The organism is Chitinophaga deserti, assembly GCF_003149455.1.
In the GTDB taxonomy this organism is placed as follows: domain Bacteria; phylum Bacteroidota; class Bacteroidia; order Chitinophagales; family Chitinophagaceae; genus Chitinophaga; species Chitinophaga deserti.
The window spans coordinates 1-57,671 of the sequence record NZ_QFFK01000014.1; the positions used below are offsets into that span (position 1 = coordinate 1).

At 51.9% G+C, this 57,671-nt stretch carries 32 protein-coding genes (1 of these 32 running past the window's edge); 10 read left to right on the top strand and 22 right to left on the bottom strand.

Annotated elements, in window-relative coordinates; translation table 11 throughout:
* Positions 1–682 precede the first annotated feature (682 nt).
* Positions 683–1,300, bottom strand: coding sequence for a hypothetical protein (locus DEV76_RS24030; RefSeq protein ID WP_232827033.1), 618 nt, complete (start codon positions 1,298–1,300; stop codon positions 683–685).
* Positions 1,301–1,404: 104 nt separating this feature from the next.
* On the opposite strand from DEV76_RS24030, the gene DEV76_RS24035 reads away from it, so the two are divergent.
* Complete coding sequence (locus DEV76_RS24035; protein ID WP_109700504.1) at positions 1,405–2,295, top strand: winged helix-turn-helix domain-containing protein; 891 nt, start codon at positions 1,405–1,407, stop codon at positions 2,293–2,295.
* Positions 2,296–2,574: 279 nt separating this feature from the next.
* Here the strand turns inward: DEV76_RS24035 and rplT are convergent, their stop codons facing one another.
* Positions 2,575–2,919: a 50S ribosomal protein L20 gene (gene rplT / locus DEV76_RS24045; protein ID WP_109700506.1), complete on the bottom strand. Its 345-nt coding sequence runs from the start codon at positions 2,917–2,919 to the stop codon at positions 2,575–2,577.
* A gap of 39 nt (positions 2,920–2,958) precedes the next feature.
* Positions 2,959–3,156: a 50S ribosomal protein L35 gene (gene rpmI, locus DEV76_RS24050; protein WP_109700507.1), complete on the bottom strand. Its 198-nt coding sequence runs from the start codon at positions 3,154–3,156 to the stop codon at positions 2,959–2,961.
* A gap of 455 nt (positions 3,157–3,611) precedes the next feature.
* Between rpmI and DEV76_RS24055 the strand changes: the two genes are divergently transcribed.
* The 5 genes from DEV76_RS24055 to DEV76_RS24075 all read left to right on the top strand — a co-directional run bounded on the left by DEV76_RS24055 (position 3,612) and on the right by DEV76_RS24075 (position 26,486).
* Complete coding sequence (locus tag DEV76_RS24055; protein ID WP_157963082.1) at positions 3,612–24,767, top strand: gliding motility-associated C-terminal domain-containing protein; 21,156 nt, start codon at positions 3,612–3,614, stop codon at positions 24,765–24,767.
* A gap of 112 nt (positions 24,768–24,879) precedes the next feature.
* Positions 24,880–25,281, top strand: a complete 402-nt coding sequence (locus DEV76_RS24060; RefSeq protein ID WP_109700509.1) for a hypothetical protein — start codon at positions 24,880–24,882, stop codon at positions 25,279–25,281.
* Positions 25,282–25,285: 4 nt separating this feature from the next.
* The gene (locus DEV76_RS24065; protein ID WP_157963083.1) at positions 25,286–25,666 is read left to right on the top strand and encodes a hypothetical protein; all 381 of its coding nucleotides are present in this window, start codon (positions 25,286–25,288) and stop codon (positions 25,664–25,666) included.
* Between the two features lie 4 nt (positions 25,667–25,670).
* Positions 25,671–26,060, top strand: coding sequence for a hypothetical protein (locus DEV76_RS24070; protein ID WP_109700511.1), 390 nt, complete (start codon positions 25,671–25,673; stop codon positions 26,058–26,060).
* 30 nt (positions 26,061–26,090) lie between these two features.
* A complete protein-coding gene (locus DEV76_RS24075) occupies positions 26,091–26,486 on the top strand; it encodes a hypothetical protein (RefSeq protein ID WP_109700512.1) in 396 nt (131 codons plus the stop codon).
* A gap of 56 nt (positions 26,487–26,542) precedes the next feature.
* On the opposite strand, the gene DEV76_RS24080 is transcribed toward DEV76_RS24075, so the two are convergent.
* A complete protein-coding gene (locus DEV76_RS24080) occupies positions 26,543–26,899 on the bottom strand; it encodes a DUF4260 domain-containing protein (protein ID WP_109700513.1) in 357 nt (118 codons plus the stop codon).
* 545 nt (positions 26,900–27,444) lie between these two features.
* Positions 27,445–28,683: a phosphoglycerate dehydrogenase gene (serA, locus tag DEV76_RS24085; RefSeq protein ID WP_109700587.1), complete on the bottom strand. Its 1,239-nt coding sequence runs from the start codon at positions 28,681–28,683 to the stop codon at positions 27,445–27,447.
* A gap of 250 nt (positions 28,684–28,933) precedes the next feature.
* Between serA and DEV76_RS24090 the strand changes: the two genes are divergently transcribed.
* Positions 28,934–30,142: a serine hydrolase domain-containing protein gene (locus DEV76_RS24090; protein ID WP_109700514.1), complete on the top strand. Its 1,209-nt coding sequence runs from the start codon at positions 28,934–28,936 to the stop codon at positions 30,140–30,142.
* Positions 30,143–30,253: 111 nt separating this feature from the next.
* On the opposite strand, the gene DEV76_RS24095 is transcribed toward DEV76_RS24090, so the two are convergent.
* The 14 genes from DEV76_RS24095 to DEV76_RS24160 all read right to left on the bottom strand — a co-directional run bounded on the left by DEV76_RS24095 (position 30,254) and on the right by DEV76_RS24160 (position 50,274).
* A complete protein-coding gene (locus tag DEV76_RS24095; RefSeq protein WP_109700515.1) occupies positions 30,254–31,606 on the bottom strand; it encodes an alpha-L-fucosidase in 1,353 nt (450 codons plus the stop codon).
* A gap of 12 nt (positions 31,607–31,618) precedes the next feature.
* Positions 31,619–32,812, bottom strand: coding sequence for a DUF4998 domain-containing protein (locus tag DEV76_RS24100; protein ID WP_109700516.1), 1,194 nt, complete (start codon positions 32,810–32,812; stop codon positions 31,619–31,621).
* A gap of 20 nt (positions 32,813–32,832) precedes the next feature.
* Positions 32,833–33,990, bottom strand: a complete 1,158-nt coding sequence (locus DEV76_RS24105) for a DUF4959 domain-containing protein (RefSeq protein ID WP_198652213.1) — start codon at positions 33,988–33,990, stop codon at positions 32,833–32,835.
* A gap of 20 nt (positions 33,991–34,010) precedes the next feature.
* Positions 34,011–35,867: a RagB/SusD family nutrient uptake outer membrane protein gene (locus DEV76_RS24110; RefSeq protein ID WP_109700518.1), complete on the bottom strand. Its 1,857-nt coding sequence runs from the start codon at positions 35,865–35,867 to the stop codon at positions 34,011–34,013.
* A gap of 18 nt (positions 35,868–35,885) precedes the next feature.
* A complete protein-coding gene (locus DEV76_RS24115; protein WP_232827034.1) occupies positions 35,886–39,296 on the bottom strand; it encodes a TonB-dependent receptor in 3,411 nt (1,136 codons plus the stop codon).
* 134 nt (positions 39,297–39,430) lie between these two features.
* Positions 39,431–40,576: a FecR family protein gene (locus tag DEV76_RS24120; RefSeq protein WP_109700519.1), complete on the bottom strand. Its 1,146-nt coding sequence runs from the start codon at positions 40,574–40,576 to the stop codon at positions 39,431–39,433.
* Between the two features lie 49 nt (positions 40,577–40,625).
* Positions 40,626–41,228: an RNA polymerase sigma factor gene (locus tag DEV76_RS24125; RefSeq protein WP_109700520.1), complete on the bottom strand. Its 603-nt coding sequence runs from the start codon at positions 41,226–41,228 to the stop codon at positions 40,626–40,628.
* Between the two features lie 211 nt (positions 41,229–41,439).
* The gene (locus DEV76_RS24130) at positions 41,440–41,622 is read right to left on the bottom strand and encodes a hypothetical protein (RefSeq protein WP_109700521.1); all 183 of its coding nucleotides are present in this window, start codon (positions 41,620–41,622) and stop codon (positions 41,440–41,442) included.
* Positions 41,623–41,651: 29 nt separating this feature from the next.
* A complete protein-coding gene (locus DEV76_RS24135) occupies positions 41,652–44,753 on the bottom strand; it encodes an efflux RND transporter permease subunit (RefSeq protein WP_109700522.1) in 3,102 nt (1,033 codons plus the stop codon).
* Positions 44,754–44,757: 4 nt separating this feature from the next.
* The gene (locus tag DEV76_RS24140; RefSeq protein ID WP_109700523.1) at positions 44,758–45,855 is read right to left on the bottom strand and encodes an efflux RND transporter periplasmic adaptor subunit; all 1,098 of its coding nucleotides are present in this window, start codon (positions 45,853–45,855) and stop codon (positions 44,758–44,760) included.
* Entirely contained in the window at positions 45,852–47,117 is a 1,266-nt protein-coding gene (locus tag DEV76_RS24145; RefSeq protein WP_198652215.1) for a TolC family protein, read from the bottom strand. The genes DEV76_RS24140 and DEV76_RS24145 overlap by 4 nt, the downstream gene beginning before the upstream one ends.
* Before the next feature lie 68 nt (positions 47,118–47,185).
* Complete coding sequence (locus DEV76_RS24150) at positions 47,186–48,562, bottom strand: sensor histidine kinase (protein ID WP_109700525.1); 1,377 nt, start codon at positions 48,560–48,562, stop codon at positions 47,186–47,188.
* Between the two features lie 6 nt (positions 48,563–48,568).
* On the bottom strand, positions 48,569–49,258 hold the full coding sequence (locus tag DEV76_RS24155) for a response regulator transcription factor (protein ID WP_109700526.1): 690 nt from the start codon (positions 49,256–49,258) through the stop codon (positions 48,569–48,571).
* A gap of 41 nt (positions 49,259–49,299) precedes the next feature.
* Positions 49,300–50,274, bottom strand: a complete 975-nt coding sequence (locus DEV76_RS24160; protein WP_109700527.1) for a cation diffusion facilitator family transporter — start codon at positions 50,272–50,274, stop codon at positions 49,300–49,302.
* A gap of 72 nt (positions 50,275–50,346) precedes the next feature.
* Here DEV76_RS24160 and DEV76_RS24165 point away from each other — a divergent pair, with 72 nt between their 5' ends.
* The gene (locus tag DEV76_RS24165; RefSeq protein WP_109700528.1) at positions 50,347–50,883 is read left to right on the top strand and encodes a hypothetical protein; all 537 of its coding nucleotides are present in this window, start codon (positions 50,347–50,349) and stop codon (positions 50,881–50,883) included.
* A gap of 49 nt (positions 50,884–50,932) precedes the next feature.
* Here DEV76_RS24165 and infC read toward each other — a convergent pair whose 3' ends face one another.
* Positions 50,933–51,694, bottom strand: a complete 762-nt coding sequence (gene infC / locus DEV76_RS24170; protein ID WP_109700529.1) for a translation initiation factor IF-3 — start codon at positions 51,692–51,694, stop codon at positions 50,933–50,935.
* 99 nt (positions 51,695–51,793) lie between these two features.
* The gene (gene thrS / locus DEV76_RS24175; RefSeq protein WP_109700530.1) at positions 51,794–53,737 is read right to left on the bottom strand and encodes a threonine--tRNA ligase; all 1,944 of its coding nucleotides are present in this window, start codon (positions 53,735–53,737) and stop codon (positions 51,794–51,796) included.
* A gap of 772 nt (positions 53,738–54,509) precedes the next feature.
* On the opposite strand from thrS, the gene DEV76_RS24180 reads away from it, so the two are divergent.
* On the top strand, positions 54,510–55,199 hold the full coding sequence (locus DEV76_RS24180) for an SMUG2 DNA glycosylase family protein (protein WP_109700531.1): 690 nt from the start codon (positions 54,510–54,512) through the stop codon (positions 55,197–55,199).
* Between the two features lie 23 nt (positions 55,200–55,222).
* Here the strand turns inward: DEV76_RS24180 and DEV76_RS24185 are convergent, their stop codons facing one another.
* Positions 55,223–55,801, bottom strand: coding sequence for a DUF3347 domain-containing protein (locus tag DEV76_RS24185; protein ID WP_109700532.1), 579 nt, complete (start codon positions 55,799–55,801; stop codon positions 55,223–55,225).
* A gap of 71 nt (positions 55,802–55,872) precedes the next feature.
* On the opposite strand from DEV76_RS24185, the gene DEV76_RS24190 reads away from it, so the two are divergent.
* On the top strand, positions 55,873–57,671 hold the 5' portion of the coding sequence (locus tag DEV76_RS24190; protein ID WP_109700589.1) for an ABC-F family ATP-binding cassette domain-containing protein. It continues 139 nt past the right edge of the window; the window shows 1,799 of its 1,938 coding nt (coding positions 1–1,799); the start codon lies at positions 55,873–55,875; its stop codon lies beyond the right edge, outside the window.

Below are 57,671 nucleotides of genomic sequence, written 5' to 3' on the forward strand. Positions count from 1 at the left end.
TGTAAAGCGAATTTGATCGCAAGCCAAGTAACTGTAAAGCGAAAACAGTGTTTAACGACAATGCTGTCAAGCCAATCCCGTACTTAACCCCCTAACCCTGTAAAGTTTTTTCAGTGTAAGACATCCTGCCTCTTGACTGCCTTCTTACTACCTCCGGACTGCCTTCGCACTGCCTGTAGAAGCCCTTTACACTAAGGGTAGACTGCCTCTACACTGCCTTACACGGCCTTTACCCCTCTTTTGGTCAGGAGATCTGAATGGGTACCTGACCTGAGTGGCTGCTTTCCTGTTGCAGGTTTATTTTATAGTCTGGATAGTGCGTTAGGAATGCCGGTATTTGCTATTTTAAGGACTATCCAGCCGCTCCGGATCATTACTTCGAGCCTTCTTTCGTTTAAATTGACGCGGTTTTAAATCGCCTTATTTGTGCCATTCTGAGAATATTTCACAACATTTTTGCCGTCTGTATCTCAGCTTGTAAAAGTGATTGCCTGGTATCGAATTTGAAGCTAAAAGTTATCGGTCTATGTAGTTAAAATAGTATCATTATTTGACTGATACACTCGTAATGATGTGAACAAATGCCGGGGGAGATGAATATTGTCCCTCCGGATACATCCGGAGGGACAAATAAGTACCAGGATCAAAGCATACACCTGTGTGTATTTTATTATCTATTTACTTAGCAACCGCCATTGGGAAAAATGCGTTTGTAAATCATTTTTCCCTCTTTTTCAGCATACACGCACGCTACTATTGGATAGGAATACTTGGGCGCGTACGATACAGCATGGCTTTTGATAATTATTTTATCGTCTACTTTCAGGCTTTGTAATTGCTCAAGTTGTGACTTTTCCGGCTGAAATGTTACAATGTAATCTTCGCCATCAATCCTCACCATCATGCCGAAACCTAATCTGGAGCCTGGTGGAAGGGAAAGTGAAGTTATAACAGCCTCCATATTGGTAGAATCGCTTATATGCGGCCTTATTTTTTTAGCGCCGGACAGCACTTTTTGTCCAGCAGGAGACGCTTCCCATTCTTTGAACTTAATACCCTCCGGGGTAGCCTCCCATGCTTTCCGTTCGTCTCCCCACTGAGCAGTGCAGCTTGACTTAGTGATTGGTTTTTTAGGAGTATCATTTTTGATATCGCGCTTAGCGAATACAATTCCGCTTATCACAACAAGCGGTAGGATCAGTGCATAAATTACTTTTTTCATAATCTTTATTGGTTTAATTAACATAAAACTATCTCCTGGTAAATCAGATCCGTTGAAGGCATATCTTTTGTTTTTCATATCCTGGCAGCGTTGATATGGCTAAATTACTTTGATGTGTTTCAACTTGAGGAAGATGGATTGTAAATAAAAGTGTAACCTTTGTAAATAAATCGTAAAAGGGTATGTTACATAGCCGAAATCTGTTTTACGGAAAACGCAAATACCTGTGGGGCATGATATTAACCCTTTGTGTATCTGTAATATGCCTGGCTTTCAATATGATTGATGGTGACAGTTTTGATATCTCCAGGAGGGAAGTTTTGCTCCGGAAGGTAGGAGACGAACTGCTCACACAGTCGGGCGACAGTAAATCAAGGGTGCTCCCGGTAAAGAAGATCGCCGAAAATGAATACCAGATCAGTTTTGAGAAAGAGCTTACATTTCAACCGGACTCACTGGTGAATACTACCCGGCGTTTGTTAGCCAATGACCCCCTGTCAAGTGATTATGTGGTTAATGTGCTGAACTGTAGTAACTCCAGTGTAGTTTATGGATACGCTATATCCAACAATAAAAGAGATGATATTGTAGCTTGTAGAGGAAGAGTGCAGCCGAGGGGGTGTTACCTGGTCAACATTAAGTTTAAGCCGAAAAGCCTTATTACCGTAAAGAAGGGATATCTTCTGGGCGGTCTTTCGTTTTTAGCATTTGTTGGTTTCTTTTTTTTAAGACCGGTTAAACCTCGAAAAGCGGAGCCCGACCATCAAACTACCGGGACTTTTACTTTTGGATCGGTTGTGTTTAATGTCCGGGATCGGCAACTGGTAATAAATGAAAACTCCATAGAACTGACGGGTACGGAAGCGCGTTTACTGCACATTTTCGCTTTGTCGCCTAATCAGGCCATAGAGAGGAGCCGGTTGCAAAAAGAGATATGGGAAGACGAAGGTGTTATTGTAGGGCGCAGCCTGGATGTATTCATTTCAAAACTTAGAAAAAAGCTGGAGCCGGATCCCAACATCAACATTGTTGTTATCCGTGGCAAAGGCTATAAGCTTGAAATTAGCGCTTAAGGAAGAGTTGCCCCGATTCTTTGTTCCTAAGCTGTCTTCTGAGTTTCCCAAATTCTCGGAAATCAATCTCTTTAATCTTCTCCATTGGTATAAGGAAGGCATAAAGGCACCCCTGACTAGCAAATTTGCGGTTGGGGAGAATTTCCTCTTATTGTTATTCCGGGATGCCCGGGTTATCTTCGCGGCCCGGGATATGGAATGGGAGGAAGATGACTGAGTAGGGGCATAAAAAAACCGGTCACAATGTAACCGGTTCAATTATAGCGATTTAGAATCGACTTATTTTACAGAAGCAACGAGGGTCTTGAAAGTCTCGGGTTCGTTCATGGCGAGATCTGCCAGAACTTTACGGTTGAGACCAACATTCTTTTCGGTGAGTCTGTGGATCAGTTGAGAGTAGGTCATACCTTCAGCGCGGGCTGCTGCGTTAATACGTGCAATCCACAGGGTACGGTATTCTCTTTTCTTCAGTTTGCGACCTACATAGCTATAGGTGAGCCCTTTCTCCAGTACGTTCTTGGCTACGGTATATACGTTTTTACGTTTACCATAGAAGCCTTTGGCTTGCTTCAAGATCTTTTTTCTTCTGGCTCTGGACGCAACTGCGTTTACGGAACGAGGCATGTTATGCTTTTTAAAACTTGTTTAACAAAATTGATTGAGTTAGCGAAGTACCAGCATACGCTTTACCAGGTTCAGATTGGCATCTGCTACCAGGCTACTTCCTCTGAGAGAGCGTTTCCTTTTGTTTGACTTTTTGGTCAACAGGTGACTTTTATATGCTTTCGGACGTTTGATCGCTCCGCTGCCGGTCACCGTAAACGTCTTCTTCGCACGGCTATGAGTCTTTACTTTAGGCATCTTACTACGAATTTGGTCTGCAAAGGTAGTTAATTATTTTACAAAAAGCACAAAGCACTCAAAAAAATATAAATATTGCCAACTTGCATAAAAAAAAGTTAACATTTTTTCCACGATAATAAACATTTGAATTTCAACTGACCCATACTCTATTAACCCTCTTTAACTGCAAATTAACGCTCATCGGTAAATTTATATTTTTGGATATCCCCATATTATGATTAATTTTAAATTCAGATTTGTTAAAATTTGTCAATATCGGTATTGACTGATTATATCCGAAAGCCTATGAAATCGATTCTGTACGCCTATGAAAACGAGTACCGGACATGCGGATGCTCATTGTTTCAAACAAATTATCAACCTGTCAAACCGGCCTTCCGGTTCTGACAAACTCCTCTCCCCTGCTCATTAGCCGGGGAAATGGCATTTCATTCACCTAATTGTTTGCGACAATGAAGCGACTTTTACTCTTTCTTATTACATTATTATCTGCCATCTCCATGGCCCAGGCACAAGATGCCTGGGACGTATGGTTAAACCACCCCCAGGAAGTTTGTCTTGGCAGGTACGCGTCCATCCATGCTTTCTTCAGGGATGGCAAGCCGGAATACGGCGGAGATACTGATTACCAGACCCCCGACAGCGTGGTCTGGACAATCACCCCTCCAACCGGCCCCGTCATAACGTACAGAGCCTCGATGGGCAGGCCGGCTCCCATTTTATGGGTTAACCCCACTTCTTCTACCCTCATGGCAGGCCAGACCATTATGCTGGACATGACCATGGTGGGTAAATACTACGTGAAAGCTACCTTATATGATGGTGTACGTAATGGCCGCCCCAGGTACGTCAGGGAGCGGGAAGTGGAAATTGATGTGACAGACTGCTCCATGGCCGTATGCCGCGGCTCTTTTACGCCGACTACCAACTTCATTGAAGATTTTGGCACATTTACCGCAGGAGAACCCCGCCGGGCAGTTACAGGCGCTACCGTAGAGTACCAATGGAACTCTAATCCTTATAATGCAGGCAGCACCGCCAATGGATGGCCTCTTTCGGATGACTGGTATACTATTTATTACAATGCGATCCGCGGCGGCCGTCCCGAATGGGACAACGTAGACGACCATACCAACAACGGTTTGGGTGGTATGATGATCGCGAACTCTTCAAATAATCCTAAAACATTCTATAAAAGAGAGGTAAACGGTCTTTGCCCTGGTGCTAAGTATAACTTCTCCGCCTGGTTCATCAACCTGAACTCACATCAGGTACTCACAAATACCTGCGCCGGGTATGGATCCCGGTATCAATATGCAGGTGTAACCTTTATTGTGAAGAACAAATTGACCGGTGCTGTTATCGGTCAGTTCTATACCGGAGACGTATCTATGGACCTCCGGCGTAATGATGCCGGTAACCAGCGCCTCACCGGCTGGCAACAGTACGGTGGTACCGTTACCCTCCCCCCCGGTGTTACCGATGTTACCGTAGAGATCAAGAACAACAACCCCGGCGGTTGCGGTAACGACATTGCGGTGGATGATATCGAGTTTAAATTCTGCGCCCCTTATATTTATGCATATATCGATGGAACTGCTGACGACCAGCAGGAAGTGTGCCCCGGTGCAACCCTGAACCTCACTTCCAGCATCGACCCTATAGACTATTTCACCGATCCTCAATATTACTGGGAATACCGCGTGGCTGGTACCGGTACCTGGGCTACTATCCCTGCCGGCTCCGGTTATCTTGGGCTGAACACCAATATGCTGACCATCCCGGAAGGGCTGCTCAAAGAAGGAGAACATTGGGAATACCGCCTGATGATCATTGAGCGGGGTAACCTGGCAGCGGGACAGCGACAATGTTACACGCCATCCACCCCTGTAAGACTTGATGTGGCAGACCTGCCGGAGATCACCGTTCCCCGCGACTCCCTTTGCCGTGGAGAAACCATGATCATGACGGCTATCCCTCTTAGCGGAAGCGGCACCACGGGTTACCAGGAGTTCACCTTCATGGGTAATTATATAGAACCCTGGCCCAGTGGCCCACAACCGAAGAACCAGGTATTGATCCGTCCGCAGGTTACTACACAATATATCGTGGAAGGCACCATCTGGCACGGTATGGACCCTAATACCGGCCAGCCGCGTGTCTGCAAACGCAGAGACAGTATCACCATCACGGTGGATGAACCGCCCGTAGTGGATCTCGGCCCTGATTTACTTGCCTGCGCAGGCACACAGGTTACGCTGGATGCCGGCGCAGCCAATGCTGCTTATGGCAAACTCTGGAAACCCAGCTTCCTCACCACTCAAACCATCAACGTTACGGTGCCGAATATTGACGGCGATTCCGTGAAACCATATGTGGAAGTGAAGAACGGACAGTGTACGACTACCGACACTATACGTATCATTGCCGTGAAGCTTCCCAATGCGCTTATACAAAACGTAACTGCTACCTGTACCAATCCCGTAACCACCACATACCGGTTACGTAACACCGGCGGTACTCCGGTTACGAAGAACCCTTACACGGTACTCTGGGAAATCGTTGGCGCGGCTAACGGTGCCAGTCTTACCGTGCCTGCCGGTTTACCGAACGAGCGCGACCTTATTAACATGCCGCCGAACGTTCCCGTGCGTGTCCGCATTACGCTCACCGCCAACGGTGCGCCCTGCGTCGCCACACATGAAAGGGACTTCATCACTTATACCAGACCGGTTGCTACCTTAACTGATAATGAAATCGCGCAATGTAGCCGTCAGTTTACACTGACTGCAGCTCCGTTGACGGACACGTCTACCTACGGAACATGGACGGTGATTTCAGGCTCAGTTACCATCCCTGCAGGTCAGGCCAACAACCCGAATGCGGTTGTGACCGTGAATTCTGCTGCAGGCGTTACCGCTACGGTAAGATGGACGGTGCGTAAGTACAATGGCAACGCGCCTTGTCCTACCGCTCAGGCAGATGTAAGGCTGACGTTCCATAACGGACCGGTAGTTACCATCCCTTCCGCTGTAGACGTATGCCGCCAGACGCCTTTCACGTTCACGCTGCCTTACACGGCAACGAATGCGCCCACGCATTACGATCTTGAAGCGATTGCACCGGCCATGCCTGGATTTGTGAACATAGATAATGGAGTACTGCCTTCAACTACAGGTGGTAACATTACCATTACTTATCCTGCTGCTGCCGCACCGGGTACTTACCGCTTCCGTCTGACAGTGATCAAGCCTGTAGGAACTACCGACAGTTGCGTGGATACGAAAGAATTCGACGTGGTGCTGAATACGCCATCCACAACGCCTACCATTGGTGTTACTGCGGCTTCTATCTGCGTTGGACAATCTTCCACCCTTTCCATTGCCAGCGGCACGCTTGGTTCCAACTCCGAATGGGTATGGTACCGTGGCGACTGCACCAGCGGAACTGCTGTGGAAATTGCGCGGAATGTTACCTCTGTAACCGTATCTCCCACCGCTACCACTACCTATTCAGTACGTGCCATTGGTACTACTGCCTGTGGCAACACCACCTGTGTGACTACTACGGTAACGGTGTACCAGCAACCGGCCAAACCGAATGCGGGACCAGATCAGGAAAAATGTAACGATGAAATGTTCCAGCTGAATGCAACCGCACCCAGTGTGCCTGGCGCAGTTGGTACATGGACGGCTAATCCTGCATCCGTTGTATTCTCTGATATACACAGTCCTACTTCCACTGCAAGAGTGTTTGTAGGTACTACAGCAACTGTTGTATGGACCATCACCAACGGGCCTTGCGCAGTGGTATCGGATACACTGATCATCAGCAACCTGAACGAGATCAATCAGAATATCATCCGTCAGGATCAGACCATATGTATAGGTGAAACACCGGCAGAACTGTATGGCGTTGGCCATCCTTCCAGCGGTGCGGGCACCTTTGTATATCGCTGGCAGTACAGCACAACCAGTGCAACTGCTGGATATACCACTATTCCCGGTACCAATACGGAGAACTATCAGCCGGGCCCTCTTAGTGTAACTACATGGTTCCGCCGTGTGGTAGTTTCCGGTGCTTGTTCGGACACCTCTTCGTCTGTACAGATTACCGTGAATACCAACCCTCCTACGGTGGTTACCACACCTGCTAACATTACAGTAGAATGTAACAAAACACAGAATTACACTACCCTGTTCGGCACGCCTACCTTCCAGCATCCGCTGGGACTGGCGCTGACAGTTACATTCACAGACAACACGGTTACCCAGGCCTGCGGTATGACTATTACCCGTACATGGACGGCGACCGACCGTTGCGGACTGAGTGTAAGCACTTCACAGACCATCACCGTAGTGGATACTACAGATCCGCTGCTGAGCTTCCCCGGCGGCCGTGCTCCTGTAGATACAACAGTGAGCTGCTCGGCTATCCCTGCCGCAGTAACCGCTTCCGGAACTGATAACTGTACTGCAAACGCTTCTGTACGCATTACCGTAAATACCGTTCGCGACGCTACCTTCACCGGTACCTGCGTGAACAACTACCGCCTCATCCGTACCTGGACGGCGCTGGATGATTGTAATAACTCCACTGTTCATACCCAGCTGATTACAGTAGTGGATACTTCCCGCCCTTCATTGGTTTGGGCTGGTAGTGCACCTGCTAACGTAACCGTGAGCTGCGATGCTATCCCGGCTGCAGTGAACCCCACGGCAACAGATAACTGTCTGCCTGCAGGTACTACCATCACTCCAACTTATGCACAGGATACCATCCGTGCGGGTGTACCGGGTGCATGTCAGAATACCTACCAGCTGCGCCGTGTGTGGACCGCTACCGATGTATGTGGTAACAGCATTTCGCATACACAGATCATCACTGTTCAGGATAATACCGTTCCTACCCTTACCTGGACCGGTGCTGCCCCTGCGAACGTATCTGTTCAGTGCTCCGCAATTCCTGCGGCAGCTACAGCAGGTGCAACTGATAACTGTACGCCGGGCAACTTCGTTCGTATTACTTATGTACAGGATACCATCCGCGCAGCGGGTGCCTGCCAGAATAACTATCAGCTCCGCCGTGTGTGGACCGCTACCGACCTTTGCGGTAATGCTGCCACCCACACCCAGATCGTTACGGTAACGGACAATACCATTCCTACGATTACCTGGACCGGTGCTGCTCCTGCGAACGTAACCGTTCAGTGCTCCGCCATCCCTGCAGCTGCTACTGCAACTGCTACTGATAACTGTACACCGGGTAACTACATCCGTATTACTTATGTACAGGATACCATCCGCGCAGCAGGTGCCTGTCAGAATAACTACCAGCTCCGCCGTGTGTGGACTGCCACCGACCTGTGCGGTAATGCAGCCACCTATACCCAGATCGTAACGGTGCAGGATAATACCATTCCTACCATTACCTGGACCGGCGCTGCGCCTGCTAACATAACTGTTCAGTGTTCCGCTATTCCTGCGGCTGCCACTGCATCGGCTACTGATAACTGTACGCCTGGTAACTATATCCGCATCGCTTATGTGCAGGATACCATCCGTGCAGCAGGCGCCTGTCAGAATAATTACCAGCTCCGCCGTGTGTGGACCGCTACCGACCTCTGCGGTAATGCTGCCACCCACACCCAGATCGTTACTGTTCAGGACAATACCATTCCTACGATTACCTGGACCGGTGCGGCTCCTTCCAATGTAACCGTTCAGTGCTCTGCTATTCCAGCAGCTGCCACTGCAACTGCTACTGATAACTGTACGCCGGGTAACTACATTCGTATCACTTACGTACAGGATACCATCCGTGCAGCAGGTGCATGCCAGAACAACTACCAGCTCCGCCGTGTGTGGACTGCCACTGACCTTTGCGGTAATGCAGCTACCCACACCCAGATCGTGACTGTTCAGGACAATACCCGTCCTACCCTCACATGGACCGGTGCTGCGCCTGCAGATGTAGCAGTTGAATGCTCGGCTATTCCTGCTGCTGCTACTGCAACAGCTACCGATAACTGTACGCCCGGCAACTATATTAACATCACTTATGTTCAGGATACACTTCGTGCAAACGGAGCCTGCCAGAACAGCTATCAGCTCCGCCGTGTGTGGACTGCTACCGACCTCTGCGGTAATGCTGCCACCCACACCCAGATAGTGACCATTTCGGACAATACCCGTCCTACCCTTACCTGGACCGGTGCTGCTCCCGGCGCAGTTGCTGTAGAGTGTAATGCTATCCCTGCTGCAGCCACTGCCACAGCAACCGATAACTGTACACCGGGTAACTACATCCGCATTACTTATGTACAGGATACGATCCGTGCAGCGGGTGCTTGTCAGAATAACTACCAACTCCGCCGTGTGTGGACTGCCACTGACCTTTGTGGTAATGCTGCTACCCACACCCAGATAGTAACGGTATCGGATAACACCCTGCCTACGCTTACCTGGACCGGTACTGCTCCTGCAAACGTGGCTGTTGAATGCTCCGCCATTCCTGCTGCCGCTACTGCAACGGCTACCGATAACTGTACGCCTGGTAACTACGTAAGAATCACTTATGTACAGGATACCATCCGTGCAGCAGGTGCTTGTCAGAATAATTACCAGCTCCGCCGTGTGTGGACTGCCACCGACCTGTGCGGTAATGCAGCCACTCACACCCAGATAGTAACGGTATCGGATAATACCCGTCCGACACTTACCTGGACTGGTGCTGCTCCTGCCAACGTGACTGCAGAATGTTCTGCAATCCCTGCAGCTGCAACCGCTACTGCTACCGATAACTGTACTCCGGGTAACTATATCCGTATCACTTATGTACAGGATACTATCCGTGCAGCGGGTGCCTGTCAGAATAACTACCAGCTCCGCCGTGTGTGGACTGCTACCGACCTGTGCGGTAATGCAGCTACGCATACCCAGATCGTGACGGTGACGGATAATACCCGTCCTACCCTCGTTTGGACCGGTGCTGCTCCTGCCAACGTAACCGTTCAGTGCTCTGCCATCCCTGCAGCAGCTACTGCATCGGCTACCGATAACTGTACGCCTGTTGCTTACATCGATATCGATTATGTACAGGATACCATCCGCGCAGCAGGAGCCTGCCAGAACAGCTACCAGCTCCGCCGTGTGTGGACTGCCACTGACCTGTGCGGTAATGCAATCACCCACACCCAGATCGTGACCGTTGTGGACAATACCCGTCCTACCCTCACCTGGACCGGTGCTGCTCCTGCCAACGTAACTGTTGAATGCTCTGCTATCCCTGCAGCAGCTACTGCAGGTGCAACTGATAACTGTACGCCTGTTGCTTACATCGATATCGATTATGTACAGGATACCATCCGTGCAGCGGGTGCATGTCAGAATAACTACCAGCTCCGCCGTGTGTGGACTGCCACTGACCTTTGTGGAAATGCTGTAACACATACGCAGATCGTCACTGTGCAGGATAATACCCGTCCTACCCTGGTATGGACCGGTACTGCTCCCGGTGCTGCCGCTGTAGAGTGCGACGCTATCCCTGCAGCTGTGACAGCTACCGCCACTGATAACTGTACGCCTGGTAACTACATCCGTATCACTTACGTACAGGATACCATCCGTGCAGCGGGTGCATGCCAGAATAGCTACCAGCTCCGCCGTGTGTGGACGGCCACTGACCTTTGCGGTAATGCGGCTACCCATACCCAGATGATTACGGTGACGGATAATACCCGTCCTACCCTCGTTTGGACCGGTGCTGCTCCTGCAAGTGTAGCTGTAGAGTGTAACGCTATCCCTGCAGCTGCTACAGCCACTGCAACTGATAACTGTACGCCTGGTAACTACATCCGTATCACTTACGTACAGGATACCATCCGTGCAGCGGGTGCATGCCAGAACAACTACCAGCTCCGCCGTGTGTGGACAGCTACCGACCTGTGCGGTAATGCTGCTACTCATACACAGATCGTAACCGTGTCTGATAATACAGATCCGATACTTACTTTCCCGAGCGGTCTGCCTGCAGATGTAACCGTTAATTGCGATGCAGTACCTGCTCCTGTAACGGCTTCTGCAACTGACAACTGTACGCCTGCTAACTATGTGACCATCACACTGCGTACCGATACCGTACGTGCAGCCGGTGCATGTATCAGCAACTACCAGCTGGTACGTACCTGGACCGCCCGTGACCTTTGCGGTAACACTGCCACGCATGTACAACGCGTAACCGTTCAGGATAATACCCTGCCCACGCTTACCTGGACTGGTGCGGCCCCTGCAAACGTGGCTGTAGAATGCTCTGCCATTCCTGCTGCCGCTACCGCCGGTGCTACCGATAACTGTTCGCCTGTTGGAAGTATCCGCATCACTTATGTACAGGATACGATCCGCGCAGCAGGTGCTTGTCAGAATGACTACCAGCTCCGCCGAGTATGGACTGCCACCGACCTTTGCGGTAATGCAGCTACTCATACCCAGATCGTAACGGTATCGGATAACACTATTCCTACTCTTACCTGGACCGGTACTGCTCCTGCGAACGTAGCCGTTCAGTGCTCCGCTATTCCTGCGGCTGCTACTGCCGGTGCTACCGATAACTGTACACCTGGTAACTACATCCGTATCACTTATGTACAGGATACCATCCGTGCAGCGGGTGCCTGTCAGAATAACTATCAGCTCCGCCGTGTGTGGACTGCCACTGACCTGTGCGGTAACGCAGCTACGCATACCCAGATCGTGACGGTGACGGACAATACCCGTCCTACTCTCACCTGGACCGGTTCGGCTCCTGCCAACGTAACCGTTCAGTGCTCTGCTATCCCTGCGGCTGCCACTGCATCGGCTACCGATAACTGTACACCTGTTGCTTACATCGATATCGATTATGTACAGGATACCATCCGCGCAGCAGGAGCCTGCCAGAACAGCTACCAGCTCCGCCGTGTGTGGACTGCTACCGACCTCTGTGGTAACGTGGCTACCCATACCCAGATCGTGACCGTTGTGGACAATACCCGTCCTACCCTCACCTGGACCGGTGCTGCTCCTGCAAACGTAACTGTTGAGTGCTCTGCAATCCCTGCAGCAGCTACAGCAGGTGCAACTGATAACTGTACACCTGCTAACTACATCGACATCGATTACCGTCAGGATACAGTACGTGCTGCCGGTAATTGCCAGAATGAATATGAACTGCACCGTGTGTGGACTGCTACCGATCTCTGCGGTAACGTGGCTACCCATACCCAGATCGTAACCGTGCAGGATAATACCCGTCCTACTCTGGTGTGGACCGGTACTGCTCCCGGTGCTGCCGCTGTAGAGTGCGACGCTATCCCTGCAGCTGTGACAGCTACCGCCACTGATAACTGTACGCCTGGTAACTACATCCGTATCACTTACGTACAGGATACCATCCGTGCAGCGGGTGCATGCCAGAATAGCTACCAGCTCCGCCGTGTGTGGACGGCCACTGACCTTTGCGGTAATGCGGCTACCCATACCCAGATGATTACGGTGACGGATAATACCCGTCCTACCCTCGTTTGGACCGGTGCTGCTCCTGCAAGTGTAGCTGTAGAGTGTAACGCTATCCCTGCAGCTGCTACAGCCACTGCAACTGATAACTGTACGCCTGGTAACTACATCCGTATCACTTACGTACAGGATACCATCCGTGCAGCGGGTGCATGCCAGAACAACTACCAGCTCCGCCGTGTGTGGACAGCTACCGACCTGTGCGGTAATGCTGCTACTCATACACAGATCGTAACCGTGTCTGATAATACAGATCCGATACTTACTTTCCCGAGCGGTCTGCCTGCAGATGTAACCGTTAATTGCGATGCAGTACCTGCTCCTGTAACGGCTTCTGCAACTGACAACTGTACGCCTGCTAACTATGTGACCATCACACTGCGTACCGATACCGTACGTGCAGCCGGTGCATGTATCAGCAACTACCAGCTGGTACGTACCTGGACCGCCCGTGACCTTTGCGGTAACACTGCCACGCATGTACAACGCGTAACCGTTCAGGATAATACCCTGCCCACGCTTACCTGGACTGGTGCGGCCCCTGCAAACGTGGCTGTAGAATGCTCTGCCATTCCTGCTGCCGCTACCGCCGGTGCTACCGATAACTGTTCGCCTGTTGGAAGTATCCGCATCACTTATGTACAGGATACGATCCGCGCAGCAGGTGCTTGTCAGAATGACTACCAGCTCCGCCGAGTATGGACTGCCACCGACCTTTGCGGTAATGCAGCTACTCATACCCAGATCGTAACGGTATCGGATAACACTATTCCTACTCTTACCTGGACCGGTACTGCTCCTGCGAACGTAGCCGTTCAGTGCTCCGCTATTCCTGCAGCAGCAACCGCTACTGCTACCGATAACTGTACACCGGGTAACTATATCCGCATTGCTTATGTACAGGATACCATCCGTGCAGCGGGTGCATGTCAGAATAACTACCAGCTCCGCCGTGTGTGGACTGCTACCGACCTTTGCGGTAATGCAGCCACTCATACCCAGATCGTTACCGTGACGGACAATACCCGTCCTACTCTCACCTGGACCGGTGCTGCTCCTGCCAATGTAACCGTAGAATGTTCCGCGATCCCTGCAGCTGCTACAGCATCGGCTACCGATAACTGTACGCCTGTTGCCTACATAGATATCGATTATGTACAGGATACCATCCGCGCAGCGGGTGCATGCCAGAACAACTACCAGCTCCGCCGTGTGTGGACTGCTACCGACCTCTGCGGTAACGCTGCTACCCACACCCAGATCGTAACAGTACAGGACGTAACCCGTCCCACACTGACCTGGACCGGCGCTGCACCTGCCAACGTAACAGTAGAATGCTCCGCTATTCCTGCGGCTGCTACTGCAGGTGCAACCGATAACTGTACGCCGGTTAATTACATCCGCATCACTTATGTACAGGATACGATCCGTGCAGCAGGTGCCTGCCAGAATAACTACCAGCTCCGCCGTGTATGGACAGCCACTGACCTTTGCGGTAATGCAGCCACCCACACCCAGATCGTAACTGTTCAGGACGTAACTCGTCCCACGCTTACCTGGACCGGTGCTGCTCCTGCTAATGTAACTGTTCAGTGCGATGCCATCCCTGCAGCTGTTACTGCTTCTGCAACCGACAACTGTACGCCGGTTAACTACATCCGCATCACTTATGTACAGGATACCATCCGTGCAGCAGGTGCATGTCAGAATAACTACCAGCTCCGCCGTGTATGGACCGCTACCGACCTGTGCGGTAACGCTTCTACACATACTCAGATCGTGACGGTTCAGGACAATACTCGTCCGACGCTCACCTGGACCGGTGCAGCTCCTGCAAACGTTGCAGTAGAATGTAACGCTATCCCTGCTGCCGTTACTGCAGGTGCAACTGATAACTGTACGCCGGTTAACTACATCCGTATCACTTACGTTCAGGATACCATCCGTGCAGCAGGTGCCTGCCAGAACAACTACCAGCTCCGTCGTGTATGGACTGCTACCGACCTTTGCGGTAATGCAGCCACCCACACCCAGATCGTAACCGTGTCTGATAATACAAATCCGATACTTACCTTCCCGAGCGGTCTGCCTGCAGATGTAACCGTTAATTGTGATGCAGTACCTGCTCCTGTAACGGCTTCTGCAACTGACAACTGTACGCCTGCCAATTATGTGGCCATCACACTGCGTACCGATACTGTACGTGCAGCCGGTGCATGTATCAGCAACTACCAGCTGGTACGTACCTGGACCGCCCGTGACCTGTGCGGTAACACTGCCACGCACGTACAGCGTGTAACTGTTCAGGACACTACCCGTCCCACCCTTGTTTGGACCGGTGCGGCTCCTGCCAACGTAGCAGTTGAATGTTCCGCTATTCCTGCTGCGGCTACTGCAAGGGCAACCGACAACTGTTCGCCTGCCGCAACTATCCGCATCACCTATGTACAGGATACCATCCGTGCAGCGGGTGCATGTCAGAACAACTACCAGCTCCGTCGTGTGTGGACTGCTACTGACCTGTGCGGTAATGCAGCTACTCATACACAGATCGTAACAGTATCAGACAATACCCGTCCTACCCTTACCTGGACTGGTGCTGCTCCTGCAAACGTGACTGCAGAATGTTCTGCAATCCCTGCAGCTGCAACCGCTTCTGCTACCGATAACTGTACACCTGGTAACTACATCCGTATCACTTATGTACAGGATACCATCCGTGCAGCGGGTGCATGCCAGAATAACTACCAGCTCCGCCGTGTGTGGACTGCTACCGACCTTTGCGGTAATGCTTCTACCCACACCCAGATCGTGACGGTGACGGATAATACCCGTCCTACTCTCACCTGGACCGGTTCGGCTCCTGCCAACGTAACCGTAGAATGTTCCGCTATCCCTGCAGCTGCTACGGCAGGTGCAACTGATAACTGTACGCCGGTTAACTACATCCGCATCACTTATGTACAGGATACCATCCGTGCAGCAGGCGCATGTCAGAACAACTACCAGCTTCGCCGTGTGTGGACCGCTACCGACCTGTGCGGTAATGCTTCTACCCATACCCAGATCGTAACCGTGAGAGACGTAACCCGTCCCACACTGACCTGGACCGGTGCTGCTCCAGCCAACGTTACAGTAGAATGCTCTGCTATTCCTGCAGCGGCTACAGCTTCTGCAACTGATAACTGTACGCCGGTTAACTACATCCGCATCACTTACGTACAGGATACCATCCGTGCAGCCGGTGCTTGTCAGAACAACTACCAGCTCCGCCGTGTGTGGACCGCTACCGACCTGTGCGGTAATGCTTCTACCCACACCCAGATCGTGACCGTGAGAGACGTAACCCGTCCCACACTGACCTGGACCGGTGCTGCTCCTGCTAACGTAACCGTGCAGTGCGATGCCATCCCTGCAGCAGTAACTGCTGCTGCAACTGACAATTGTACGCCGGTTAACTACATCCGCATCACGTATGTACAGGATACCATCCGTGCAGCAGGTGCATGCCAGAATAACTACCAGCTCCGCCGTGTGTGGACGGCTACCGACCTGTGCGGTAATGCAGCCACTCATACCCAGATCGTGACCGTACAGGATAATACCCGTCCGACACTCACCTGGACCGGTGCTGCTCCTGCCAACGTAACGGTAGAATGCTCTGCAATCCCTGCGGCAGCTACTGCAGGTGCAACTGATAACTGTACGCCGGTTAACTACATCCGCATCACGTATGTACAGGATACTATCCGTGCAGCAGGTGCATGCCAGAATAACTACCAGCTCCGCCGTGTATGGACTGCTACCGACCTGTGCGGTAATGCAGCCACCCATACCCAGATCGTTACCGTTCAGGACACACAACGTCCCACGTTTAACTGGACTGGTGCGGCTCCTGCAGACATCACGGTGAATTGCGACGCAGTTCCCGCGCCTGTAAATGCTTCTGCTACGGATAACTGTACGCCTCTTAATTATTTAACCATTACACTGCGTACCGACACTATCCGTGCAGCCGGTGCATGTATCAGCAATTACCAGCTGGTACGTACCTGGACCGCCCGTGACCTCTGCGGCAACGCAGCTACTCACGTTCAGCGTGTAACAGTACAGGATACTACCCGCCCCACTCTTACCTGGACCGGTGCGGCTCCTGCTAACGTTACAGTAGAATGTTCCGCTATTCCTGCTGCGGCTACTGCAAGGGCAACCGACAACTGTTCGCCTGCCGCAACTATCCGCATCACCTATGTACAGGATACCATCCGTGCAGCGGGTGCATGTCAGAACAACTACCAGCTCCGTCGTGTGTGGACGGCTACTGACCTCTGTGGTAATGCATCTTCGCATACCCAGATCGTAACTGTACAGGACGTTACCCGTCCTACTCTCAACTGGACCGGTGCTGCTCCTGCTAACGTAACCGTAGAATGTTCCGCTATCCCTGCAGCAGCGATTGCTTCTGCAACCGATAACTGTACACCAGTTAACTACATCCGCATCACTTATGTACAGGATACGATCCGTGCAGCCGGTGCCTGTCAGAATAACTACCAGCTCCGCCGTGTGTGGACTGCTACCGACCTGTGCGGTAACGCTTCTACCCACACCCAGATCGTGACTGTTCAGGACAATACCCGTCCTACCCTCACCTGGACCGGTACTGCTCCTGCTAACGTAACTGTTGAATGCTCCGCTATTCCTGCGGCTGCTACTGCAGGTGCAACTGATAACTGTACGCCTGCTAACTACATCCGCATGGCTTATGTACAGGATACGATCCGTGCAGCCGGTGCATGCCAGAACAACTATCAGCTCCGCCGTGTATGGACCGCTACTGACCTTTGCGGTAACGTAGCCACCCACACCCAGATCGTGACTGTTCAGGACGTAACCCGTCCTACCCTCACCTGGACCGGTGCTGCTCCTGCCAACGTAACTGTTCAGTGCGACGCCATCCCTGCAGCAGTAACAGCTTCTGCAACCGATAACTGTACACCGGTTAACTACATCCGCATCACTTATGTACAGGATACCATCCGTGCAGCCGGCGCTTGTCAGAACAATTACCAGCTCCGCCGTGTATGGACTGCCACTGACCTTTGCGGTAATGCAGCCACCCACACCCAGATCGTAACTGTTCAGGACAATACCCGTCCTACACTTACCTGGACCGGTGCTGCTCCTGCAAACGTAACAGTAGAATGCTCCGCAATTCCTGCAGCAGCTACTGCAGGTGCAACCGATAACTGTACACCGGTTAACTACATCAGCATCACTTATGTTCAGGATACCATCCGTGCAGCGGGTGCCTGCCAGAATAACTACCAGCTCCGCCGTGTATGGACTGCCACTGACCTTTGCGGTAATGCAGCCACCCACACCCAGATCGTGACCGTTCAGGACGTAACCCGTCCCACGCTGACCTGGACCGGTGCGGCTCCTGTAAACGTAACCGCAGATTGCGACGCTATCCCTGCAGCAGTTACGGCAGGTGCAACTGATAACTGTACGCCGGTTAACTACATCCGCATCGCTTATGTACAGGATACGATCCGTGCAGCCGGTGCATGCCAGAACAACTACCAGCTCCGCCGTGTGTGGACTGCCACCGACCTGTGCGGTAACGCAGCAACGCATACGCAACTGGTGACCGTTCAGGATACCACCAACCCTGCGCTCGTATTCCCCGGTGCACGCCCTGCGAATGCTACTGTGAACTGCGACGCCATCCCTGCAGCGGTAACTGCTACTGCAACGGATAATTGCACGCCGGGTAACGCCGTACGCATCGTGTACGTTCAGGATACGCTCCGCACAGCCGGTAACTGCATCAGCAACTACCAACTGCGCCGTACCTGGACCGCTACCGACCTCTGCGGTAACATCGACAGGCATATCCAGATCCTCACCGTTCAGGATACTACCAAGCCTGCCCTCGCATTCCCCGGCACGCGCCCTGCCAACGCAACCGTTAACTGCGACGCTATCCCTGCAGCGGTAACCGCTACTGCTACGGATAATTGCACACCGGGTAACGCCGTTCGCATCGTGTACGTTCAGGATACACTCCGCACAGCAGGCAACTGCATCAGCAACTACCAGCTGCGCCGTACCTGGACCGCCACCGACCTTTGTGGAAACTTCGACAGTCATATCCAGATCCTTACCGTTCAGGATACTACTAACCCTGTCCTGGTGTTCACCGGTGCCCGTCCTGCCAGCATCACTGTAAACTGCGATGCGATCCCTGCCGCCGCCACTGCCACCGCTACAGACAACTGTACGCCCGGCAACCTGGTAACGGTAAGGCTCACTACCGATACGCTCCGCACAGCAGGTAACTGCATCAGCAACTACCAGCTGCGCCGTACCTGGACCGCCACCGACCTCTGCGGTAACTTCAGCACCCACGTGCAGCTGGTTACTGTACAGGATACTACCAAACCTGTGCTGGTATTCCCCGGCACCCGTCCTGCCAACGTAACCGTTAACTGCGACGCTATCCCTGCGGCAGTAACTGCTACGGCAACAGACAACTGTACACCTGGTAACCTCGTAACCGTGGCATATACACAGGATACAGTACGCGCCGCCGGCAACTGTGTAAACAATTATGAACTGCGCCGTACCTGGACCGCTACCGACCTCTGTGGTAACGCCAGCAGCCACGTTCAGATCGTGATGGTACAGGATACCACCAAGCCTGCCATGGTATGGCCAGGTGCCTGTCCTGCCAATACCACGGTTAATTGCGATGCCGTACCGGCCGCTATCATGCCAACGGCTACAGACAACTGTACACCGGGTAACATGGTGACCGTGGCCCTGAGAACGGATACCCTCCGTGCAGCAGGCGCCTGCATCAGCAATTACCAGCTGCGCCGTACCTGGACCGCTACTGACCTCTGCGGTAACTTCAGCACCCACGTGCAGTTAGTTACTGTACAGGATACCACTAAACCAGTGTTCACGTTCCCGAACGGCCGTCCTGCCGACGCTACCGTAAGCTGCGATGCTATCCCTGCGGTACCGGTTGTGAATGCCACGGATAACTGCAGCCCTGTTAACGGGGTAACGGTTACCCTGCGGACGGATACCCTCCGTACCCCGGGAGCCTGCGCCAACAGCTACCGCCTCCGCCGTACCTGGACCGCTACAGACCTTTGCGGTAATACCGACACCTTTGTTCAGACACTGACCGTGGAAGACAGAACCGCGCCGGTATTCACCATGCCAACACCTGCAGATACCACGGTGAACTGCGATGAGATCCCTGCACAGCCAGATCTTACCGCCATCGATAATTGCAGCCCTGTGGGTAAAGTGACTATTCTGAAGAACGAGAACCGCAATGCCATCCCCGGCGCCTGCGCGAACAACTACCTGTTGATCCGCACCTGGACCGCCATCGATGAATGCAGAAACGCGGTAACTGTAACACAGACGATCACTGTAGTAGATACCAAAGCCCCTGTGTTTACCAGCGCAACACCAGCAGACACAACTGTGAACTGCGATATGGTGCCCGCCGCTCCGAACATGACGGCTACTGATAATTGCAGCACCGGCAACAACGTAACGGTTCGATACAACGAAACCCGCCGCGACATTCCGGGTGCATGCATCAACAACTACCAGCTCATCCGTACCTGGACCGCCACCGACGAATGCGGTAACTTCAATACCGTGTCTCAGACTATCACGGTTCAGGATACTACGGCTCCTGTGTTCACCACCCCTGCTCCTGCCAACGTAACGGTAGAATGCGACAAGGTGCCTGCACAGCCTGATCTGGCCGCTACTGATAACTGCGCAGGTAACGTGACCTTCACGAAAGCCCAGCAGCGTATCGACAGCACCTGCGCCAATACCTACCGCCTGATCCGTACCTGGACGGCAACGGATGTGTGCGGCAACGCCACTACCCTTACGCAGACCATCATCGTGGCTGACCGTACGAAACCGGTGTTCACCTCACCGATCCCGGCAGACACAACGGTGAATTGCGACGCCATCCCGGCACGCCCCGTGATCAACGCTACCGACAATTGCGCAGGCAGCATTAATGTAGTATTTGAAGAAGAGCATATCGATATCCCCGGTGCATGCGCCAGCAACTATAAGTTGCTCCGTACCTGGACGGCTAACGACGGATGCGGCAATATCTCCAAAGTGATCCAGGTGATTACCGTGAGAGACACTACCCGCCCCACGTTCACCATGCCAGTACCGGCCGATACCACAGTGAACTGTGATGCCATCCCTGTTCAGCCCGACCTTACCGCAGCTGATAACTGCTCCGCAGCCAGCGAGGTAACGGTTGTGAAGAACGAAACACGTGAGAACATTGCAGGAGCCTGCGCTAACAATTACCGCCTCATCCGCACCTGGACGGCAACCGACGCATGCGGCAACGCACGTACCGTACGCCAGGTGGTAACGGTTCAGGACACTACCAGACCAGTATTCGTACTGCCTGTGCCGGTAGATACCACGGTTAACTGTAACGCAGTGCCCACACAGCCTGATATCAATGCCAACGACAACTGTTCCGCACAGAACCGCGTAACGATCGTGAAGAACGAACGCCGCGAGAACATCGCCGGAGCATGTGTAAACAACTACCGCCTCATCCGCACCTGGACTGCTACCGACGAATGTGGCAACAGCGCCGTACTCACGCAGGTTGTGACCGTCCAGGATACGACAAGGCCTAACTTCACCATGCCTATCCCGATGGATGCCACAGTTAATTGTGATGCCATCCCGACGCAGCCTGACCTCAACGTAACCGATAACTGTACCGCTACCAATGCGATCAGGGTTGTGAAGAGCGAACGCCGTGAAGACATCGCCGGAGCATGCGCGAACAATTACCGCCTCATCCGTACCTGGACCGCTACAGACGAATGCGGTAACATCCGCACCGTAACGCAGACACTGACCGTACAGGATACTACAAGGCCCACCTTCGTAGGCTCCACTCCTGCTGACGCCACTGTAGAGTGCAGCGCCATCCCGGTTCAGCCGAACATCCAGGTGACTGATAACTGCTCTGCCAGCAATAACATCACCGTTGTGAAGAGCGAACGTCGTGAAGACATACCTGGCGCCTGTGTGAACAATTACCGCCTCATACGTACCTGGACTGCCACCGACGAGTGCGGCAACAGCAGCAGCGTGCAGCAGGTACTGACGGTAACCGACACCACCGCACCGGTATTCACTACTACCACTCCGGCAGACGCAACAGCAGAGTGCAGCGCCATCCCGGCACAGCCTGATCTGATTGCCCGCGACAACTGCTCCGGTAATAATGTGACTGTTGTGAAAGCAGAACGCCGTGAAGACATCGCCGGTGCATGCGCGAACAACTACCGCCTCATCCGTACCTGGACCGCTACCGACGAATGCGGTAACAGCAAAACGGTAACTCAGGTACTGACTATCACCGACAATACTAAACCAGTATTCAACCTGCCGGTACCGGCCAATGCAACAGTAGAATGTAGCGCCATCCCCGTACAACCGGACCTGACCGCTACTGACAACTGCTCACCTGCCGCTGGTATCACCATTGTGAAATACGAACGCCGCGAAGACATACCGGGTGCATGCGTAAACAACTACCGCCTCATCCGCACCTGGACCGCTACCGACGAATGTGGTAATGCCACCACGGTAACGCAGACGTTAACAGTACAGGACACCACTGCGCCTGTATTCACGACACTGCCGCCGACCAACATCACCCTGTCGTGCAGCGAACTGCCTGCAGCGCCTGTAATGACCGCCACCGATAATTGCTCCGGTAATAATGTGGTTGTGACTTACAAATTCGTGAAACAACCGATGTCAGGCATCTGCGCATACAACTACCGCTTAACACGCACATGGACGGCTACCGACGAATGCGGTAACACCGCCACCGCCACGCAGGTGATCACGGTGATGGATACTACCAAGCCGACATTCTCTATGGCTGCTCCTGCAGATACAACGGTAATGTGCGACAACCTGCCTGCACCGGTAAGCATCTCTGCAACCGACAACTGTACGCCTCACGGTGGTGTAACGATCCGTTACAGATCTATCCGTGAAACCGTACCGGGTGCATGCAACTACCGTGTGATCAATATCTGGACCGCTATCGACGCATGTGGCAACGCTGCTGAGATGCGCCAGGTAGTAACGGTGATCGATACCGTGAAACCGGTAATCGCCGCACCGCCTGCAGATATCACCCTTACCTGCGGACAGCCGATACCGACCGGACAGATTTCACTGACGGCTACGGATAACTGCTCTGCAGACTTCCCGAAACAGGTACAGTATACCATTGATCCTTACACGCCTGACCTGTGCAACGGTTATACCATCATCAGAAGATGGCGCGTAGCGGATGGATGTGGTAACCAGGCCGACGACGTGATCCAGCGGATCATTGTACAGCCCTGCCCGCAGCCTGAACTGGAAGCGGAAGTGTTCACCAACTGCTCTACAAATCCGTTCATCACCCTGAAAACGAAGGGCGACGTTCAAAGGCCGGTATACACCCTGGTAGGCGTAACACCTGCCAACGCGGTAAGCACGCCGATGAGCTCTTCTAACCCGCGCTTCAACGTGAATGGTGCCACTACAGCCTCCTTCACAGTGCGCGACGGTGTAACGGGTTGTGTATCCGATACTGTGACCTACACCATCAACTACCTCCAGATGCCGGTTGTAAACCTCGGCAGCGATACCAGCCTCTGCGGTGGCAACGGTATGGTTCTGGATGCGGGTCCGGCTAACTTCGGATACCAGATCAGATGGTCTACCGGCGAAACCACCCAGCGTATCCGCATCACCCGTGCAGGTACTTATAAAGTGACCGTATCGAACGGTATGTGTGAAGCTGCAGATTCGATTGAAGTAGGCGTTATCCCGATGCCGCTCATCGATCTGAAGGATACCACCATCTGCCGTGGCCAGAGCGTGAAACTGGATGCAACTGTGGAAGGCAATGCCACTTACCTCTGGAGCACAGGTGCTACCTCGCCGGTGATCACGGTAAGCACACAGGAACGTTTCTGGGTACGTGTAACCAAACTGGGATGTATCACGATCGATACCGTAAATGTAACGGTGAACCCGCCGCCGGATGTGACCCTCAGCAGAGACACCTCCATCTGCCCCGGCCAAACCGTTATGCTGACTGTAAATACTAACGCAGGCCGCATCCAGTGGGCTACCGGCGAAACCGGCAACTCCATTGTAGTGAGCAGGGCCGGTAACTACCAGGTAGCAGTGTACAGAGATAATTGCGTGGTGAAGGAAGCTGTTAGAGTGACCGAGCGCCCCGACATTAAACTGGAACTGGGCCCCGACCGCTTCATGTGCCCCGGCAGCAGCATCCTGATTGATGCACGCCATGCAGATGTGAACGTATACCGCTGGAACGATGGAGACCTGAACCCGGTTAAAACCATCACCCAACCAGGCACATACGTACTCGGCGTACTCGACAGGTTCTGCGACAGGTATAAGACAGACAGTATCAAGGTAACCATTTCCGGTCCGCCGACTGTGAACCTGGGTAACGATACCATCCTCTGTAAAGGCCGCCGTCACATTCTGAAATCCAATGCTGTAAACGCCAGCCGCTACCTCTGGAGCACCGGCGCAACTACCGCAGGCATTGAAGTGACACAGCCTGGTACTTACACCGTAACCGCCTTCAACGATTGCGGAAGTACTACAGACGAGATCACCATTGATGTGAAGGAATGCGACAGCAAACCGGAAGTACCCAACGCCTTCTCGCCCAACGGCGACGGTAAGAACGATGTGTTCCGCCCCGTAGTGAGAGGACCGATGTACGATTACGAACTGCGCATCTTTAACCGCTGGGGTGAAATGGTCTTCATCAGCAAAGACCAGTACCAGGGATGGGATGGTACCTATAAAGGACGCCCTGTGGATGTTGGCACCTTCGTATGGTGGCTCACTTACAAGAAAGCTACCTTCGGCCCGGCCTTCATCATCAAGGGAGATGTGACCGTAATACGTTAAATTTTGACAGGAATTATAAGAAGAGAAAAGGCCGTCCATTTGGGCGGCCTTCTTCTTTTGTAACATTCTCCCGGCTGGCCCGTTTGAGCATTATTCAACATGTATATCCCCTATGCAACGCATAATATTAATCCCTGCAACGCTCCTGCTGATGGCCCTGTTTCCATCCTGCTTCAGGGATCCTGTGGTAAATATCCGGAAACGCTTTCTGCCCATTGTTTCTACGAGTTGTGAAGATACCGTGCTGATACAGCGTGAGGTAATTCTCAGCATCCATGCTGTAGTGGCAGCATGTGAACAAATACAGATCCGGCACATATCAACTTCCGCTGATGGCGATACCCTATTCTTCCGGCCGGAAGCCATCCGCGAAGCGTCGGCAAAGAATTGTTCCGATACCCTGAGGCCCTATTCCACCAAACTATTCCGGACAGATTTTATGACAGCCGGGAAACGCTATTTCGTGTTCCGGGATGGTATTCCGTTTCACATCGATTCTGTATATATAAAATAAGCTTATGAAGAAATATATTTACCTGATGATAGTTTCAGCCTTTCCGATAATGGCCATGACCTGCGAAAAGGAGCCGTTGTATATTTCGCGTCACCTGAAACCGTTAGTTATTATGTGCCCGGATACAGTGGCATCAGGTGTGCCTTTCGAACTGACAATTCATGTGCGCATGGGAGATTGTGAAAAGCTCCGCTGGGAGAATAACGAAAAAGGTGATACTATGTATTTATCACCAAAGGCGGAACGGAAGAACCTGGGTACCCCCTGTGATACATCCCGGCCATTTGTAACTGGAAGTACTACATTATCCTTCCATACCACGGGAAAGAAAAAGCTGATTTTTTATGCCGGCGGTGAACAGACAGATTCTGTTTACATAAAATAACTTCATGAAGCAATACCTGTACCTTTCAGTAATTGGCCTGATCCCTTTATACGCCTGGACCTGCAAATCGTATCCAGAGCGCGATGTAAGCAGGCAGTTAAAAGTATTGGGATTCGACTGTCCTGATACGGTGGAAACAGGTGCAGCTTTCGAATTTTCCTTCCGGGTACGGGTGGCCGACTGTGAAAAGGTGATCTGGACATCCGTAAATCTGGGAAAGGATACTGCAAATTTCAGCCTCGAAGCGAAGAGGAAGCAATTCGCCAAAGGCTGTGATACCAGCCAGCCCTTTAGGTCACAGGGCATGCGCTATTCATTTGCGACTCCCGGCAGGCGGTATTTCGTTTTAGGAGTTGACAGCTACCGCTATCTGGATTCTATATATGTCAAATAAATAATGCATATTTAGGTAGAAATAATCCTGATGAAAAGAACCTTTCTGCCTGGCCTGGTTATATCGGCCGTAATTGCCTTTGTTGGATGTGACAAGGAAACGGAGACGGAAAGGATCGTCCGCCAGCTGACGGTTACCGGTATGGAAGGCCCTGATACCATACGCCGCGGCGAAACGGTAAGCCTGAAAGTTACGGTACTGGCCGGCCCCTGTGAAGATATTGCGATGCTACACTCCGTAACCTATGGCGATACGCTGGTAATATCCAGTCTTGCAGGCCGCGATGCCACCGTGCCGGATTGCAGTGCAGGAGCTGCGCCCCGCGAACATATGTTCTCCCTCGCCATTGGTGCCCCCGGCCCCAAATACTTCCGTTTCTTCAATAACACACCGGGCGGGCTGCTCGATTCCCTTTATGTAAAATAAGGATCTGCCAGCGGGCGAAGGCCCGTGGTGCGGCTGAATTCCTGTAAGGTCAGGAATCAGTTTTTCCCGATGCGGCCCAGGTGGGTATCCTGGAAGCCGGTCACCAGCTTCAGGCCGTAGCCGAAAGCCCGGTCGAGCGAGGAATGCGCGAAAAGGATGATGCCTGCAAAAGCAAGCGGTTCCACTGCATACCATGTGCCCGCGAAATACAGCAACAGGGCTACTCCTTTGTGATGGAAAAAATTGTAGAGTGCTGCACCGGTACGGGCGTTTACCAGGTAACCCAGCATGCTCAGGTCGGGTAACAATAGGCAGCCTATAAACCACCACCACGAAATCGTACACTGTTGTTCAAACATCAGCATGGCGAGTATGAACATCGCCACTTCTTCCAGTTTCAGCAATTTGGACATATGCTTGTCGTAAATATTCGGCAAAGGTGAGGTTTCTTCCTGTATCCCTCTACTCCGCTGCTGTATTTTACCCTGTTATGATAATCCTCCCGCATACTGATCGCCAATTGCACTTCCGCCACCCTCCTGCCCAATTCGTGACAAGACTATGGTCCCCCGGATTTAACCGCCTTTTACTGCCATGCTGTAAGTAAGATATTGGGTACTTAAAGGGTACTTAAAGAGTATTTACTGTATACTTAATGTATATCGAATGCATATAAAAAGGGTCCTTTAAGGGGGGAGAGACCTTAAATACCCTAGTAATACCCTATGAATACCCTATAAGTAACGTACGGATAGCCTGCCTGTGACCTACCTTTTAAGAGGTGTAAGGAACAGGTTTGCGAGACAAGGAATATGGAAAGTTAGCATGCCTTACTTCCATTTTGATGGCGTTTAACCATACCTGCTAAGGGGAGTTCTTCCTTAATTGAAAGCACCTGATACGAAAAAGGGCCACCTCAGTCTTTGAGGTGGCCCTTTGGATATTGTAAAACCGTTGGCTAGTAAAGCATTCTGGTTTTGATGGTATTATTTACATCCTTCAGGAGGGCGAATGCTTCCTGGGAAAGTTTGGAGTCCACATCCAGTACTACATAACCGATCTGGTCATTGGTTTTGAGGTACTGGCCCACAATGTTGATGTTTTTAGAAGACAATGCGCTGTTGATTTCAGACAGTACACCCGGCACGTTTTTATGGATGTGCAGGATGCGGTGGGTGTTTTCAATGGCAGGCACGCTGAGGGCGGGCACGGTATGGGAGCCGAAGCTGGCGCCTTTCTCGAGGTAGTTCAGCATTTTGCTGGATACATCGAGGCCGATGTTGTGCTGGGCTTCTTCAGTGCTGCCCCCGATGTGCGGGGTGAGGATCACGTTGGGAAGGCCCTGGAGCGGCGTGCTGAAGGAAGCGCCGTTCTTTTCTGGTTCTACAGGGAACACGTCTACCGCTGCTCCGGACAATTGGCCCTGCTCCAGGGCATCGCGGAGGTCTTCCAGTACTACCACCTCACCACGGGCGTAGTTGAGGAAAATAGCCCCTTTCTTGACGTGCTGGAGGGATTCCTTATTGATCATGTCTGCCGTGGAACGGTTAGACGGTACGTGGAGCGAAATGATATCGGATTGGGAGAAGAGGTCTTTGATGGTGCGGATCTGGGTGGCATTACCCAGCGGCAGTTTGGTTTCTACATCATAGTAGAGCACATTCATACCGAAAGCTTCTGCGAGTACGCTTACCTGGCTGCCGATGTTGCCATAGCCAACGATACCGATGGTTTTGCCGCGGAGCTCGTAGCTGCCGGTGGCTTCTTTCATCCAGGTGCCTTTATGGGCGGCGCTGTTTTTGTCAGGGATGCGGCGGATGAGCATGATAGACAGGCCGATCACCAGTTCGGCCACAGAGCGGGTGTTGGAGTACGGAGCGTTGAAAACAGCCACGCCGTGCTCGGTAGCGCTTTTCAGGTCTACCTGGTTGGTACCGATACAGAAGCATCCTATCCCCTGCAGCTTTTTAGCGGCGGCCAGTACTTTTGCGGTTACTTGTGTTTTTGATCGGATACCCAGCAGATGAACGTCTTTCACTTCGCGGATGAGGTCTTCTTCACTCAGGGCGCCTGATATTTTGCGGGTATTCACATAACCGGCTTCCTTGAATTCTGCCACCGCGGCGTCACTGATGTTTTCCAGCAAAAGGATATTGATCTTCTCCTTTGGGTAACTCGTTAATTTCTTTTGGCTCATGGTGTTGGATATAATCTTCTGGTTACAATGCGATGACATTTCCTGTGATCGATTTGTCATCAAAAAGTGGCACAAAACTATTCCAGTTTGGGGAGAAATCAAACAGAAGGCCTTTCGAATTCGTTATTACGCAAAAAATGGCCCTCACATTTCGTCATTTTTAAATTATTTTCGCCGTTTAGGTCCTGATGGGCATGAAAATTGTGAGTTAAGAGCATTCAAATCATTCAATTTCAGCAGCATTATACAAATGAACGGGTCGAAGGCAATTGTGGCACTGGCCATCTCTGGCATCTTTATATATTCCGGTTGCAGCAGCAGCTCCGCCAACCGGAACAGGGATAAATCACCGGCGCCGGCCGGAACAAACGAATACACCTTAGGGCTGAGCGAAGCTGAAGTACAGGCGATTCTTTCCAATCCCCGTAACAAGCGCATCAGCCGTGAAGTGGCGGACCTCATCCGGCACAGGCTTCCTGCGTCGTCTTTCAGCGGAGCCGTTCTCGTAGCCAAAAAGGGCGTAGTCCTCTATGAACATTACCAGGGCCTCGAAAGCCATGTATCCAAAGTACCGGTTACCGACTCCTCTTCCTTCCAGCTGGCTTCCGTCTCCAAAACCTTCACCGGTATGGCCATCCTTTCCCTGCTGGAAAGAGGAAAGCTCTCCCTCGAAGATCCCGTGCAGAAATGGTGGCCCGATTTCCCTTATCTCGGCGTTACCGTACGTACCCTGCTCAACCACAGGAGCGGACTGCCCAACTATCTTTACTTCTGCGACAGTCTCAATAAAGACAAATCCCATTTCCTCACCAATGAGGAAGTGATCCGGATGATGATCGTCCATAAACCGGCTTCGCAATATCAGCCAGACCGGCATTTCTCCTACTGCAATACCAACTACCTGATCCTCTCTGCCATCATTGAGAAAGTAAGCGGACAAACGTATGCGGATTACCTGCAGCAAACCTTTTTCGGCCCCCTGGGCATGACGCGTACCTTCGTGGCCGATCCTACCCTTGCACCCAGAGCCGGCCAAACCGTATCCCACCTCTCCAACTGGCGGGCGGAAGCGGATAACAGCTTCGATGGTGTAACGGGAGATAAAGGTATTTACAGCACCGTTCAGGATATGCTGAAATGGGATCAGGCTATCTATTCAGGCAGGCTCTTTAAGCCGGAAACCCTGGCAGAAGCATATCGCCCCTATTCAAAGGAAAAGCCCGGCATACGCAACTACGGCCTTGGCTGGCGCCTGATGACGTATCCCGACAGTACCCGTAATATTGTTTACCATAACGGCTGGTGGCATGGCAATAACACCGTGTTCTACCGCTTTATCCAGGACTCTACCACGGTAGTAATCCTCGGTAACCGATATAACCGCGGCATTTACCAGTCTGTACGCCCCCTCCGGGAAATCCTCGGGCATGGCGACGGTGAAGAAGCCGGCGAAGAATAAGCTCCGGATTAACTACAAATACAAACGCCCTCCTGATCTCAGTATCGGAGGGCGTTTTTGTATCTGGTATGGAAATACCCGACGGATGCTAACGGTTATCGAATACGAACGTCAATCGTTCAATATCAATTCAACTACAGGTATCTCAGTATTGGGTTTCTTTTCCGGAAGGTTCAGCACCACATCATCGTTATCAGCAGCGGCAAAGCGCAGCTCTGAATTATCGTGCAGGAACTGAGCGTATTTCACTTTACCCTTATAGCCCGGGAGCACGAGGGTTTTGGAATACTCCATCAGGTGCACGTACAGCCTGTTGGTTTTAGGATTGTACGTGAGCATGCTGTTGGCAGGCAGCTGGAAAGAGGCAGGCGCATATGTACAGTTGTAGATCGATTTATTGTTGCTATGCATCCACTTGCCCATATTGGCCAGTGCATCCTGCGCACGTTCGTCGAACTCCCCGCGTGCGGTGGGCCCTACATTGAGCAACAGGTTGCCACCATTGGCTACCGAACCAATGAGAAGGCGCAGCAGCTCTCGGGTGCTCTTCCAGGTATTTTCATCGCGGTGGTAACCCCAGGAGCCGGAAAAGGTCTGGCAGGTTTCCCATGCTTTACCGCGATATTTGGCCAGCTCTTCCACACTCACCTGTTCGGGCGTTTCGAAATCCTGTCCGTCGGCATAGCTGCCCAGATCCAGGCGGTTATCGACGATAATGCCGGGTTGCAGCTTACGGATGAGTTTCAGCAACTCCATACTCCCCCATTCATCTTTTCCTTTACCGTTTTTACCGGGGTAAGAAAAGTCGAGCCAGATAACATCGATCTTACCGTATTGGGTAAGCAGTTCGGTGATCTGGTCGCGCATGTACTTACGATACTTCGCCATGTCCCTCTTCTGGTTGAGACGTGCGTATTCCGCATCATTACCATCGCGCGGACGGTGCGGGTGCAGGTTATCGATGGTGAAATCAGGATGATGCCAGTCGATGAGGGAATAGTAGAACCCTACTTTAAGTCCTTCTGCACGGTAAGCATTTACAAACTCACGTACAAGATCCCGACGGGCGGGTGTGTTGGTGGATTTGTAGTCAGTGAACTTAGAATCGAACATGCAGAACCCCTCGTGGTGTTTGGTAGTGAGCACGGCGTATTTCATGCCGGCAGCCCTGGCTTGCTTTGCCCACAGTTTAGCATCGTACAGATCAGGATTGAAGAGCTCGAAGTACTTGCGGTAATCACCATCCTGAATCCATTCGTAGTGGCGTACCCATTCATGGCGGGCGGGCATGGCGTAAAGGCCCCAGTGGATGAACATACCGAAGCGGTCGTTTGTCCACCACTCCATACGCTTTTGTTTCTGTGCCGGTGTTTCTTTCCCGATCTGCGGCTGCTGTTGCTGCGCCTGTGCGCCGCCCGCAAGGAGCAGCGCGCACAGGGCAATCTGTTTAATCTTTTGAAGCATGTATCCGTGTGATTAGTTTGTCTGGAAGAATTTCACCCCTTCGATACGCAATGTCTGATAGATGGGGTTGGAATAAGAGCCTACGAAACCAAGGCTTACGGTTTTTGATTCAGTGAGTGTGAATTGCACGATATGATGTTTATCGCTGTTGTCTGTCAGTTTCTTGGAGGCGATGGCCGTACCGATCTGTTCCACGTCAGGAAGCGTAGTTCCGGGCGCCACGGCGAAGTATGTAGCCTGTAACGTGCCATCGATATTCTGCTGGAATGCTTCCATGCGGTATTTACCGGGAGGCAGCGTGAGTGTTTGCCAGATCTTGCCGTTGGTGATTGGACCATTATCCCAGATCCAGAGAGTGAGGTAGCGTTTGTCGGCTCCGGCAATCTGATCTGTGGTTCCATTACGGTCGGCTTCTGCGTTGGTTTGCCAGTCCGCAATTTGTGCAAAGCGGCTGTCTCCCCCATCTGTCCGGCGGAAAGGCCATCCCGGGTTCTTGAACACTTCTACGGAAAGGTCGAGTTCGGGAGCAAACTGGTACAGCTGCCAGTCGGTCAGGAATGTGTCGATGGCCAGTGTGTCCGGCAGGTAGCGGGTACGGTATTCCAGTTTGGAATTGGGAGCCAGCCCCGGAAGGGTGGTAACCATTTGTTCTGAAATACTTTTCACAATGGTATCGCGGGTAGTACCGTTTACATGGGTATACCGGATCTGGATGGAATGCAATCCGTCAGCAGAATCCACATCTCCCCATTTAACATCTGTTTTACCTATTTTAGAAACAATGGATTCATAAGCGCGGTTGAGCAGCGAAGTTTCATACAGTTGTCCGTACGATAAGCCGTTGGCTTTGCTGATCATTGACACGTTACCGGCTTTATCGTAGTTCACCACTTCAAATTCATATACCCGCTCGTCGAGGTTAGTTACCATGTAACGGATGGTATCGATGCCCTTGGTGCGGTTAATGGGGATGATGGCGGAGTCTTTCCGGTTATTCCAGTACAGCTTGCTGACGGATACTTTAGGGTCGGCAATGAGCAGCCAGGATACCTGTACGCGGTTGCGGCCGGGGTGTACCCGCATAGAGTCTGCCTTTCCGGTATACAGGCGCTCTCCTCCTTCCAGGTACTTTTTGTAATCGTCCTGCTTCCTGCAGGCGGCGAAGGCCGCGGCTGACAGTAACAGTATGGCAATATATTTACGCATGATAATAAGCTTTAAGAGTTTTACTTATCGTTTCCGTAGAATCGAATTTCCTGGATGTTGGCAGCAAACCCGCCGTCTGTCCATGTACGGAGGATCTTTACACGGAGGTAACGGACTTTAGGCATGGATAGTGGCACATCGATATGCTCTCCTTCTTTGCCCTTATCACGATCTTCCTGTGATACCTGTCCTACTGGCAGGCCCGAAGGCTTGATGAGGGTATGTTCCAGGAGTTTGGTCCAGCCATCGTAGCTGCCATTACCGGGAGGCGTATCTGCAATACCCCATAGCTCGAATTTGCGCACGTTATTCTGGAGGTAGATCCATTCGTTGGGCCGTTGCCAGAACGAGATACGGCTCAGCTTCGCCAGTACGCCCATATCGAACGAAATGGTCATGGGCATGCCATCGAACTTATCGGCAGAGTGCCACATGGTACCGTTCCAGAGTCCGGAGATGGGATATCCCCATCCGAAAGGCGTATCGCCCGGGAGGATGACTTCGCGGAACTTCGATTTGTCGAGCCAGCGTTCGTAGATGGGGACCCAGGAGCCGGTAAGTGTATCGCTGTAATTACCATACTGGTCGCGAACGAAGAACCGGAACTCACGCTCTACTGCATCAAACCCGCGGATGGAATAGTTGCCGTTGGGAGCTTTGGTATAGCGGACGTTGGTTTCCTTCATCTGGCCCAATGAGTCTTTGGTCAGCACAAAAATGGCCACTTCTGCTTTGGTAGTGTTTTCAAAAGTGAGGTTTACGCCCCCGAAATCTTCCCTGATGCGGAAACTGCGGCGGATGAGCACTACAGGTGGTACTTTGGGCTCCACCACTACCTCTACCGGTGCGGAGGCTACTTCGCTGCGGGAAACCGCATACAGTTTCACATTATGTTTCAGTGAATCACCAAAGCCGTCAACGATAAGGAAATTGTTATAGAAGCTGCTTTTCACTTCCCGGATCTTGCCGGGGCGCTGTTCGTACACAGCTTTCACATAAAGCAGGTCAGGATTATCGGGTAAGCTGTATGAGATGCGGGCAGTTCCGTTCAGATTCTCCACCTGTACGTTGGATACCTGTCCGGGAGTGCCGCCGGATGTATTTACAGGGTCATGCGTTTCTTTATTGCAGGCAGCGGCCAGCAATGCGAATGCAAGTATATGAGCTGTTTTTTTCATGATCATTCGGTTTTGAAGGGTTACCATCCGGGATTTTGCACGAGGTTTTCATTTACGAGCAGGTCGTATTCATGGATAGGCCACAGATAATCACGCATCTGGAAGCTTTGGCGGAATACGAGGCGCGGGCGGTAATAGAATTCCGGTTTCTCCTGCACGATGTCCCATCCGTTGATGGGTTTGTTAAGTTCTTCCACGGAGCGCTTCCAGCGACGGAGGTCCCAGAAGCGGGAGCCTTCGAAAGCGAGCTCAATGAGCCTTTCCTGCTGGATGATCTGGCGGAGGCCTTCCCTGGTACTGAATTTATTGGGCGTGCGCGACCAGTTGGTCCATGCATCCTGTACGGTAGGTAAACCGGCTCTTTCGCGAACGCGGTTGATATAATCGTATGCTTCGGCAGTGGGGCCTTTGGATTCGTTCAGCGCTTCTGCATACAGGAGATACAGGTCAGCAAGGCGCATTTCGGGCCAGGAGTACGATTCCACATACAGCCTGTGTTCAGCCTGTATCTCGTTCTTCCAGCTCACCAGCTTCTTGGCATAGTAACCGGTAACGTTGTTGTCGTAAATATTCTTACGGCTCTGCCACTGTCCTGCCTTATTCTCAATATGGAAGGTTTTGTTCTTCATCATCCACATGCCGCCGTCGAAACCCAGAGAAGCGTAGAACCTTGGTTCGCGGTTGAAGTGAAGGGAGGCGGTGGTATAGCCTTCGTAGATGAATTCCTTTTCTGCGGCAGTTGCGGTACGGAGTTTGAAACGGCCGGGGTAGTCGTAGCTATGATCTTCCTGGATAGGCACACCATGTACGGAATAGAAAAGTTCAGCCATCTTCATGGTGGGGCCCAGGGCGCCTGAAACAGATTCGTTGTTGAGATGATCCGGGTCGAGACGGGGAAGTGAAAGGCGCTGCATCGTGTAGCTGCGTGCCTGGGAATTGCCCCAGATGATTTCCGGGTTCCAGTCTTCGCACAGGGAATTACGCAGGCTCATCTGGATGTTCATGGCTTCGGACAGCTGGGTGCCCAATTCGTTGAACTTATACATTTTATGACGGCCGCGTTCGCAGGCTTCCAGTGCCAGTTTACAGGCAGATACTGCGGTGTCCCATTTGGCCGCGTCGTATGTGGTGGCAAAAATAGGACGCTCTGTTTTGCCCACACCAATGTGATCGGTGTTGCCATTAAAAAGCGGGCTGGCGGCAGTTACCAGTACTTTGGCGCGCATGCTCAGGGCGATGGCCTGTGTGATGCGTCCCATTTCGGTAGAGCGGTCGGCAATCTCAGGAGGCAGTGTTTTGGATGCATCGAGCATGAGGTCGGCGATGTATTTCACCAGTGTATCTACCGGTGCGCGGTACACTTTGTATTCCTCATGGCTTCCGGAAATGGGGAGGTTTTTATCTACCACCGGCACGGGGCCATAGCGGAGGAACAGCTGATAGTGATAAAACGCTTTCAGGAACTTCACCTCTCCCACCCAGCGGATGCGTTCATAATCCGGCAGGTCTACCACCTTGCCGATGTTATCGAGGAAGATGTTGCAATCACGCAGGGCGCGGTAGTATCTGCCCCATTCATTCATGTATACCGTTCCGGGCGACATAAAGCCCATGGCTATCTGCACAGGTTCTTCGCTCACGGGGTACGGGCGGGCAAACCAGTATTCATCTCCCGCACAAAGCGCCGGGTTACTGCCGGGGTCTGAGTTATAGGGCATGTAGCTGTAGCAGGTGAAGAGGTACTTCATTGCTTCCTGCCGCATGGTAAAGGCGTTATCGATGGTAGGCACGTTATCGGGCACTACGTCGAGGAATTTATTACAGCCGGCCGCGCTGATTAACAGGGCGCATATGGCGGGTATCAATAGTTTTTTCATGTAGATCCGTTTTTACCTTTAAAAACCAACGTTAAGGCCGAAGTTGTACACGCGTTGTACGGGGTATCCCAGCCCGTTGCCGCCCATTTCCACATCCCACAGCTTAAAGGTGCTGATGGCGAAGAGGTTCATGGCGTTGGCATATATGCGGGTGTTCACCATGCGGAAGCGCTTCTGCAATCTGTCGGGCAGAGAAAAGCCCAGCTCCACGGTTTTAAGGCGGAGGAATTCGCCACTGCGCATCCACCAGGTAGAGGTCTGGAAGTTGTTAGCCACGAAGTAGTTGCTCAGGCGTGGCCAGAAGGCGTACAGGTTGCGGTTGTTTTCGCTCCAGTGGTCTTCGGAGATTACGCGCAGCAGACCGTGCTGGCCGCCACCGTTCTGAACGAAGGGCTGGGTGGAATAAGGATCTATCCAGAAGGAAGAACGAGCCGAGCCCTGGAAGAAGAAGCTGAAATCAAAGGTCTTCCACCCCAGAGAGGAACCGAAGCCGTAAGTGATCTCAGGCATGGAGGGCAGGCCGATAGGTACCATGTCTGAAGAGTTCACGATACCGTCGTTATTAATATCGCGGTACTTGATATCGCCACCATATACACGGCTGCCGAAGTTCTGCACCGGGGAGTTGGCTACTTCCTGATCATCTACGAACAGGCGCTCTGCTACATAACCCCAGGCCTGGCTCAGCGAGTTACCGACTCTGGAGCGGTAAGCTTCCTTGTATTTAGGCTCTTCGTTTACCAGCAGCTTATTGGTGGCGTAAGTGAAGGTACCTCTGGCCTGGAGCCAGATACCATTCTTGAAGGTGCGGTTATAATCGATAGAAAGGTCTACCCCCTTCCCTTCCGCTTCGCCCACGTTTGCACTGATAGGTACATTGAGGCCGAGTGTGGAAGGCAGTGTGGAGCGGGTCATGAGGATGTTGGAGCGGCGCTCCATGAATGCATCGGCTACGATGTTCAGGGAGTTGAACAGGCCCAGTTCGATACCCACGTTGGCTTTCTTGGAACGCTCCCAGGTAATGTTCCTGTTTTCGTAACGGCGCACGGATACACCAGGCATATAGAGTGCGTATTTCTCTCCGAAAGTGGCGCCACGGCCTCCGTCGTTCATATTCACGTCTGACAGGTAGAAGAACCTGTCTTCATCCCTGCCGATCTGATCGTTACCCACAAGGCCGAACGAACCACGGAACTTCAGTTTGTCAACGACGTCGGCGTAAGGTTTGAAGAAATCTTCCTGGTAAACATTCCATGCCGCGCCGATAGACGGGAAGAAGCCATACCGGTGTGTTTCCGCAAAACGCTCTGAACCGTTGTAGCCGAAGTTGGCCTCCAGCAGGTAGCGGTCGTCGTAATCATAGGTAAAGCGGCCGCTTACGCCCTGGTTACGGTGGGGTAATGATGTTTGCAGGGTTTGACCGTTACCGGTGAGGTAGCCTCTGAAAATGCCTATCAGCATCCCCGAAACGGAGTGCTTGTCCATCGTGCGGGCATAAGTAACTGCTGCTTCGAGGTAAGATGTGGTAGCAGTGGTTTTATCACTGGGAGAATAATTTAGGTATTCAGTACCGTTATTATTCAGGGATACCAGTTTAGGTTTATCACCTGCCACGCCAGGCACCAGTTTATAATAGTAAGGCGAATATCCGCGGGATACTTCGAAGTACGCATACCTTTCCGTATACGCCATGAGGCGGGCATTCAGTCCGGGCGTAATGAATTTCAGGTCCTGTTTCAGTTCCAGCTGTGCCAGCAGATTGGAGGTATTGTATTGCTGGTAACCGGAAACCGATAATGCGTAAGGGTTGAAGAACAGGTTAGAGCCGTTCATGGTGTTGGCACCGTAACCGCGCATTACCGCACTTCCGAAGAGCGGGTGGTTGAGCTGGGGGGCATATTCTTTAGGATATACCGCCGGGAAATCTACCGGGTTAGCCCAGATAGCCTGCTCAAAGCGGCGGGCACCACCACCGATGGGACCATTGTAATCATCGAACTGGCCATAGGTACGTACGATACCCACAGTTGTAGGGGTAAGATTGATATTGATGTTGGAACGGATGGAATAGTTGCGCAGTTTGATGTTGCTGTTGAAGTTATTCAGCTTGTCTACTTTCAGGATACCGTTATCGATATTATAAGTTCCTGCGATATAGTACTGCGCTACTTTACCACCGCCGTTCATGGAGAAGTTCAGGCGCTGGTTGTTGGTGTAGTTCTTAATCATCTGCTTGATCCAGTCGTTGTTGGGGTACAGCAGCGGATCGGCACCGGCAGCGGTTTTCTCGATCTTTTCCTGTGAATAGGGCTGCTCTCCGAGGGGATCACGGGTGGCCACGGCTTCGTTGGCCAGTTTCATATAGGTGATGTTATCTGCGAACTTGATGCTGCGGGTATTGGTAGACAGGGAGTTCTCGAAGCGTACGTTGAACTTCGTTTTTCCTTCCACACCGGCCTTGGTGGTTACCAGTACAACACCGTTGGCACCTCTTGCCCCGTAAAGGCTGGAGGCGGTGGCATCTTTAAGGATGGAGAATCCGGAGATGTCATCGGGCTGCAGGCGGGCCAGGTCGGTGGTGGTAGACTCCATACCGTCGATGAGGATGAGCGGGTCTACTTTACCGGTACCGAAGGTGGTGATACCGCGGATGAAGAAGCTGGCATTATCTCTGCCGGGTTCGCCACTGCGCTGGTACGAGATCACGCCGCTGAGCCTTCCGGCGAGCATGGTAGTGAGGTTGCTGGTAGGGCCTTTCAGCTCTTTGGGGTTAATAGAGGTAACGGCACTTACGAGACTGCTTTTCTTCTGCGTGCCATAAGCTACCACAACAACTTCACCCACATCAGATACCTTCTGTTTTAAAACGATTTTCAGGGGCTTCAGTTCATACAGTACTTCAACAAGCGGCTGCATGCCGATCATGGTGAAGCTCAGCGAGTCGCCTTTAGAGGCTTCGATGGTGAAGGTACCCAGTGCATCCGTAAGGGCGTTGGCCTTGTTGGATTTGTTGTGAACGGTTACACCCGGCAGTACCTGGCCAGATTCGTCGGACACGATACCGCGGATCTGGATGTAGCGGGAGGATACATTGTTGTCTGCCTTCGCCTGTTCTGTTTTCTTCTTCAGCACCACCGTTTTGTCTACTACCGACCAGGTGAAAGGCTGGCCGGCCAGTACATCACGGAGGGCTTCGTCCAGTGAAGCGCCTTTAAGATCTGCCGTAACACGGCGGGCTTCGCCCAGCATGTTGAGGTCGTATAAAAAGAGGTAGCCGGTTTGTTGCCGGATCTGTTTCATCACATCTTCGAGCGATGAATTCTTAACGTGGATCGTTACCTGCTGTGCGTAAGCCCGGGCCTGAAACTGGATAGTCAGGGCAAAGCACAGCCACAGCAACGCCTTCGTGGAGAAGCGTAATCGTTGCATTGGGAATTAATTTTGGTTGCGTGGTAAATGTGGAGGTAATAGCATCCCCTACCCGTGGTTGCGGGACCGGTTTTCCATTATCTCTTTCAGTGTTTTGTTGCGGTAATGTTTCTGTTACGTGATCATTTAGGTGGTCAAGGAATTACTGTTACGGTGTTATTGTTGATCTCAAAATGTATGCTTCCTGTCATTTCCAACATTTTCAGAACGTCTTCTATCTTTTCCGTTCTGGATATTGCGCCACCGAAGTCTTTGCCTTCGGTATTGCCTTTATATACTACATCCACATCATACCACCGCGATACCTGGCGCATGATGGAGCGGATATTTCCTCTGAATTCAAATCTTCCCTCTTTCCAGGCAATTACCCTTTCGGTTTCTGCCGGCTGTACTTTCAGGTTGTTGCCGGAGCGGCCCATTACGGCCTGCAGGCCCGGGGTGAGTACTGCATTGGCGCCACGGCCTGTTACGTTAACGCCCCCTTCCAGCAGGGTGGCTTCTATCTGGCTTTCATCTTTATAGGCCATGACATTGAAATGGGTACCTGTTACGCGTACGGCCATGTCTTCTGCTTTCACGATAAAGGGCTGTTGCGGGCGGGAGGCTATTTCGAAGTATACTTCTCCTTCCATTTCCACGACCCTTTCCTTTGCCGAGAATACGGTGGGGAACCTGATTTGTGAAGCGGCATTGAGCCATACCCTCGAACCGTCTGGCAATACAACCCTGAACTGTCCGCCGCGTGGTGTGCGGATGGTGTTGTAGGTGGGTTGCTCTGCGGCGGCAGTATCATATTGTAAAGCGTTACCGTTCACCTGTGCATGGAGGCCCTGCTGTACACCAATAGTGCCGTTGCCGGAGCGTTCCAGATCTATTTCGCGGCCATCGCCCAGTACGAGTACGGCACGGTCTTTCCCCGGGGCAATGCCATTATTTATGGCTGCTGTATTGTTCCCGCTGCCCTGCTGTGTTTTCCAGAGGGTGGCGATGCCGAACAATACGAGGATACCGGCTGCTACTGCGGCCCAGGTAAGGTAGCGGGGCCTTTTATGACCTGTTGCTTCACCGGCCAGGATGGATTCCAGTACACGGTTGCCTGCATCTTCGGGCATCAGTGTACTGCTGTCGTGGTCTTCTGCCAGCATCGCGTCTATCTTCTCTTTCACGGCATCCTCCTGCTCCCCGTCTGCCACCATGCGGAAAAGCTCCTGCTCTTCTTCCGGCGTAGCCTGGCCAGTTTGATACCTTTGGAATAAATGCGCGAATCTCGAAGCTTTCATGTACGACTTGCTTGTTAATTATATGAGACAATAAGAAAAAGACGATGGGTTACATGGCCGGAAAAAAAATTCCGGATGTAGTGGAGGCGAGTAATAATAAGGGGTACATATCCATCCGGGCGATGCAGTATTCGCGGATAGAGCGCATGGCTCTGGCCAGGTGGATCTTTACGGTTTCAGGGGATAGTTGCAGCATATCGGCTACCTCGTTGCGGGGGAGCCCTTCCACTTTGGTAAGGCGGTACACCCGTTCCTGCTGGGGTGGCAGGCGGCGTACGGCGTTCTGCAGCACGCGCTCCAGGTCGCGGCTGATAACTTTTTCCTCGGTGCCTTTACAGGCAGGCTCCTGCGTGGTGAAACCATCCGTCTTTTCACGGGCCAGTTGCCGGAGGGCGTTATATATATGATTACGGGCAGTGGTAAACAGGTAAGCGCGGAAATGCTCTACAGCGTGCATGGTGTGGCGGTTGGTCCAGATTTTAATAAACACCTCCTGCACAATTTCTTCCGCATGGGTAGGGCTACCCATCAGCCGGAGGGCTGTAGCGTAAATACGGTGCTTGTATTCGTGGAATATTTCAGAGAAAGCAGTGCTGTCTCCTTCCGATAACCGTATCAGTAAATCCTGTTCGTGTTTGGTTGACGTATTCATCCCATGCGATGCGTAACTAAATTAGTGACAATCACGCACATCGGTGAACCTTATATTCTCTTAGTGTAATACTATTTTAACTGAAGTAAAGAAAACCGCCCTGCGTTAGCTAATGTACGGCAGGGCGGAGAGGATTGTGACCCGGCGAAGGAGATCAGCCGGGTGCTTTCTATCAACCTGTTTATGCGAACTAAAACCTGTCAACTGCTGATTAACCAGCCTTTTTAACTGTCTTTTTTGCTTCGTGATGATGCTTTGCTGTTTTCTTGTGCTCTGCTTTACCTGCATGCTTTGCCTGTTCGGTTTTAGCGGGTGCTTTTTCCTGTGCGAAAGCTGCGGTCATGCCACCAGATACGATCATTGCGGCGGCCATCAGAATCATGATCTTTTTCATTTTGTTTGTTTTTTATGATGAATAAATAATCAAATCAGTTTACCATACCGCTTACGGTATGCGGAGTAAAATATGAGCGGGAAGATGAGCAGGGTGAGAACGGTAGCCGTGATCAGCCCGCCTATTACCACTACCGCTAGGGGCTTCTGTGTTTCGGAGCCTATACCGCTGCTGACGGCTGCGGGGATAAGCCCGATGGCTGCCATGAGGGCCGTCATCACCACAGGCCTGATACGTTCTTCCACACCCTGGCGTATGGCTTCATTGAGCGGTATCCGCGCCTGCAGGTTTTTATGGAATACGGAAATAAGGATCACCCCGTTCTGAATACATATCCCGAACAATGCAATGAACCCCACTCCTGCCGATATGCCGAAGTTGATGCCTGTGGCGTGAAGTGCCAGTATGCCGCCTATGAGGGCAAAGGGTAAGTTCATGAGGATGAGGCCCGCATCTTTTACGCTTCCCATCATAATGAACAGGATAATAAAGATGGCTACGAGGCTCACGGGTACTACCTGTGTAAGGCGCTTGGTGGCGCGTACCTGGTTCTCGAACTCACCGGTCCACCCGATGGAATAACCTTTAGGCAGCTGGATGGACTTTTTCACTTTAGCCTGTGCTTCGGCAATGGTGCTTCCAAGGTCGCGGTCGCGGACGGAGAACTTCACGCCTATGAAGCGCTTGGTATTATCGCGGTAAATAAAAGCCGGACCGGTTTGGGTTTGAAAGGTGGCGATCTCCTTGAGGGGGATCTTCTTCCCGTTCATGGCGGGTACCATCAGATTGCGAAGGTCTTCCTCATCTTTCCGGTAATCGGCATCATACCGTACCCGTACATCAAACTTGCGCTCCCCTTCATACAGCTGGGTAGCAGTTTTACCCCCGATGGCCATTTCAATCACAGCCTGTGCATCGGCAGTTTTTACTCCGTAAAGGGCCATTTTAGTGTCGCTGAGGCGTACGCTCATCTCTGGCTGACCGATGTTCCGGAGGATGCCCACGTCTTTAATACCTCTTACACCATTGATCTGTGTGATCACTTCATTGGCGATACGGTCCAGCTCGTTGAGGTCGTCTCCATAAATTTTCACGGCATTGCTGGCATTGATACCGGCCACTGCTTCGGCCACGTTATCGATGATAGGCTGTGAGTAGTTGTATACCACGCCCTGGTATTGCCTGAGTCGGTGGTCCATTTCTTCCACCAGCTGGTCCATGGTGATCTTTCGTTTCCATTCTGCTTTGGGCTTCAGGTTCACCTGGCACTGTACGTAATAGAACCCGCTGGGGTCGGTGCCATCGTTAGAACGGCCAGTTTGAGACAGTACCCCGTTTACTTCCGGGAAGCTGCCCAGCTCTTTCCTGAACTTGCGGACGAACTCCACCGTTTCGTTGAGCGACATGCTCATGGGGAGCTTCGCTTCCACCCACAACGCCCCTTCATTGAGTTGCGGGAGAAACTCTGAGCCAAGAAATTTCGCGGAACCGAAGCTGGCCCCCATGAACAATACCGCTATTAATAAAGAAAGCTTTTTATGCCCGTACGTCCAGTTAAAGCCGCCCATTACTATGCGGTTGAAGAAATTCACCACCGGGTTGTGCTTCTCCCTGACATTCTTATTTAATAGTATCGACGTTAGCACCGGCACCAGCGTCAGCGTAAAGAGCAGGGCGCCCAGCAGGGCAAAGCCCAGCGTCCAGGCAAGGGGCGAGAACATTTTGCCTTCCACTTTCTGGAATGAGAAGATGGGCAGCAGGGATACGATGATGATCAGTTTGGAGAAGAAGACCGCTTTACCCAGCTCCCCTCCTGTTTTCTTGATCCACCCCAGCTTAGCCATCCGGTTGAATTTCTCCATCCCGAAATGCTTCGCCTTATGATCCAGCATTACAAATATCCCTTCCACCATCACGACGGCCCCGTCTATAATTATCCCGAAATCGATGGCCCCCATACTGAGCAGGTTGGCGCTCATGCCTTTCAGTTTAAGGCAGATGAATGCAAACAGAAGCGACAGCGGGATGATGATGCCCACAATGAGGGTGGTACGCCAGTCGGCCATAAAGATGAACACGATCACCGTCACGAATATGATGCCTTCCATGAGGTTGTGCATCACAGTGCTGGTACAATATTCCATGAGGGTATCGCGGTCGTAGAAGGTTTCCATTTTAATATCCGCCGGCAGTACCTTCTCATTCAGTTCCTTCACTTTGTCTTTGATCTGCGCCAGTACTTCGGACGGGTTCTCTCCTTTCCGCATGACCACGATGCCTTCCACAATATCATCCATTTCATTGAGGCCTGCCTGCCCCACTCTTGGCAGCGATGCTTCCCGCACATTGGCTACGTTCTTTACAAGGATGGGCGTGCCGTCTATATTCTCGATGATGATGTTCTCAATGTCCTGGATGTTATCGAGCAGACCGATGCCCCGCACTACGTAAGCCTGTCCGTTTTTCTCGATCACATCGCCCCCTACGTTGATATTGCTCTGGGAAGCGGCTTCGTATAATTCAAGGGGTGTAATGTCGTACTTGGCGAGTTTAATGGGGTCTGCGGTGATCTCATATATCTTTTCCTGTCCACCGAAAGCCACCACGTCTGCCACGCCGGGCACGCTTCTCAGCTGCCGGTCTATCACCCAGTTCTGGTAAGTAAGCAGACTGCGCGAATCGCGGTGGGGGCTTTTCAGCCAGTAGCGGAACACTTCCCCGGTAGGACCGTAAGGCGGCTGCACTTCAGGTTCTACTCCCTCCGGCAGGGAAACATTGCGGAGCATATTGTTCACCTGCTGCCGGGCGAAGAAGTCTTCCACATCATCGTCAAAGATGATCTTGATAACGGAGAGGCCGAACATGGTGATGGAGCGCACACTTGCCTTCTTCTGTACACCGTTCATCGATATTTCAATGGGCGTGGTCACGAAGCGCTCCACTTCTTCCGCGCTTCTGCCGTTCCATTCCGATACCACTACGATCTGTGTGTTGGTCACATCCGGGAAGGCTTCGATGGGGGTATGCAGGTAGGCTGTAACACCACCAACGGTGAGCACGGCCAGCATAAAGAACACGAAGAACCTGTTGCGGAGCGAGAACCCCACTATATTTCTGATGAATTTGTTCATGTCGTTAGTCGTTCAGGGCGTCGTAAATAAGCAGCTGATTCTTTGAGATAACGCGCTCTCCAGGCTGGAGGCCGCGGCTGATGTAGGATACGTCGTTCAGGGATTTCGCAACACCCACTTCCCTTGTATCTATATTATAGCGGTCACGGAATACCATGACGAAGTTTTTGCCTTTATCGAATATGATGGCAGAGCTGGGGATGGCTGGCAGCTCACTGCCTTCGCGGTACTTGAGCAGCACGGTGGCAAACATCTCCGGCTTCAGGAGCATGCCTTCGTTAGCGAGCCGTATGCGAACCTGCATGGTTTTGGTTTCAGGGTCCAGCACGTTGTATACTTTGTCGATCTGTCCGTGGAAGGTTTTGTCCGGATAGCTGATGGTGGTTACATCCGCAGGGTATCCCTCTTTCACGCGGGCTATATCAGTTTCAAATACATTGGCCATGATCCATACTTCATCCAGCTCAGAGATGGTGAACATATGGGCGCTGTTATCGCCACGCAGCTCCATGCCGTTATTGATATTCTTCTCGATCACATACCCGCTGATGGGTGCGGTAACGATAGACGTGGAGCCGCTGCCTTTGCGGTAGAGCTGTAACAGTTCGTTAAGCCTGCCGATTTCAGTGCGGGCTTTATTCTGTTCTTCTTCCGCGTTGAGCACATCCTTTTGCGTGGCCAGCTGGCTCTGGTAGAGGTCCTGCGCTACCTTGAGGCCCTTTTCCGCGATGGCGAGGTTAGAGCGGGCATCGGCCAGCTGCTTGTCGTAATCGGCGATCTCCCCGCTCTGTATCACGGCGAGCACCTGCCCTTTCTTCACATAATCGCCCAGCTGCACTTTTATGTCTTTTACATATCCGCTTACGATGGGATACAGTTTAAGCACTTTGCCAAGGTCGGGAGTTACTTTACCGGAAAGGCGCAGTTCGTTTTCCACGGGCCGGATGGCAGTGGTATCGATCCGGATGGTGGCCAGCATAGTATCGCTGAGGGCGAAAGTAGCCGTGGCGGTATCTTCCGCCTGTGTTTGTTTGCAACCGCCCAGCGTGGCCGCAGCACATGCGATCAGCAGGGGAAGCGTGTATAGATGTATGCGTTTCATTGCAATTGATTGAACAGCTGGACGCCGGTGGTGAAATTCAGTTCTTCATATGCCTGTACACGATCGCTGAGGAATTTATTAGCGTGGCGTATATGCTCGCTGTAGCTGTTGAAATAGTCGATGAACTGGAGCAGTGAGATATTCCCTTTCCGGAAATTAGCCGCCACTTCTTCTATGAGCCGTGTGTATTCTGCATTGAAAGAGTTGAGGTCGGGCCAGCCCGTTCCCTGTTCGAGGAACTGCACCTTTCCCAGTGCGTTGGCTACTTCGGCGGCAATCGTGAATTGTTGCTGGCTAAGCCCGGCAGATTGTGCTTTCACTTCCTGTGCCGCAGCTTTGATGTTGCCCTGATTGCGGTTCCATACCGGGAGGTCTACACCCAGTGTAAGCCCTATAAAATTAGGTGCGTAACTGCCATTACGGTCGTAGGTAGCGCCCAGATGCAGATCGGGTACGGCAAGTGCCTGCTGCAGTCGTTGGTTGGATTTGGCGGCTTCCAGCTGATAGCCTGCCAGCTGCAGATCCGGCCGGTTAGCCAGTGCGGTATCGGTAAGGGATTGCAGCGTTTGAAAACCCAGCTTATAGCGCCGCAGTACGTCAGGATCAGATTCCGGTATGATGGGTTCCTTACTGCCTGTAAGCAGCTGCAGCCGCAGGGAGGCATCCATTTCCTGCTGGCGGAGGTCGGTGTAATCATTAGCGATCCCTACCTGCAGGGCCTGCAGCCTGATCACGTCTGCATGGGCTACGCTGCCCGTAGCATCTGCGGTGCGGTAGGCGTCGAGGATGCGCTGGAGGTTACTTAACTGTTCACGCAATGTTTTCTCTGACGCCTGCAGGAAATATAACTGGTAGAAGTTGGTACGCAGCTCAAGGCGAAGCGTACGCATGAGTTCGGTAAAAGCGGCGGCAGAAGCTGAGGCATTCCATTTTGCCAGCTGCACTTGTTTGTTCCGTTTGCCTGCCAATTGTATGATCTGTTCCACATTCCCTTCCAGCTGTCCACCGCCGCCGATGTTGAAAGGCTTCACGGCTTCTAATGTTCCGAAGCCTAAGGTCCCTGAAACCGTGGGATTATCCCATTTCTTCGCCTGCTCCACCAGCGCCTCCGAGGCATTGACGCGATACCGTTCGGCCAATAACCGGAAGTTGCGCTGCAGGAATTCCTGTTCGGCCTGCTGCAGCGTTAACCTGCGGGCCTCCTGGGAAAATCCCTTTGCGGTCAGGAAGAAAGTAAATGAGAGTACCAAGAGCCTTTTCATGATACAAAGCTCCGGCGCGGTCATTAAATCAACCTTTAAAGCGAATTAAAAAGAAATTAAAATGGGGATTAAGCAGAGATGTGCGGGAGCTGAACGGTAAACGTACTTCCTTCTCCCGGGATAGAGAACACACTGAGGCGCCCTTCGTGCAGGTCGGTGATGCGGCGGCAGATAGACAAGCCAAGTCCATGCCCTTTTGCCTGCACGGCATTCGTTCCTCGGTAAAACGGTTCGAATATTTTTACCTGCTCTCCTGTTGGAATGCCGTGGCCATTATCTTTTACATGAATGAGGATGTACTTGTCATTGAAATCGAGGATCACCCTTGCAGAGGCATCTTCCGAAAACTTGCAGGCATTATCCAGCAGGTTGATGAACAGGATGCGCAGCAGGGCTTCGTTCCCGTTGCAGGTAATCATTTCATCCTGCTCCGGCTCGCGGAGAAACTGGATGTCTACCTTCCCTACGGATTTCCATTTACGCCGAACGAAGTCGGCCGTATCCCAGAGCAGCTCATCTACCCGAACGGGTGTGAAGGCGAATTCCTGCCGGTTCATTTCCGACTGCGCCAGCTGAAGGAGCCCGTTGGTAAGCTCCGACAATCCTTCTGCGTCTTCCAGTACGGATTGCAGTACCGTGGCGTATTCCGGCCCGGTACGGTCTTTTGCGAGGGTTACCTGCAGCTGGCTGATGATGGCAGCTAAAGGCGTGCGCAGTTCATGGCTGGCATTGCTTACGAAGCTTTTCTGCAGGTCAAACGAATGACTGAGGCGCTGCAGCATGGTGTTGAAGTTGGCGCCCAATTGCGCGATCTCATCACTGCCTTTCACCTCCACACGGTTATCCTGCAGGTTATTGGCGTTGATGGAATCGGCCTGCTCCACGAGCCGGTCGATGGGTTGCACCATCTTCCGCGCGAAGAAATACCCTACACCCACCAGGAGCACCACGCCGGCAATGAGTTCAATGATAAGAATCCGCCGCAGGTTCTGCAGGTTCTGGAAACCGTATTTGTCGAAGGAGGAAACCAGTACCAGCACGCTGATATTGTCTTCCGTATAATAGATGCCCGCCAGCTCGCCTTCGGAGCCGTTTCGGATGTAGGAACCGTTCTTCTTGATGTGATCCAGCAGTGTGGTTGGAGTGCGTACTGCCGTGTCTTTCATATTGGTGTAAAGCAGGCGGTAATCGTTGTTGTAGACCAGGATAGTTTCCTGGTAGAGGTCCTGGAAAGTGGTTTTATCCAGTTTGCGCAGCAGGCCTATCTGTACCTGGTCGTTTTCGATGATCACGCTGCCGATGGAGCGGGCACGGTATTCCAGTCGCTCAAGGTATTCATCGCGCCGCGATTTGGCGGAGAAGTAATACGCCAGCACGGAGAATGCTATCAGCAGGAAAGCGGCCGACAGCGTATAGTAAATAGCTATTTTATATTTGATCTTCAAGCGGCGTCAGGATTCTTCGGAGAGGAAGTATCCCATCCCCGTTTTGGTATGCAGCAGTTTTACGTCGAAGTCTTTATCGATCTTTTTGCGGAGGAAGTTGATGTATACTTCAATCACATTGGTACCGGTATCGAAATCGATGTTCCATACCTTTTCCGCGATGGTCATTTTAGAGATGACTTTCCCTTTATGCAGGGCCAGCAGTTCAAGGAGCTGGTATTCTTTGGCGGTAAGCGGGATCTTCTTACCTGCCCGCCAGGCTTCTTTCCGTTCACGGTCTATTTCAAGATCGCCGATGAGAAGTTTATCGTTGCGGAAATTGCTGACCTCTGCCCCTGCCCTTTTGAGGAATACGCGGATACGTGCCAGGAGCTCGCGGAAGTCGAATGGTTTTACGAGGTAATCATCGGCCCCCAGTTCAAATGCCTGCATCTTATCTTCCATGCCTCCCAGGGCGGTGAGCATGATAACGGGGATCTTACTGTTGCGGCGGCGGATGAGTTCGCAGATTTCGTATCCGTTGGAATGCGGGAGATTGAGATCGAGGATCACCAGGTCGTAGTCGCCGCTGGTGGCGAGACTTTTACCCATACGCCCGTCGTACGCCACTTCCACTTCGAAGCCGTTCTCTTCCAGCCCCATTCTCACGGCGTTGGCAACTTTCACTTCATCTTCTACGATCAGAATCCTTTGCATGGCGCTAATCTAGGAAAAAATGAATTAATCGGCGGTAAGGACTAATGTTTACGGTTGGGCAGCAGGTTGGCCCTCGACCATTCAATGCGCGACTCCATGGGGTGCTGGCGCACGGGGCAGTCTGCAATCTGACAATGGCGGCAGCTTTCGGGAATACAGGGGTCGGGGTGGATGAAGAATTCCACTTCATTGGCCCCCAGTTCCCGGTTTACGACGTTTTCCATGAACTTCAGCTCTTCGTGTACCTCGTTTAGTTTAAGGTACCAGGGGAGCGTAACATGGCAATCGATATGGTAATTGTTGCCATACTGCTGCACGCGCATGTTGTGAACGTCTATCCACGCTGGGCGACGGTTCCTGTTGAGTATTTCCGCTACGCGGTCCACTATTTTCATATCAGTTTCATCCATAAGACCGGAAATAGACTGCCGCATGAGCTGGTACCCTTTCCGGAGAATGAGGCCCGCAGCGGCTACAGACACCAGCGGATCTATCCATGTTTTCCCGGTAAATTTGAGTACGAGCAGCGCGGCGATGAGGGCAATAGAACTGTACGCGTCGGTCATCAGATGCTGCCCGTTGCCGGACAGGGTGATGGAGCCGAACTTTTTACCTGACCAGGCGATGTAAGCGCCCATGGTGAGGTTAACAACCGCCGTACCGGCGATCATCCAGAGGCCGTTATCCATTTCATGCAAGCCGGGGTGCGCTATAAAGAATTGTACGGCTTTGAAAAGGATGAGCACGCCGGCGATGAAGATCATGGCCCCTTCGAAACCGATGGAGAAGAATTCCACTTTGCCGTGGCCGTAAGGGTGGTTCTCGTCTTTCGGTTTGCCGGAAAGGTAGATGCTATAGCAGGCGAAGCCACCGGCTACCACGTTGATGATAGATTCCAGGGCGTCTGACAGGATGGCGACGGAGTGCGTGAGGAAGTACGCCGCGAATTTCGCGACCGTCAGCAACAGGCTGATACCGAGGGAAAGCAATATGATCCGAAGCTCTTTTCTGATCAATTGGGTTAGATTTGTTGTGGTAATAGCAAAGAAAACGAAAAACTGTTAAACCACCGGAATTACCTTTATTATATGACCCTCAGAGAAATGATCCTTGAAAAGCACAGCAGGGCACAAACCGAGGCTGTGACGGCATTTATAGGCACCAGCAAAAGCAGGCTTAACGAGTTAATGGAACTGTTCCTGTACGGCGAATACAGGGTGGTGCAGCGGTCGGTTTGGGTGCTCAGGCTCATTGCGCAGGCGCATGCGGAGATGATTGCGCCGCATCTTGAAAAGATGGTGAACCGCATGCGCGACCCGGGCATACCGGTAGCGGTTAAACGCAATGTAGTGAATGTGCTGATATACGTGGATATTCCGGAGCCATTGCATGGCCCGGTGATGGATATCTGTTTTCAGTTGCTGGAAGACTCGCAGGAAACGGTGGCTGTTCGTGCGGCATCGATGTCCGTACTGGCGAAGCTGGCGGAGGTGTATCCGGAGATCGGGAATGAGATAGCATTACTGATAGAAGCGCAGCAGCCGGAGGGTATTACACCGGGCTTTGCCAGCAGGGCGAGGAAAACGCTGCAGGCATTGGGGCGTGGCACGAAAAAGGAAAGCTGACCGGTTAGCAGTGATGCTCCGGCCAGCTTTATATTTTCTAAGGCAATGATTAGTTGCCGCTGTTGTTATCTACAGGAGGCTTGGGAGCCGGGGTAGCATACTTGATCTCGATAGGACGGCGAACAGGCGGCTGTTGAGGCTGCTGATCGCGTGGTTCACGAGGCTCACGCGGTTCGCGGGGCTCGCGTGGTTCACGCGGCTGGTCGTTACCTTCCTTCGGTTCTTTCGGTGCTTTCGCTGCCTTCTTGTTGGATTTAGGAGCGAAGATGGCGATCATACGCTTACCTTCCATAAGGGGCATGCCTTCGAGGGCACCTACTTCGGCGAGGCGCTCGGCAAACTTCAGCAGAATCAGCTCTCCGCGCTCCTTGAACATGATGGCGCGGCCTTTGAACTGCACATAAGTTTTCACTTTGTTGCCTTCCTTGAGGAATTTCTCGGCGTGCTTAGCCTTGAAGTCGAAGTCGTGATCGTCTGTATTGGGTGTAAAACGGATTTCCTTTACCTCGCTCTTGTGAGCGTTGGCTTTCATCTCCTTCTCCTTCTTCTTCTTCTCGTAAAGGAATTTATTATAGTCGATGATCCGGCATACGGGCGGCGCGGCATTTGGGGAGATTTCCACCAGGTCCAGCTGCTGATCCTGCGCCATGCGCATGGCTTCATCCGTGCTGTATACACCCGGCTCAACATTGTCGCCTACCAGCCTTACTTCCGGAACACGGATCATCCTGTTGGTGCGATGTTCCTGTTGTTGTTCTCTTCTGAAGTTGGGGTTTCTACCCCTGAAATTTGGTCTTGGTCCTTGTTGCATTAAAATGTTTGTTGTTAAAAAAGAGTGATGCTGACGGTGGACTGTTTTAAACCGGCATACCACACATTGGTTAAAATTGTTTTATTAAGAACAAAAAGATTATTCAAATGGTTTACGATTAATCACTTCATCCTGAACCAGGTTAATAAATCCTGCTATATCCATGGTGCCGAGGTCTCCTTTTGCCTGGCGGCGTACTGCCACTTTAGCATCGGTTTCCTCTTTTTCTCCTATTACGAGCATATATGGCACTTTGGCTAATTCTGCTTCGCGGATCTTTTTCCCGATCTTTTCGCTCCTGTCGTCAATTTCAGCGCGAATTTCGGCATTTTTAAGCAATTCAGCGACTTTTTCTGCATAAGGCACGAACTTGTCACTGATAGGCAGGATTTTAGCCTGAACCGGCGTAAGCCAGAGCGGGAATTTACCTGCGCAATGCTCGATCAGTACTGCCAGGAAACGTTCCATGGAGCCGAAAGGCGCGCGGTGAATCATTACAGGGCGGTGCGGCTTGTTATCCGGACCGATGTATTCCAGCTCGAAACGCTCGGGCAGGTTGTAATCCACCTGGATGGTACCAAGCTGCCATTTGCGGCCCAGCGCATCCTTTACCATAAAGTCAAGTTTCGGGCCATAAAATGCCGCTTCACCATATTCTACCACAGTTGGCAGTCCTTTTTCAGCAGCCGCTTCAATGATAGCCTGTTCAGCACGTTCCCAGTTCTCGTCAGACCCGATGTATTTGCTCCGGTCTTCCTGATCACGCAGGGAAACCTGTGCGGTATAATCCGTAAAGTTGAGGCTTTTAAACACGTACAACACGAGGTCGATCACCTTGATGAACTCTTCTTTCACCTGATCCGGACGGCAGAAAAGGTGGGCATCATCCTGGGTAAAGCCACGCACACGGGTAAGACCGTGAAGCTCTCCATGCTGCTCGTAGCGGTACACGGTTCCGAACTCTGCAAGGCGCACCGGCAGGTCTTTGTAAGACTTGGGAGATGCTTTGTATATCTCACAGTGGTGCGGACAGTTCATCGGCTTCAGCAGGAACTCCTCGCCTTCTTCGGGCGTATGGATTGGCTGGAAGCTGTCTTTACCGTATTTCTCGTAGTGGCCGGAAGTCACGTACAATTGTTTGCTGCCGATGTGCGGGGTAATTACCGGGAGGTAGCCGCTTTCCAGTTGTGCTTTCTGGAGGAAAGACTGCAGGCGTTCACGGAGCATGGCGCCTTTGGGCAGCCATAACGGCAGGCCGAGGCCTACTTTCTCGGAGAAGGCAAACAGTTCCAGTTCTTTACCCAGTTTGCGGTGGTCGCGTTTCTTTGCTTCCTCGATGAGGGTAAGATATTCGTCGAGTTCTTTCTGAGCGGGGAAAGTGATACCATAGATGCGGGTGAGCATCTTGTTCTTTTCGTTACCCTGCCAGTAAGCACCGGCGATATTAGTGAGTTTGATGGCTTTGATGAAACCGGTGCTGGGGATGTGAGGCCCGCGGCAGAGGTCGGTAAAGCCGCCTTGTGTGTAAAAGGTGATGGAGCCGTCTTCCAGCTTTTCGAGGAGGTCGAGCTTATAAGGGTCGCCTTTTTCCTTAAAGTAAGCAATGGCATCGGCTTTGGCCACTTCTTTACGCAGGTAAGCGTTGTTCTGTTTGGCCAGTTCGTTCATTTTCACTTCCAGCTTGCGGAGCTCTTCGTCAGAGATCTGCCGGCCGTCGAGGTCCACGTCGTAAAAGAAGCCGCCGTTTTCCAGTGAAGGCCCGTAGCCGAATTTCACTCCCGGGTACATGCTTTCGAGGGCTTCCGCCATAAGGTGCGCCGAAGAGTGCCACATGGTAGCCTTACCGTCCGCATCCGTCCAGGTCAGCAGCTGAAGCGTGCCGTCCTTCGTAATGGGGCGGGTAGCGTCTACCACCTGTCCGTTAAACTTCGCCGCCAGCACCTTGCGGGCCAGCCCTTCGCTGATGGATTTTGCGATGTCCAGTGCAGTTACGTCTTGCTCATACTGTCTTACAGCGCCATCCGGGAATGTAATGTTGATCATAAATCCTTTTCTCAAATAAAATGCATGCGAAATTACAAAATCAATTACGATTTAGGAAATATGGTATATAGCTTACATAAACCAGTCGCATACAGATAAATGCGAATTACGATAAATGGACTGAAACCAGTGTGCAGGTATCCATTTCTTGCATGTCTTTCGATCCGTTCCGGAGGTACTTTTCCATCTCCCCAACCCGGAATACCTTCCCGGGGTACCTGAGGGTAATGTATATTTACAATAGCAATACTTAATATTTACTAAAGGCATACTTTATATTTAATTTTCATACCCTTAGAGCGTCTTAATGTACCAATTCCCGCTCACGGTTTTGTAAACCCCATACGTCTGTAGCGGGTTTCAGCGGATTTCTAATACCCTATACCTACATTAACCCTGAAGTAACCTTTAAGTAACCCTTAAGTATAGGTGAAGTAGTGGTGAATCTGAGGTGAGGCTAACCTTAGGCAAATGTAATTCAGCACTACATCAGGAGTCAATCCAAATGCCCTCTGGTACATTACTACTTAGCTGCTACTTAGTCACTACTAAGCCACTGCCAGGGCAATACTTTTCCAAATACGGTTAGAATACATAAAAAGTCAAAAAACTACTGCCTTTTCTACCCTCCAGACTGCCTTGTCACTGCCTTTGGCGGCCTTGCCTCCCGGTGTAGACTGCCTTTACACTGCGGCTACACTGCCTCACGAGTACGTGTTGACGGCCTTGACGGGTTATGCAGGAACCAGACAATTCCCCTTATTTTTGCCGGATGAAGACGATGGCCGATAAGATCATTCATTTTAACACGCATCTCTCCTACTCCGGTAAGCTGCCGCCGGGTATCCGGATCATGAACCCATTTTCGGAGAATCCGCAGGTTATTCCTGTGATGGAGTCGTTTTACAGGAAGTTTTATAACGATCCTTCGCCACGCCGAATGATCATCGGCATTAACCCCGGCCGCTTCGGGGCCGCGCTTTCCGGGGTGCCTTTTACGGACTCAACCCGCCTGGCCGATCCCTGTGGCATCGATTATCCGGGGTTTAAATCTTACGAAGTGTCTTCTGTGTTTGTGTACGACGTAATTGCCGCATATGGGGGCCCTAAGGCGTTTTACAGGGATTTCTACATCGGGTCTATGTGTCCGCTGGGGTTCACCATTCAGAAACCGGGCGGAAAGGAAGTGAATTACAATTACTACGACAGTAAAGCCCTCACCGCCGCGGTCTATGATTTTATGGTGGAAAGTCTCCGGAAACAGGTAGATTTTGGGCTGGACCGAAACGTGGGCTACATCCTCGGCACCGGTAAAAACGCCTCCTTCGTGCAGCAGGTGAACAAGGCGGAAGGGTTCTTCAAAAAGCTCATCCCCCTGGAGCATCCCCGGTTCGTGATGCAGTATAAACTGAAAAGCAAACAGGAATATATTGATAAATACCTGCAAGCCTTTGCGGTGTAACCTGCACCCCTTCCGTAACCCCGCTACTTCAGTATTTCCTTCTCCTCTTCGCAGGGTTTGCTATCGCGGCCCATGTAAGGATTGTAGCTGCCTTTTTCCTCCGCCAGCCAGTAGGCGCCTTTTCCGCCGAATGCATCTTCGCAATACAGCCAGAACAACGGTTTGCCGGGTACGCCTGTCAGCTTTAAGAAGTCGTAGAGTTGTTCCGAAGCAGTTTGAAACGCAATGCGCCGGCCTTCCAGTCCTGCTTTCTCTATAAACATCCCTTTCATTTCTGCGGCTATGCTGCCCGTGTTCATAGCCAGTGCGTGTATCTGGTTAGAGTCCAGTCCATCATGTGCCACCGCCAGGTACTCAAACCGGTCACTTAGCAGGGTGGCGCGCATATCCGCTATGGAAGTATCCCCGAAGGCCAGGTTCAGCGCCAGTTTATGATAATCTTCCAGCGCCAGCTGAATCGAATCTTTGAATTCCTGCCTGAACGTCACTCCTTTAAAATTCACTACCGGGTTCTCCCCGCTTTTCTCTTCAGCCTTCTCTGGCTGGGCACAGGCTGTTGCCAGTAAGAATATCCCGCCGGTGAGCCATCTGGTTATGCGCATATATTAGATGTTTTGCGCAAATATAGATGGAAAAATTTGACTATCTTTGCGGGTTTAATATCGGTTTTAACATGCTCATAGCACTGCAGGACATAACTTTTGAATTCGGCGCAAGGACAATTATTGAAGACAGTTCCTGGCACATCGTACCCGGCGACCGGGTAGGCCTTATCGGCCTCAACGGTACCGGCAAATCCACGCTCCTCCGCATTATCAACGGAGAATACACCATTTCCAAAGGCAGTATCAATAAGAGCAAAGACCTCACCATCGGGTTCTTTAACCAGGACCTGCTCAGCTTCGAATCCGACGAACCGATCCTCAATGTGGGTATGACTGCTTTCGAGCAGGCCGTGAAAGTAGAAAAGGAGCTGGAAGAGCTGACCAAAAAGCTGGAGACTTCGGAAGACGAAGCCCTGCTGATGGAGTACAGCGAAAAACTGCATGAGTTCGACGTGCTCGACGGCTACAACATCCGCCACAAAACCGCTACCGTACTGGAAGGCCTCGGCTTTTCCACGGCAGATCTGGAACGCCCTTACAGCCAGTTCTCCGGTGGCTGGCGCATGCGTGTGCTCCTTGCCAAGCTCATCCTGCAGCAGCCCGATGTGCTGATGCTTGACGAACCTACCAACCACCTTGACCTTCCCTCCATCGAATGGCTGGAAAAATACCTCAGTAACTACGACGGCGCGGTGATCATCGTTTCGCACGACCGTTTCTTCCTCGACCGCATGGTGAATAAGATCGTGGAACTGTATCAGCAGGAACTGCATCATTATGCCGGTAACTATGAAGATTACGAAGAGGAGAAAACCATGCGCCGCGAGCTGCAACAGCGTGCTTTCGAGAACCAGCAGGATTACATCCGCCAGCAGGAGCGCTTTATCGAGCGCTTTAAGGCGAAGGCTTCCAAAGCTGCGCAGGCACAGTCTATCATGAAACGGCTCGACCGCCTGGAGCGTGTAGAGCAGGTGGATGGCGGCCCCTCCCGCATCCGCATGAACTTCAGCGTAGACAAGATGCCCGGTAAGATCCTCTGCACCCTCAATGGTGTATCGAAATCTTACGGTAACCTCACTATCCTGAAAAATGCCCGTGCCGAAATTAACCGGGGCGATAAGATCGCACTGATCGGTGCGAACGGTAAAGGTAAATCTACCCTCCTGCGCGTAATCGCGGGAACCGATACATATGAAGGCGACCGCCAGCCCGGCCATAACGTGGTAACGAGCTTCTACGCCCAGCACCAATTGGAATCCCTGCACCTCGACAGTGAGATCCTCGACGAGCTGAAAGGCTGCGCCAGCGGCAACACTGAAATGGAACTGCGCGGACTGCTCGGTGCTTTCCTTTTCCAGGGCGATGATGTGTTCAAGAAAATCCGTATCCTTTCCGGTGGAGAAAAAGCACGCGTGGCACTGGCCAAGGTAATCATCAGCAAAGCCAACTTCCTGCTGCTCGATGAGCCTACCAACCACCTGGACATGAACTCGGTAGACATGCTGATTGATGCACTGGGTAAATACGAAGGCAGTCTTGTACTTGTATCGCACGACCGTTATTTTGTGAGCCGCACGGCCAACAAAATCTGGGAGATCGTAGACGGGGAGATCAAGGAGTTCAAAGGCACTTATACTGAATGGGAAGAATGGAAGAAGCGTATGGCTGCTGCTGCCCTGCCCGCAAAGCCGGAAAAGAAAGCTGCTGCTGCCCCCGCTCCTGTTCAGCAGGCTTCCAAAGCGCCGGTAGACAATACCCTGAAAAAGGAATTGCAGAAGCAGCAACGCCAGGTGCAGAACCTGGAAAAGCAAATGAGTGAACTGCGTGCTAAGGTAGATCAGCTGGAAGCCGACATGGCCAATCCCGA

Coding starts and splice junctions, on each gene's coding strand:
- DEV76_RS24055 (WP_157963082.1), top strand. CDS start 3,612: ATGAAGCGACTTTTACTCTTTCTTATTACATTATTATCTGCCATCTCC.
- DEV76_RS24100 (WP_109700516.1), bottom strand. CDS start 32,812: ATGCGTAAATATATTGCCATACTGTTACTGTCAGCCGCGGCCTTCGCC.
- DEV76_RS24185 (WP_109700532.1), bottom strand. CDS start 55,801: ATGCGCATAACCAGATGGCTCACCGGCGGGATATTCTTACTGGCAACA.
- DEV76_RS24065 (WP_157963083.1), top strand. CDS start 25,286: ATGAAGAAATATATTTACCTGATGATAGTTTCAGCCTTTCCGATAATG.
- thrS (WP_109700530.1), bottom strand. CDS start 53,737: ATGATCAACATTACATTCCCGGATGGCGCTGTAAGACAGTATGAGCAA.
- DEV76_RS24135 (WP_109700522.1), bottom strand. CDS start 44,753: ATGAACAAATTCATCAGAAATATAGTGGGGTTCTCGCTCCGCAACAGG.
- DEV76_RS24105 (WP_198652213.1), bottom strand. CDS start 33,990: ATGAAAAAAACAGCTCATATACTTGCATTCGCATTGCTGGCCGCTGCC.
- infC (WP_109700529.1), bottom strand. CDS start 51,694: ATGCAACAAGGACCAAGACCAAATTTCAGGGGTAGAAACCCCAACTTC.
- DEV76_RS24080 (WP_109700513.1), bottom strand. CDS start 26,899: ATGTCCAAATTGCTGAAACTGGAAGAAGTGGCGATGTTCATACTCGCC.
- DEV76_RS24070 (WP_109700511.1), top strand. CDS start 25,671: ATGAAGCAATACCTGTACCTTTCAGTAATTGGCCTGATCCCTTTATAC.
- DEV76_RS24165 (WP_109700528.1), top strand. CDS start 50,347: ATGACCCTCAGAGAAATGATCCTTGAAAAGCACAGCAGGGCACAAACC.
- DEV76_RS24145 (WP_198652215.1), bottom strand. CDS start 47,117: ATGAAAAGGCTCTTGGTACTCTCATTTACTTTCTTCCTGACCGCAAAG.
- rplT (WP_109700506.1), bottom strand. CDS start 2,919: ATGCCTCGTTCCGTAAACGCAGTTGCGTCCAGAGCCAGAAGAAAAAAG.
- DEV76_RS24075 (WP_109700512.1), top strand. CDS start 26,091: ATGAAAAGAACCTTTCTGCCTGGCCTGGTTATATCGGCCGTAATTGCC.
- DEV76_RS24030 (WP_232827033.1), bottom strand. CDS start 1,300: ATGAAAAACAAAAGATATGCCTTCAACGGATCTGATTTACCAGGAGAT.
- DEV76_RS24035 (WP_109700504.1), top strand. CDS start 1,405: ATGTTACATAGCCGAAATCTGTTTTACGGAAAACGCAAATACCTGTGG.
- DEV76_RS24130 (WP_109700521.1), bottom strand. CDS start 41,622: ATGAAAAAGATCATGATTCTGATGGCCGCCGCAATGATCGTATCTGGT.
- DEV76_RS24110 (WP_109700518.1), bottom strand. CDS start 35,867: ATGAAAAAACTATTGATACCCGCCATATGCGCCCTGTTAATCAGCGCG.
- DEV76_RS24140 (WP_109700523.1), bottom strand. CDS start 45,855: ATGAAACGCATACATCTATACACGCTTCCCCTGCTGATCGCATGTGCT.
- DEV76_RS24180 (WP_109700531.1), top strand. CDS start 54,510: ATGAAGACGATGGCCGATAAGATCATTCATTTTAACACGCATCTCTCC.
- DEV76_RS24090 (WP_109700514.1), top strand. CDS start 28,934: ATGAACGGGTCGAAGGCAATTGTGGCACTGGCCATCTCTGGCATCTTT.
- DEV76_RS24095 (WP_109700515.1), bottom strand. CDS start 31,606: ATGCTTCAAAAGATTAAACAGATTGCCCTGTGCGCGCTGCTCCTTGCG.
- DEV76_RS24155 (WP_109700526.1), bottom strand. CDS start 49,258: ATGCAAAGGATTCTGATCGTAGAAGATGAAGTGAAAGTTGCCAACGCC.
- DEV76_RS24125 (WP_109700520.1), bottom strand. CDS start 41,228: ATGAATACGTCAACCAAACACGAACAGGATTTACTGATACGGTTATCG.
- DEV76_RS24115 (WP_232827034.1), bottom strand. CDS start 39,296: ATGCAACGATTACGCTTCTCCACGAAGGCGTTGCTGTGGCTGTGCTTT.
- DEV76_RS24060 (WP_109700509.1), top strand. CDS start 24,880: ATGCAACGCATAATATTAATCCCTGCAACGCTCCTGCTGATGGCCCTG.
- serA (WP_109700587.1), bottom strand. CDS start 28,683: ATGAGCCAAAAGAAATTAACGAGTTACCCAAAGGAGAAGATCAATATC.
- rpmI (WP_109700507.1), bottom strand. CDS start 3,156: ATGCCTAAAGTAAAGACTCATAGCCGTGCGAAGAAGACGTTTACGGTG.
- DEV76_RS24120 (WP_109700519.1), bottom strand. CDS start 40,576: ATGAAAGCTTCGAGATTCGCGCATTTATTCCAAAGGTATCAAACTGGC.